The sequence below is a fragment of the Anaerophaga thermohalophila DSM 12881 genome (assembly GCF_000191885.1).
GTDB lineage: Bacteria > Bacteroidota > Bacteroidia > Bacteroidales > Marinilabiliaceae > Anaerophaga > Anaerophaga thermohalophila.
Genome location: NZ_AEWI01000023.1, coordinates 1 through 57,671 on the forward strand (window position 1 = coordinate 1; position 57,671 = coordinate 57,671).

52 protein-coding genes and 1 tRNA gene (1 of these 53 running past the window's edge) are annotated in these 57,671 nt (G+C 42.7%); 18 read left to right on the top strand and 35 right to left on the bottom strand.

The window, feature by feature from the left end:
* Window positions 1-95: 95 nt before the first annotated feature.
* Window positions 96-512 carry an OsmC family protein gene (locus ATH1_RS0108385; protein ID WP_010420152.1) on the top strand — a complete coding sequence of 139 codons (417 nt, stop codon included), beginning with the start codon at window positions 96-98 and terminating at the stop codon, window positions 510-512.
* Between the two features lie 399 nt (window positions 513-911).
* Here the strand turns inward: ATH1_RS0108385 and clpX are convergent, their stop codons facing one another.
* The 6 genes from clpX to tatC form a co-directional block, all read right to left on the bottom strand.
* Entirely contained in the window at window positions 912-2,126 is a 1,215-nt protein-coding gene (gene clpX / locus ATH1_RS0108390) for an ATP-dependent Clp protease ATP-binding subunit ClpX (protein WP_010420153.1), read from the bottom strand.
* Between the two features lie 213 nt (window positions 2,127-2,339).
* Window positions 2,340-3,032 carry an ATP-dependent Clp endopeptidase proteolytic subunit ClpP gene (gene clpP, locus ATH1_RS0108395; RefSeq protein ID WP_010420154.1) on the bottom strand — a complete coding sequence of 231 codons (693 nt, stop codon included), beginning with the start codon at window positions 3,030-3,032 and terminating at the stop codon, window positions 2,340-2,342.
* 168 nt (window positions 3,033-3,200) lie between these two features.
* On the bottom strand, window positions 3,201-4,580 hold the full coding sequence (gene tig, locus ATH1_RS0108400) for a trigger factor (protein WP_010420155.1): 1,380 nt from the start codon (window positions 4,578-4,580) through the stop codon (window positions 3,201-3,203).
* Window positions 4,581-4,837: 257 nt separating this feature from the next.
* Window positions 4,838-4,919: transfer RNA gene (locus ATH1_RS0108405), tRNA-Leu, on the bottom strand.
* A gap of 64 nt (window positions 4,920-4,983) precedes the next feature.
* Window positions 4,984-5,751, bottom strand: a complete 768-nt coding sequence (lptB, locus tag ATH1_RS0108410) for an LPS export ABC transporter ATP-binding protein (protein WP_010420156.1) — start codon at window positions 5,749-5,751, stop codon at window positions 4,984-4,986.
* Window positions 5,752-5,775: 24 nt separating this feature from the next.
* Complete coding sequence (gene tatC, locus ATH1_RS0108415) at window positions 5,776-6,594, bottom strand: twin-arginine translocase subunit TatC (RefSeq protein WP_010420157.1); 819 nt, start codon at window positions 6,592-6,594, stop codon at window positions 5,776-5,778.
* 368 nt (window positions 6,595-6,962) lie between these two features.
* Here tatC and recQ point away from each other — a divergent pair, with 368 nt between their 5' ends.
* Entirely contained in the window at window positions 6,963-9,143 is a 2,181-nt protein-coding gene (recQ, locus tag ATH1_RS0108420) for a DNA helicase RecQ (RefSeq protein WP_010420159.1), read from the top strand.
* Here recQ and ATH1_RS0108425 read toward each other — a convergent pair.
* From ATH1_RS0108425 to asnS, 5 genes are all read right to left on the bottom strand, one after another.
* Window positions 9,140-11,173, bottom strand: coding sequence for a helix-hairpin-helix domain-containing protein (locus tag ATH1_RS0108425; protein ID WP_010420162.1), 2,034 nt, complete (start codon window positions 11,171-11,173; stop codon window positions 9,140-9,142). The two genes, recQ and ATH1_RS0108425, sit on opposite strands and share 4 nt — an antisense overlap.
* A complete protein-coding gene (locus tag ATH1_RS0108430; protein WP_010420163.1) occupies window positions 11,170-12,009 on the bottom strand; it encodes a hypothetical protein in 840 nt (279 codons plus the stop codon). The genes ATH1_RS0108425 and ATH1_RS0108430 overlap by 4 nt, the downstream gene beginning before the upstream one ends.
* 83 nt (window positions 12,010-12,092) lie before the next feature.
* On the bottom strand, window positions 12,093-12,698 hold the full coding sequence (locus tag ATH1_RS0108435) for a phosphatase PAP2 family protein (RefSeq protein ID WP_010420165.1): 606 nt from the start codon (window positions 12,696-12,698) through the stop codon (window positions 12,093-12,095).
* Window positions 12,699-12,759: 61 nt separating this feature from the next.
* Entirely contained in the window at window positions 12,760-14,208 is a 1,449-nt protein-coding gene (gene rpoN / locus ATH1_RS0108440) for an RNA polymerase factor sigma-54 (protein ID WP_010420168.1), read from the bottom strand.
* 101 nt (window positions 14,209-14,309) lie between these two features.
* Window positions 14,310-15,749 carry an asparagine--tRNA ligase gene (gene asnS / locus ATH1_RS0108445; RefSeq protein WP_010420170.1) on the bottom strand — a complete coding sequence of 480 codons (1,440 nt, stop codon included), beginning with the start codon at window positions 15,747-15,749 and terminating at the stop codon, window positions 14,310-14,312.
* Between the two features lie 226 nt (window positions 15,750-15,975).
* Between asnS and rplU the strand changes: the two genes are divergently transcribed.
* From rplU to ruvC, 5 genes are all read left to right on the top strand, one after another.
* A complete protein-coding gene (rplU, locus tag ATH1_RS0108450; RefSeq protein WP_010420171.1) occupies window positions 15,976-16,287 on the top strand; it encodes a 50S ribosomal protein L21 in 312 nt (103 codons plus the stop codon).
* A 21-nt stretch (window positions 16,288-16,308) separates the two neighbouring features.
* Window positions 16,309-16,572, top strand: a complete 264-nt coding sequence (gene rpmA, locus ATH1_RS0108455; protein ID WP_010420173.1) for a 50S ribosomal protein L27 — start codon at window positions 16,309-16,311, stop codon at window positions 16,570-16,572.
* Between the two features lie 425 nt (window positions 16,573-16,997).
* Window positions 16,998-18,326 (top strand): serine--tRNA ligase, encoded by a 1,329-nt coding sequence (serS, locus tag ATH1_RS0108460; protein WP_245531750.1) that lies wholly within the window; start codon window positions 16,998-17,000, stop codon window positions 18,324-18,326.
* Window positions 18,327-18,340: 14 nt separating this feature from the next.
* Window positions 18,341-18,655: a DUF4286 family protein gene (locus tag ATH1_RS0108465; protein WP_010420177.1), complete on the top strand. Its 315-nt coding sequence runs from the start codon at window positions 18,341-18,343 to the stop codon at window positions 18,653-18,655.
* 7 nt (window positions 18,656-18,662) lie between these two features.
* On the top strand, window positions 18,663-19,223 hold the full coding sequence (gene ruvC / locus ATH1_RS0108470) for a crossover junction endodeoxyribonuclease RuvC (RefSeq protein WP_010420178.1): 561 nt from the start codon (window positions 18,663-18,665) through the stop codon (window positions 19,221-19,223).
* A 229-nt stretch (window positions 19,224-19,452) separates the two neighbouring features.
* On the opposite strand, the gene ATH1_RS0108480 is transcribed toward ruvC, so the two are convergent.
* The 3 genes from ATH1_RS0108480 to ATH1_RS0108490 all read right to left on the bottom strand — a co-directional run bounded on the left by ATH1_RS0108480 (window position 19,453) and on the right by ATH1_RS0108490 (window position 20,994).
* Window positions 19,453-19,845, bottom strand: coding sequence for an HIT family protein (locus ATH1_RS0108480; RefSeq protein WP_010420179.1), 393 nt, complete (start codon window positions 19,843-19,845; stop codon window positions 19,453-19,455).
* Between the two features lie 58 nt (window positions 19,846-19,903).
* Window positions 19,904-20,377: a transcription elongation factor GreA gene (gene greA, locus ATH1_RS0108485; RefSeq protein ID WP_010420181.1), complete on the bottom strand. Its 474-nt coding sequence runs from the start codon at window positions 20,375-20,377 to the stop codon at window positions 19,904-19,906.
* A gap of 155 nt (window positions 20,378-20,532) precedes the next feature.
* Window positions 20,533-20,994 (bottom strand): hypothetical protein, encoded by a 462-nt coding sequence (locus ATH1_RS0108490; protein ID WP_029164037.1) that lies wholly within the window; start codon window positions 20,992-20,994, stop codon window positions 20,533-20,535.
* 119 nt (window positions 20,995-21,113) lie between these two features.
* Between ATH1_RS0108490 and ATH1_RS0108495 the strand changes: the two genes are divergently transcribed.
* Window positions 21,114-21,554 (top strand): Rieske (2Fe-2S) protein, encoded by a 441-nt coding sequence (locus ATH1_RS0108495; RefSeq protein WP_010420187.1) that lies wholly within the window; start codon window positions 21,114-21,116, stop codon window positions 21,552-21,554.
* Window positions 21,555-21,567: 13 nt separating this feature from the next.
* Here the strand turns inward: ATH1_RS0108495 and ahcY are convergent, their stop codons facing one another.
* Both ahcY and ATH1_RS0108505 read right to left on the bottom strand, forming a co-directional pair.
* Window positions 21,568-22,968 (bottom strand): adenosylhomocysteinase, encoded by a 1,401-nt coding sequence (gene ahcY, locus ATH1_RS0108500; protein WP_010420190.1) that lies wholly within the window; start codon window positions 22,966-22,968, stop codon window positions 21,568-21,570.
* A gap of 170 nt (window positions 22,969-23,138) precedes the next feature.
* Complete coding sequence (locus ATH1_RS0108505; RefSeq protein ID WP_010420193.1) at window positions 23,139-24,083, bottom strand: bifunctional riboflavin kinase/FAD synthetase; 945 nt, start codon at window positions 24,081-24,083, stop codon at window positions 23,139-23,141.
* 121 nt (window positions 24,084-24,204) lie between these two features.
* On the opposite strand from ATH1_RS0108505, the gene ATH1_RS0108510 reads away from it, so the two are divergent.
* Together ATH1_RS0108510 and ATH1_RS0108515 are read left to right on the top strand one after the other, a co-directional pair.
* Window positions 24,205-25,326: an SPOR domain-containing protein gene (locus ATH1_RS0108510; RefSeq protein ID WP_010420197.1), complete on the top strand. Its 1,122-nt coding sequence runs from the start codon at window positions 24,205-24,207 to the stop codon at window positions 25,324-25,326.
* Between the two features lie 70 nt (window positions 25,327-25,396).
* Window positions 25,397-26,515 carry a glycosyltransferase gene (locus ATH1_RS0108515; RefSeq protein ID WP_010420199.1) on the top strand — a complete coding sequence of 373 codons (1,119 nt, stop codon included), beginning with the start codon at window positions 25,397-25,399 and terminating at the stop codon, window positions 26,513-26,515.
* A gap of 50 nt (window positions 26,516-26,565) precedes the next feature.
* On the opposite strand, the gene ATH1_RS0108520 is transcribed toward ATH1_RS0108515, so the two are convergent.
* Genes ATH1_RS0108520 through ATH1_RS0108535 form a run of 4 tightly spaced genes read right to left on the bottom strand, consistent with a single transcriptional unit; the run spans window position 26,566 to window position 29,535 of the window.
* Complete coding sequence (locus ATH1_RS0108520) at window positions 26,566-27,387, bottom strand: metal ABC transporter permease (protein ID WP_010420201.1); 822 nt, start codon at window positions 27,385-27,387, stop codon at window positions 26,566-26,568.
* Between the two features lie 5 nt (window positions 27,388-27,392).
* Window positions 27,393-28,136, bottom strand: coding sequence for a metal ABC transporter ATP-binding protein (locus ATH1_RS0108525; RefSeq protein WP_010420205.1), 744 nt, complete (start codon window positions 28,134-28,136; stop codon window positions 27,393-27,395).
* Window positions 28,133-29,023, bottom strand: coding sequence for a metal ABC transporter solute-binding protein, Zn/Mn family (locus tag ATH1_RS0108530; RefSeq protein WP_010420208.1), 891 nt, complete (start codon window positions 29,021-29,023; stop codon window positions 28,133-28,135). Before ATH1_RS0108530 ends, ATH1_RS0108525 begins: the two co-directional genes overlap by 4 nt.
* 20 nt (window positions 29,024-29,043) lie before the next feature.
* Entirely contained in the window at window positions 29,044-29,535 is a 492-nt protein-coding gene (locus ATH1_RS0108535) for a Fur family transcriptional regulator (RefSeq protein ID WP_044115099.1), read from the bottom strand.
* A 578-nt stretch (window positions 29,536-30,113) separates the two neighbouring features.
* Here ATH1_RS0108535 and ATH1_RS0108545 point away from each other — a divergent pair.
* Window positions 30,114-30,524 (top strand): response regulator, encoded by a 411-nt coding sequence (locus tag ATH1_RS0108545; RefSeq protein ID WP_010420215.1) that lies wholly within the window; start codon window positions 30,114-30,116, stop codon window positions 30,522-30,524.
* 35 nt (window positions 30,525-30,559) lie between these two features.
* Here the strand turns inward: ATH1_RS0108545 and ATH1_RS0108550 are convergent, their stop codons facing one another.
* The 11 genes from ATH1_RS0108550 to ATH1_RS0108600 all read right to left on the bottom strand — a co-directional run bounded on the left by ATH1_RS0108550 (window position 30,560) and on the right by ATH1_RS0108600 (window position 46,151).
* Complete coding sequence (locus ATH1_RS0108550) at window positions 30,560-31,726, bottom strand: TlpA disulfide reductase family protein (RefSeq protein WP_010420217.1); 1,167 nt, start codon at window positions 31,724-31,726, stop codon at window positions 30,560-30,562.
* A gap of 594 nt (window positions 31,727-32,320) precedes the next feature.
* A complete protein-coding gene (leuB, locus tag ATH1_RS0108555) occupies window positions 32,321-33,388 on the bottom strand; it encodes a 3-isopropylmalate dehydrogenase (protein WP_010420219.1) in 1,068 nt (355 codons plus the stop codon).
* 8 nt (window positions 33,389-33,396) lie between these two features.
* Entirely contained in the window at window positions 33,397-34,944 is a 1,548-nt protein-coding gene (locus ATH1_RS0108560; RefSeq protein WP_010420223.1) for an alpha-isopropylmalate synthase regulatory domain-containing protein, read from the bottom strand.
* A gap of 83 nt (window positions 34,945-35,027) precedes the next feature.
* Window positions 35,028-35,621 (bottom strand): 3-isopropylmalate dehydratase small subunit, encoded by a 594-nt coding sequence (leuD, locus tag ATH1_RS0108565; protein ID WP_010420226.1) that lies wholly within the window; start codon window positions 35,619-35,621, stop codon window positions 35,028-35,030.
* An 81-nt stretch (window positions 35,622-35,702) separates the two neighbouring features.
* Window positions 35,703-37,103: a 3-isopropylmalate dehydratase large subunit gene (gene leuC, locus ATH1_RS0108570; protein ID WP_029164039.1), complete on the bottom strand. Its 1,401-nt coding sequence runs from the start codon at window positions 37,101-37,103 to the stop codon at window positions 35,703-35,705.
* Window positions 37,104-37,560: 457 nt separating this feature from the next.
* Entirely contained in the window at window positions 37,561-39,057 is a 1,497-nt protein-coding gene (locus ATH1_RS0108575; RefSeq protein ID WP_010420232.1) for a 2-isopropylmalate synthase, read from the bottom strand.
* A gap of 450 nt (window positions 39,058-39,507) precedes the next feature.
* Complete coding sequence (ilvC, locus tag ATH1_RS0108580; protein ID WP_010420235.1) at window positions 39,508-40,560, bottom strand: ketol-acid reductoisomerase; 1,053 nt, start codon at window positions 40,558-40,560, stop codon at window positions 39,508-39,510.
* A gap of 22 nt (window positions 40,561-40,582) precedes the next feature.
* A complete protein-coding gene (gene ilvN / locus ATH1_RS0108585; RefSeq protein ID WP_010420238.1) occupies window positions 40,583-41,137 on the bottom strand; it encodes an acetolactate synthase small subunit in 555 nt (184 codons plus the stop codon).
* A gap of 187 nt (window positions 41,138-41,324) precedes the next feature.
* Window positions 41,325-43,058, bottom strand: coding sequence for a biosynthetic-type acetolactate synthase large subunit (gene ilvB, locus ATH1_RS0108590; protein ID WP_029164040.1), 1,734 nt, complete (start codon window positions 43,056-43,058; stop codon window positions 41,325-41,327).
* 65 nt (window positions 43,059-43,123) lie between these two features.
* Window positions 43,124-44,950, bottom strand: a complete 1,827-nt coding sequence (gene ilvD, locus ATH1_RS0108595; protein ID WP_029164041.1) for a dihydroxy-acid dehydratase — start codon at window positions 44,948-44,950, stop codon at window positions 43,124-43,126.
* 472 nt (window positions 44,951-45,422) lie between these two features.
* The gene (locus tag ATH1_RS0108600; RefSeq protein WP_010420247.1) at window positions 45,423-46,151 is read right to left on the bottom strand and encodes a peptidase associated/transthyretin-like domain-containing protein; all 729 of its coding nucleotides are present in this window, start codon (window positions 46,149-46,151) and stop codon (window positions 45,423-45,425) included.
* 644 nt (window positions 46,152-46,795) lie between these two features.
* Here ATH1_RS0108600 and ATH1_RS0108605 point away from each other — a divergent pair.
* The 4 genes from ATH1_RS0108605 (at window position 46,796) to ATH1_RS0108620 (ending at window position 50,201) form a co-directional block, all read left to right on the top strand.
* Window positions 46,796-47,695 (top strand): diaminopimelate dehydrogenase, encoded by a 900-nt coding sequence (locus ATH1_RS0108605; RefSeq protein WP_010420249.1) that lies wholly within the window; start codon window positions 46,796-46,798, stop codon window positions 47,693-47,695.
* Between the two features lie 326 nt (window positions 47,696-48,021).
* Entirely contained in the window at window positions 48,022-48,843 is an 822-nt protein-coding gene (locus ATH1_RS0108610) for a 2,3,4,5-tetrahydropyridine-2,6-dicarboxylate N-succinyltransferase (RefSeq protein WP_010420252.1), read from the top strand.
* Between the two features lie 315 nt (window positions 48,844-49,158).
* On the top strand, window positions 49,159-49,728 hold the full coding sequence (locus ATH1_RS0108615) for an L-threonylcarbamoyladenylate synthase (protein WP_010420255.1): 570 nt from the start codon (window positions 49,159-49,161) through the stop codon (window positions 49,726-49,728).
* 47 nt (window positions 49,729-49,775) lie between these two features.
* Entirely contained in the window at window positions 49,776-50,201 is a 426-nt protein-coding gene (locus tag ATH1_RS0108620) for an acyl-CoA thioesterase (protein WP_010420258.1), read from the top strand.
* A gap of 259 nt (window positions 50,202-50,460) precedes the next feature.
* On the opposite strand, the gene rimM is transcribed toward ATH1_RS0108620, so the two are convergent.
* Both rimM and ATH1_RS0108635 read right to left on the bottom strand, forming a co-directional pair.
* On the bottom strand, window positions 50,461-50,997 hold the full coding sequence (rimM, locus tag ATH1_RS0108630) for a ribosome maturation factor RimM (protein WP_010420261.1): 537 nt from the start codon (window positions 50,995-50,997) through the stop codon (window positions 50,461-50,463).
* Between the two features lie 104 nt (window positions 50,998-51,101).
* The gene (locus ATH1_RS0108635) at window positions 51,102-53,129 is read right to left on the bottom strand and encodes a transketolase family protein (RefSeq protein WP_029164042.1); all 2,028 of its coding nucleotides are present in this window, start codon (window positions 53,127-53,129) and stop codon (window positions 51,102-51,104) included.
* 694 nt (window positions 53,130-53,823) lie between these two features.
* On the opposite strand from ATH1_RS0108635, the gene ATH1_RS0108640 reads away from it, so the two are divergent.
* The 3 genes from ATH1_RS0108640 (at window position 53,824) to ATH1_RS0108650 (ending at window position 56,383) form a co-directional block, all read left to right on the top strand.
* Entirely contained in the window at window positions 53,824-54,954 is a 1,131-nt protein-coding gene (locus ATH1_RS0108640; RefSeq protein WP_010420268.1) for a 4-phosphoerythronate dehydrogenase, read from the top strand.
* Window positions 54,955-55,054: 100 nt separating this feature from the next.
* Window positions 55,055-55,282: a metallophosphoesterase family protein gene (locus ATH1_RS0108645; RefSeq protein WP_010420271.1), complete on the top strand. Its 228-nt coding sequence runs from the start codon at window positions 55,055-55,057 to the stop codon at window positions 55,280-55,282.
* 24 nt (window positions 55,283-55,306) lie between these two features.
* Window positions 55,307-56,383: a glycosyltransferase family protein gene (locus ATH1_RS0108650; protein ID WP_010420274.1), complete on the top strand. Its 1,077-nt coding sequence runs from the start codon at window positions 55,307-55,309 to the stop codon at window positions 56,381-56,383.
* Between the two features lie 169 nt (window positions 56,384-56,552).
* On the opposite strand, the gene ATH1_RS0108655 is transcribed toward ATH1_RS0108650, so the two are convergent.
* Together ATH1_RS0108655 and ATH1_RS0108660 are read right to left on the bottom strand one after the other, a co-directional pair.
* Window positions 56,553-57,245, bottom strand: coding sequence for a zinc metallopeptidase (locus ATH1_RS0108655; RefSeq protein WP_010420277.1), 693 nt, complete (start codon window positions 57,243-57,245; stop codon window positions 56,553-56,555).
* Window positions 57,246-57,458: 213 nt separating this feature from the next.
* Window positions 57,459-57,671, bottom strand: partial view of an MBOAT family O-acyltransferase gene (locus ATH1_RS0108660; protein WP_010420279.1) — the 3' portion only. Its footprint extends 1,296 nt past the window's final position; the window shows 213 of its 1,509 coding nt (coding positions 1,297-1,509); the start codon falls outside the window, past its right edge; its stop codon occupies window positions 57,459-57,461.

A 57,671-nucleotide genomic window follows, 5' to 3' on the forward strand; every position in this document is an offset into this window, starting at 1 on the left:
AATGGTAAAAATCAGCAGTTTGAAGGCTTTTTATACTGCACTCATATATTTGTTCTAAAATACAATTTCTAAAGAAAAACTAAAAGAATTCAGATATGAAATCTACATTAGACCTTAATTGGACAGGAAAAATGTCGTTTGAGACAGAGATGGGTGGTCACAAAGTTATTCTTGATGCGGATCCTTCGGTAGGAGGTGAGGATAAAGGGGTCAGGCCGAAGCCGCTGATGCTCCTTTCACTGGCCGGATGTACGGCCATGGATGTAATTTCTATACTGAGAAAAATGCGCGTGGAAGTGGATGATTTTAATGTCAGAGTGGAAGCAGATATGACCGAAGAACATCCGAAGCACTATACCAAAATGCATGTGATATACACATTCAAAGGCAAAGATTTGCCAAAGGATAAAATTGAAAAGGCCGTGTCTTTGTCGGATGAAAAATATTGCGGTGTTGCAGCTGTGTATCGAAAGGCTCTGGAACTGACGCATGAAATCAGACTTGAGGATTAATTTGATGCCGGTTCCATCGCAATAGTCTGGTAAAAAAAACCTGGATGCAAAGACGCGATGGCGCAAAGAGTTTATTATGAGGGGGTTATATAACCTTCACTGGCTCTGTAAGTAGTTAATTATCAGATATTTGTAGAAATTTAACGGATTATTGTAATAAAAAACCGGATAAAGTAAAAGTTCATTACTCCATCCGGTTTCCTCTAATTCAAAGTTCAAAGAGTTTTATCTCAGCCATTTATCGCATAAGGTTGAATATTTGTTATTACTTCTGCCTTCTGGCTTTTGTCTTCTGTTTTCTGCCTGTCAAACTTCTGCCTTCTGCCTCCCAAACTTTTGCCTTCTGCCTCTCAAAAACTTCTACCTTCAGCCTCTCAAATTATACACTCAATGTTTTTCTCAGCTTGCTTTAAGACGTCCCAAATGGGTACGTTCAATTTTGCCCATAGCAAAATCGAGTGTGATTTGAAGTTTTTTTGACTTCTTTGAAGGGGTATGAAACATGTGATCGATCATGATGGTTTCGCAGATCGATCTTAATCCTCTTGCCCCTAATTTGAATTCAATGGCTTTGTCTACAATGTAATCCAGAACTTCATCGGCAAATTCCAGTTCGATGCCGTCGATTTCAAATAGTTTTTTGTATTGTTTTATTATTGAGTTTTTGGGTTCTACGAGAATTCTTCGTAAAGTATCCCGGTCGAGCGGATTCAAATAAGTGAGTACCGGTAACCGGCCGATGATTTCGGGGATCAGCCCGTAGGCTTTCAGGTCCTGGGGCGCAATGTATTGCAGCAGGTTGTTTTCATCAATATGTTCTTTGTCTTTGCTCGCTGAGTACCCCACCACTTTGGTATTAAGCCGGTTGGCAATTTTCCGTTCGATGCCGTCGAAAGCACCGCCACAAATGAAAAGAATATTTTTGGTGTCAACAGGAATCATTTTCTGGTCGGGATGTTTCCGGCCGCCCTGGGGTGGCACGTTAACCACTGAACCTTCCAGAAGCTTGAGGAGTCCCTGCTGAACGCCTTCGCCGGATACATCCCGGGTAATAGACGGATTATCGCTTTTTCGGGCGATCTTGTCAATTTCGTCGATGAAAACGATGCCTTTTTCAGCAGCTTCTGTATTATAGTCGGCTGCCTGAAGCAGACGGCTCAGGATGCTTTCAATGTCTTCACCCACATAGCCGGCCTCGGTAAGTACGGTTGCATCGACAATGGTAAAGGGGACATGCAACATTCTGGCAATGGTGCGGGCCAGAAGGGTTTTTCCCGTACCTGTTTCACCTACCAGGATAATGTTTGACTTTTCTATCTCTACTTCATCCCCCCCGTCCTTTTGCATCAGGCGTTTGTAGTGGTTATATACGGCGACGGACAGATATTTTTTTGCTTCTTCCTGTCCGATAACATACTGATCCAGAAATGCTTTTATTTCGGCAGGTTTTAGCAATCTGATCTCATCCACGTTGAAGGAATTTCGTTTTTTCATCTCCTCTTCGAGGATGGAGTGAGCCTGCTCAATACAACTGTCACAAATATGTCCGGAAATTCCCGCCACAAGTAGGTTGGTATCTTTTCGCGGGCGACCACAAAATGAACATTTATCCATAAAATCTTTCTTTCTCTATTAGTGTCTGTTCATAAAATACCACCTGCTGTGCCACTGATAAAGCTTTGAGTGGCAAGGGATCGCATGCTTTGCTCTGCTGAGGCTGAACGAAAGTGAGACCTTGCAACCGGCACTTTCTGAACAGATACACATCTTGTAAAAATTGTCACGAGTTTACCGAACGGACAATCATTAAGCCTTTTGGGCCTGTTGTTATTTTTCTTCTTTGTCTTTTTTGGTGCGGGCAAGAACTTCATCTATCATCCCGTATTTTTTTGCTTCTTCGGCAGTCATCCAGTAATCACGGTCAGAGTCCTTCTCAACTTTTTTATATGAATTACCGGTATGTTCGGCGATTATTTCGTAGAGTTCCTTCTTAAGTTTCAGAATCTCACGGGCAGTAATCTCAATGTCGGCTGCCTGTCCCTGAGCACCGCCCATGGGTTGATGGATCATTACTCTGGAATGTTTCAGTGCTGAACGTTTCCCTTTAGTACCGGCGGTCAGCAAAACAGCGCCCATCGAAGCGGCCATGCCGGTGCAAATGGTCTGAATGTCGGACGAGATGAACTGCATGGTATCGTAAATTCCTAGTCCTGAATGTACCGAACCACCCGGGGTGTTAAAATAGATGCTGATGTCTTTGGTTGAATCAACCGAATCGAGATAGAGCAACTGTGCCTGAATGATGTTTGCCACGTAATCGTCAATGGGAACACCAAGAAAGATGATACGGTCCATCATGAGGCGCGAAAATACGTCCATGCTGGCCACATTAAGCTGTCTTTCTTCAATAATTGTCGGGGAAATATAACTGCTGGTTACGGCAGTATATTTATCGAGCACCAGGCTGTTTATTCCCATGTGCCTGGTTGCATATTTCTGAAAATCTTTCGGATCGATCATAGTTAATATTATTTGATTTTTACAACGTGCTAAGTTAGAAATATTTTGTCTGATTGATTGATTGCCACAAAACATTTTAACCTGAAAACATAACCACCGGAGAAGTGAAAAGTTTTCTCCGGTGCCAAATATTTTCAGGCTAAAATGATAGTCGGATAAAAGGCCGCCTTATTTTTTCTTCTCTTTCTCTTCGAAGAGTTTATTGAACTCCTCACGCGACACTTCTTTTGTGTCTGTTTTTACAGCTTCCTTGATGAAGTTCATTACTTTGTCGTTGATGGCTCCCTCGGCCATGCTGCGCTGTTGCTCTTCATTCTTAAGCATGTCCATGGCATAGCTTTCAATGTGTTCGTCGGGGATGTTGTTTAGCCCGTACTGCATGAACTGTAGTTTGGCCGACTTTTTGGCAAAATCAAGAACGTCCTGCTGTTCTATTTTGATATCGTTTTCTCTGATCAGTTGATTGCGAATGATTTGCCATTTCAGGTCTTCAAAAAACCGGGGTGTTTCGTTTTCAATCTGTTCGTCGGTAAGCTGTTGTCCTTCTTTGTTTTGATTGTTTGCTTTTAGCCAGCGTTTCAGAAACTCTTCGGGCAACTTTATATCTACCTTGTTCATCAGTTTTTCTCTGGCATCCATGGAGAATTTGTACTCCGACTCCATTAAAAGACTATCCTCAAGGTCTTTCTTTACCTGGGCCGTAAATTCTTCTTCGTTGGTTACTTTGCCCGGGCCGAAAATTTTATCGAACAGTTCCTGATTGAGTTCAGGATCAACATATTCGGTAATTTCTTTGACCTTGAATTTGAATTTTCCTTTTACTTCAGCGGCCTCCTCCTTAGATATCTTCAGCAGGTAAGAGATTTCGGTATCATTCGGGAAAGCTTTTTTGGGCTCAAAAACGATTTCATCACCAACTTTGGCACCAACTATTTTTTTCTTTTCTTTATCGTTTTTGATAATGCTGATCGACATTACGGCATCTTCAGCTTTGATGCCGTCCTCCATCTCTTCATTGTTTTGGTCCAGTTGAACAAAATCGCCTTTGAGCAGACTTTCTTCTCCGGCTTCATCACGTTTTTCGGTAGTTCCGAACCGGCTGGTCACATTTTTTTTCTGCCCTTCTACCATGTCATCGGTGATTTCTATCTGATAGTAGGGCAATTTTTCTCTTTTGCTGAGTTTTACCTCAACTTCAGGGGTAAGTCCCAGATCAAAAGAAAATTTAAATTGCTCATCCTGATCGAAATCTATGGTTTGCTGCTTTTCGGAGGGAAGTGGTTCTCCCAGGATGTTGAGTTCATTCTCACTAATGTATTTCGAGAGGTTTTCGGAAATCAGCTTATTTACTTCGTCTACCAGAATGGCTTTGCCATACAATTTTTTTACAAGGCTTGCCGGCACTTTCCCGGGGCGGAATCCCGGCATGTTGATTTTTTTACGGTAGTCCTTCAGTACTTTTTCAACGCGTGGTTCATAATCGTCTTTTTCGACGGTGATGTGTACCACTGCATTTAAATCATCAATTTGCTCTTTTTCAATGTTCATGTGAAAGCTATTTGTTTGTTAATGCCACATTTGCCATGCTCGTTTCAAAATTTGTTTTTGCAAGTTGCTGAAAACAGGTTTATCCAACCCTTCCGACAAAAACGAGTGCAAAGATAATGAAGCATTTACAAGTTGCCAAAAAGTTGGTTGTTGCAAAGACTAATTTTTGGAAAATTAACGTCTTTTTTCTGACTAAATTTGATGTTCTATGCACAAAAAAACCGCCAAAAGGGGTGATTATCCCCATGGCGGTTTTGTGCGGACGGAGGGACTCGAACCCACACGCCTTTCGGCACTAGATCCTAAATCTAGCGCGGCTACCAATTACGCCACGTCCGCATAAAATTTGCGGTTGCAAATAACGGCAATTTTTGCACTTTTTCCAAAAATATGTCTTGAAATTTTACTGGTTTTTGGCATGTTCAAAATTTCTTCTTCTCAGTTCAAAGTCATCTCCCAGATAAACTCTTCTCACGTCGGGGTCTGCAGCCAGTTCTTCGGCGGTTCCGGCTTTCAGGATGTTGCCCTCGAAAAGTAAATAGGCACGATCGGTGATTGAAAGAGTTTCGTGTACATTATGGTCGGTAATAAGGATACCGATGTTTTTGTATTTCAATTTTGCCACAATTTCCTGGATGTCTCTGACTGCAATGGGGTCGACGCCTGCAAAGGGTTCGTCAAGCAGGATGAATTTGGGGTTGATGGCAAGCGCCCTGGCTATTTCCGTGCGTCTTCTTTCTCCTCCAGAGAGTTGAGTTCCAAGGCTTTTTCGGATGTGACCGAGGCCAAATTCGTTGATAAGCTCTTCAAGGCGCTGCTTCTGATACTCTTTAGGATATTTGGTCATTTCCAGCACTGCCCTGATGTTGTTTTCAACACTGAGTTTTCTGAATACACTGGCTTCCTGGGCAAGATACCCGATGCCTTTTTGGGCTCTGCGGAATACCGGCTCATTGGTAATTTTTTCGTGATCGAGGTAGATTTCTCCGTCATTGGGCTTTATCAACCCGACAATCATATAAAAGGTAGTGGTTTTTCCTGCACCGTTGGGCCCCAATAATCCCACTATTTCTCCCTGACTCACTTCAACGGAAACGCCTTTTACCACGGTGCGGTTGCGGTATTTCTTTACAAGGTTGTCGGTATATAATCGCATCTTATGTTCTTCCATGGTCATGTTGCTTTTTTGATCTGGTCATTGTTTGGCCAACTCTTTTGATCGTCTGTATTCTACCCCTCTTGCAATAATGATGCCTGCTTCGTAAAGCAGAATGAGTGGCAGACACACCAATATCTGGCTGATAACGTCGGGAGGGGTTATGATGGCTGCCAGTGCCAGTGTTACAACAATAGAATGCCGGCGGTATTTTTTTAAGGTATCGGCCGTTACCAACCCTACTTTGCTCATAAAATATATGAACATGGGTAATTCGAACAGAATTCCGCTTGCCAGAATGATTGATGATACTGTTCCTATATATGAACCTAGATTAACAATGTTATCCACTTGTTCACTCACCTGGTAATTGCCCAGAAAATGAACCGACAGCGGGCTGATAATATAATAAGCAAACAGAATGCCTATGGTGAACAGGATTGATGCAAAAAAAATGGCTCCCCGGCTGCTCTCGACTTCTTCCTTGTAAAGGGCAGGTTTAATAAAACGCCAGAATTCCCAGAAAATAAGAGGGAATGCTACAATAACACCAGCCAGAAAGGAAACCCATAAATGGGTTGTAAACTGGCCGGTCATATTGATGTTTTGTAGTGAAAGTGGTTCCTGGTTGATACATAAAACAGGCATACTGAGGTCTTCGGCCAAGCCGCATAATAATCTATTGGTGAAGAAGTCGGGTTTGCTTGGCCCCAACAAGATAACATCGAATACGATATTTTTGAAAATAAAGGCCAGAACTGCAAACACAAAAATATAAAGGAAGGATCTGACCAAATGCCAACGTAATTCTTCGAGGTGCTCTAAAAAGGACATTTCGGCCTGGTTCTTGTTCTTCATGCGTATCAAATTGATTTTTTCCCTGTCAATCTTCAACCTGTCGGGTAACTTGTATCCAACATCTGAAAATTTAACAGCTTACGTTCTGTTGCATATTATCCTGCGAAGATAAAAACACTTTCTTAATTATTTGTTTTTACCCATTCTATTTTATACCTTGAATAAGTTTTACCCGGAATAATTTTGCGTCGTTGCAGTTTGATCCCGATTTATTATTTTTTAAGAGTGTTTTGCACTCATAAAACGTCAAAATTTTGTCCGGTATTCATAAATATCTATTAATTTTGTTTGCTTTTGGGGGTCAAGAAGGGAAAGAACAATAACAATCTGATATTGTGAAGGATACAGCGAAATAGTTTGATTTTGTTATGACTAAGCAGATTGACCTGAACGGTTATTTGAAAAAGCATTTTGGGTTTGATACTTTCAAGGGAAACCAGGAAGATATCATTAAAAACGTTCTTGACGGGAATGATACTTTCGTTCTGATGCCAACAGGGGGAGGGAAATCACTCTGTTATCAGCTTCCGGCGTTAATTCTCGACGGTACAGCCATTGTTATTTCCCCGCTTATAGCCCTGATGAAGAACCAGGTAGATGCGATGCGTAATTTCAGTGAAGATGACGGTATCGCCCACTTTTTAAATTCATCTTTGACAAAATCTGCTATCCAACAGGTTAAAGAAGATGTTATTTCCGGGAAGACAAGATTATTATATGTTGCGCCCGAATCACTTACCAAGGATGAAAACATTCAGTTTCTTAAGCAGGTCAAAATATCATTTTATGCTGTCGACGAGGCTCACTGTATTTCGGAGTGGGGACATGACTTCCGCCCTGAGTACAGGCGTATTCGCCCCATTATTAATGAGATAGGCGAAGCACCGTTGATTGCCCTGACTGCTACTGCGACACCTAAAGTACAGCATGATATTCAGAAAAATCTTGGCATGCTGGATGCCAATGTTTTCAAATCCTCTTTTAATCGGCCCAATCTTTTTTATGAAATACGCCCAAAGGTTAATGCCACAAGGGACATTATTAAAGTCTTGAAGGAGAATCCGGGGAAATCGGTGATTATTTATTGCCTGAGCCGGAAGAAAGTGGAAGAGCTGGCTGAAACACTTGTTGTTAACGGCATAAAAGCCTTGCCTTATCATGCGGGGATGGATGCGGCAACCCGTAGTGGTAATCAGGATAAATTTCTGATGGAAGATATTGATGTTATTGTGGCTACCATCGCTTTTGGAATGGGAATAGACAAACCCGATGTTCGGATGGTTATTCATTACGATATTCCAAAGAGTCTTGAGGGCTATTATCAGGAAACCGGCAGGGCCGGGCGTGATGGGGGCGAAGGCAGATGCATTGCTTTTTACAGCTATAAAGACATTCAAAAACTGGAAAAATTTATGCAGGGGAAGCCCCTTGCAGAGCAGGAGATAGGCAAGCAACTTTTGCTTGAAACCGTGGCTTATGCTGAGTCTTCATTGTGCCGAAGGAAGACTTTGCTGCATTACTTCGGCGAAACTTACACAGAGGAAAATTGCGGTTCATGCGACAATTGCATCAACCCCAAAGAGCAGTTTGAAGGGAAAGACTTTATAGTTAAGTTGCTTAAAGTTGTTAATCAACTTAAGGAACGCTTTAAAACCGAGCATGTTGTTAATGTCCTGACGGGTAAGATCACCAGTATGGTTAAATCATATCACCATCACGAACTCGATATTTTTGGGTGCGGCAGCGAGGAAGACGAAAAATTCTGGCATGCTGTAACAAGACAATCGCTGGTTGCCGGTTTATTATCCAAGGATATTGAAAATTATGGTCTTCTTAAAGTCACTGAAAAGGGGCATGAATACATTAAGAAACCTTACAGCATTAGCTTGACCCGCGATCACGATTATGATGAACTGGAGCAGGAATCACGATCGGCTGGTGGAACTGCTGCATTGGATACAGGATTGTTTTCGATGTTGAAAGACCTGAGAAAACAAATTTCGAAGAAGAAAAATCTTCCGCCTTTCGTAATCTTTCAGGATCCTTCATTGGAGGCCATGGCTACTTATTATCCTGTGACACTTGAAGAGTTGCAGAATATGCCGGGCGTTGGTGCCGGAAAAGCCAAGAGATACGGGAAAGAGTTTGTTGAACTTATTCAGCGGCATGTTGAAGAGAATGAAATTGAACGGCCCATGGACATGGTCGTCAAGACAGTGGCCAATAAAAGTAAACTTAAGGTTTCGATTATTCAGAGTATCGACCGTCAGGTGTCGCTCGACGATATTGCCGATTCCAAAGGAATTGATCTGCTCGAACTCCTGAATGAAATAGAGTCGATTGTTTACTCCGGAACACGTGTCAATATTGATTATTATATCAATCAGGTCATGGACGAGGAGCATCGCGACGACATATTTTATTATTTTAAGGAAGATGCTGAAACCGACGATATAACAACTGCGTTGGAAGAACTTGGAGAAGACGAGTATTCCGAGGAAGATGTCAGAATGGTGCGGATCAAATTTATCTCCGAAGTAGGGAACTAAAATTTCACCCGTATCTGAGCCGTGAAAGTGGTTTTTTTATCGGATCGGACCAGCTGGTAACCTGTACCGGTCTCTTCTCTGTCGTCATATTTCCATCGCGCACAGCGGAACCATAAATGGATGTTATTCATTATCCTGTAATTGACAAGGAGGATATAACGGCTGCCTCTTCCCGAGTAAGCGGGCACCGAAAACATGTACAGAACATCAGGCTCATAGGCATACATTCGTGCAGAATAATCCGAAGAATTAAAGAGAGCATATCTGAGTGTTGCGGTGAGGTTTTCTTTTGTATTTTTCCATTTGATGTCCTGCGAAAGCATATTTCCCGTTTCTCTGTTATTATCGGTATTCACAAAATGCCATTGGAGTAAAGTGGTGAATTGCCATCCTCCTGTCAGGTTTTGCCGGTATTGTCCCTTGATCTGGTCAGATTTAAGATCAACAACAGAGTTTTCTGCACTGTTGTAAGTAATATTGGTAGGTTTTTCTCTATGGCGGCATTTAAGATATAATGTTGCGTCATTGTCAAAGTCCTTCTCTATCACACCCATCCAGTCGAAGCCGGAGGAAGGAGCATCTGCATTGAATTTCAACCATCTGAACCGGTAATAGTCGAAATAGGAAGAGATTGTGATTCTTAATGGGAGTTCCCACTTTATTCCCGAATAGAGACCACTTTCGCCTGAAAAGCTGCTGCTTTCTGTCATAGGAGCAGCCAAAGGAGCGTGATATTTAACCGGGATTGCCCGGTGACCGAGAACCAACGAAAAGCCGGGGGCCGCCCCCCATGTTATTCCGTGATAGAAGGCAGGGTGAGTGAATTGGTCAAAAGCTATCTCTCCAAACAATAACCAGTTTCTTTGGCTGATCACATACGAAAGCCAGCTGTTCTGATTTTTTCTACCACTGAAATAGAATTGGTTGTATGGTTTAACTTCCGGGCAGAGGGGGTTGTCAAGCCGATAATAGAGGTGTCCGGCTTCAACATCAATCCATTTGCCTGAGTAGGAAATTCTGCCACCTGCCGCCAGCTCTGTTGTATTGTGACGTTGTTCAAGTTCCGCAGATGTCCTGTGTAATCCGTCTTCCCGAAGGCTTGATATGCAACTGCTGTCGGCGACCAGTCTCCCGTCTCTTTTTTTTAGCGAAAAGAATGGGGAAAAGGTAAATCTTTCAAATCCGATAGTAAAATAAGCACCATTCATGCCCGAATATTCAGAAGCGGAAAGAGAGGGACGAAAAGGAGGCCGGCGGTTGCGTATCGTGGTAGTCATCGAACTCTTTCTTTGCGGCATTCCCGACTGAACAACCAAACCTTGCGCGGCACTGATCTGATAGTTGCCGACTCCGGCTTCTTTAAGCCACCCTTTTTTGCTTTGATAATGGAGATAACCTGTTAACAGATCGAATGTTTTTATCTTGTCCTCAAACATTGGTTCTCCCGGGTCTTTCTCCGCAATCACCCCGGCACTCAGACCACGATTGGTCATGATCTCAACTCTGTTGTATAACTTTACCGGGTTACCTGCAAAGGGTTTGATTCCCTCGCTGTTTTTGCGGAACCCTTCGGCTTTTTCGAGCTGATACTTACTTCTGAGAAATGCATCTCCCCAAATTTTGATTTTTCCGGGGGTTGCCTCAACGGGGCCGAAACGGATAAGTGGTTGCAGTAATTTTATTGTTTTTATACCGAGTCCTTCAACAGCCTGCAATTCATAAATGGTTAAAAAGGGACCGTTAACGTATCTTTTATACAGAATGTTTTCTATTTCCAGGTCGGTAAGGAAAAAGATGCGTTCCAAATCTTCACGGGATGCACTGTTGATATTGAGCGGATGTTTTGTAAGACTGAGAAGGTCTTCGATCAGCAGGGTCATGTCTTCAAGTTCTGTTTCTTGAGCATATTCGGCGACAATGTTCTCAGCCCAATACTCAGGATTATCGTAATCCTGGGCAAATATGACGAAACTGAAAGAGCAAACACAAAAACTGAAAATAAGGCAGGATTTTTTTAGCAGCAGTATCACCTTTCACCTCCTTTCTTTCTGCTAAAAGAATAAGTGATACCCGCAGTTGAACTCATTCCAAGATGATCGTGATGATTGGCTGCCAGCTTGATTTCCAGATTTTTCCAGTTGATATTGGCTCCAATGGCCAGCCTGACCGGTTTTGCAGAAACAGCACCACAAAACTCAGCCATTTTGTGCAATCTTGCTTCCAGACCAACCGAGTATACCTGCCGGGAATAGTCTGTTCGGTGCATAACATCGGCTGTTAATCGGAAAGAAGGAGAAAGTCTGGCTATACAGGCTGCCGACAAAAATGATGGAAGAGGTTGGTCGTTGTATTCGTCCGATATTTTCTGACGGGCTGGGTTTTTAGCCGAAACAGCGAAAGAAACTGTCTCAGATAAACGTATGCGGAAACCTGCATCCAAAAGGAAAGTGCCTGATGTTTCGGTATTTTTAATGTACCTCCAAAGGTACACCAGCCGACAACCTAAACTCAAACGGTCGGATAATGCTCTGGCAGCTGTAATCCCTGCTTGTTGTATGTTGAAGAGTTGATTCCCGTATCTGGAGTAGGTAAGTCCTGTATTAATTAAAGACGAAGGAATAACGGCAAAAGCGGTTTGCGTGCTTAATGCTTCAATTTGGAAGACATTGTGATAACCTGTGCCTGCAATGGTTTGACGGATGCTGGAAATGCCCGAAGGATTAGCAAAAACAGCCCATGCAGTTGAGTCGCTTGCCCCGGAGAGGCCTAATGCTGTTGTTGAGGGCGATGGGAAAATGTAATCCTGACTTTTGGAATGGGTTGTTGCTATAGTCAGAAGGGTTGCGAAAAAAAGTTTTTTGATCATTTCGGGTCAGTACTGGTTTGGTTAATCTCTTCTGCAAGATATGAAGATTGTATAAAACAAACAAATCCAGTACATTGATTTTGTCAGATGAGCATAATACCTGAACCAACAATGATCAACCCTAAAAAGTATCCTGCATATATCTGAAAAGGAGAATGGGCGTTCAGATAAAGTCTGGCCATTGCCACAAGCCCCGAGATAACAATCATTAGCGAGAGCAGGGAAAGAAGATCGATGCCATATTTAAACATCAATGCGACGATGAGGCCTGAAACACCTCCAACCGCGAGAGTGTGCAGACTGATTTTCCAGAAAAATGAAATGGCAACAGAGATAAGTATTGCGACAAGTGAGGAAAGCAGAAATGTTTCTATCAGGACAGAAACATTCAGGCGGGTCAGAAGGAAATAACCCAGAAGAAAGAAAGCTGCTGATGTGAGTGCCGGATAGACCCGCTCGCGGGCCGTCTCCATTTCAAAACTTTTTATCAGCTTGATTTGAAGAAACAGCGGAAGTAACGAAACCGGCAGCAAACAGGTGGAAGTGAATACAATAATATATACCAGACGCTTTATTTCAAATGGGAGAAATGCATGATGGTTTCCTGAATTCAGAATAAAAAAAATCCCAAGAGTTGGCATTAGCATGGGATGGAAAAGAAAGGACAGTATTTTACTGAAGAGCTTCATCCGTATAAAATTTATAATTGGGACTCGTTTCATTTACCAGTTTCTTTCTTGCCGAAAATCTTTACCACTCTTTCCGAAGCCTGGCAACGGGTATGTTCAGTTGCTCACGGTATTTTGCCACGGTACGTCGGGCAATATTGTAAGATTTTTCCTGAAGGATTTTTGCCAGTTTATCATCGGTAAGCGGTTTTCGCTTGTCTTCATTTTCGATGCAATCCTGGAGTATCCTTTTTATTTCCCGTGTTGAGACTTCTTCGCCTGAGTCGGTCTGTAACCCTTCCGAAAAGAAATATTTTAGCGGGAAAATTCCAAAATGCGTCTGGATGTATTTGCTGTTCGAAACTCTTGAGATGGTGGATATATCAAGTCCCGTGCGGTCTGCAATATCTTTCAGGATCATGGGCCTGAGTTTTGTTTCGTCGCCCTCCAGAAAATATTCGTACTGATAGTCAAGAATGGCCTGCATAACTGTCATCAGCGTGTTCTGTCGCTGCTTAATAGCGTCGATAAACCATTTGGCCGAGTCGAGTTTTTGCTTGACAAACATCAGTGCTTCTTTTTGATCCTTGCTCTGATTTTTTCTGTTGGACTGATAATCTTCAAACATTTCCGAATAGGTGTTGCTGATGCGAAGCTCAGGAACATTCCGGTTGTTTAGCGACAATTTTGGTTTTCCGTCTTCAATTTCCAGAATGAAGTCGGGAATAATGTGCTGAACGGTTTTTGTTACAGGATTACTGTAAGAGCTGCCGGGCTTGGGATTTAGCTTGAGTATTTCTTCAAGTATATCTTTGAGTTCCCCTTCTTCCAGATGCATTCGTTTTTCAATTTTATCATAATGTTTCCGGGTGAACTCTTCGAAGTGATTTTTAACCAGGTAGTAAGCTTTCTGAATTAGCGGATCATCCTGATTCTTTTTTTCGAGTTGAAGCATAAGGCATTCTCTTAAATCCCTTGCACCCACTCCGGGCGGGTCAAAATCCTGAACCATTTTAAGAACTTCAAGTGCTTCTTTTTCGTCCACCTCAACATTCTGCGAAAAGGCAAGGTCGTCAATAATTTCGTCAACATCTCGCCTAAGGTAACCGTCTTCATCAATGTTACCGATAATGTATTCTGCGATTAATGCCTGGCGTTCGGTCATAATACGCAATCCCATCTGACTGACAAGGTGTTCATGGAAAGTTGTGCCTGAGGAGAAAGGGATGTCTTCCTGTTTGTCGTCTTTCGAAAAGTTACGGGCATTTAGTTTGTAGGCGGGGATATCCTCATTCTGGATGTAAGCGTCGATGGACATTTCATCCTTTTCGTTGTCGGTTTCAGTGCTGTTGTCTTCTTCATCGTCAGGATCACGGGAATCACCTTCCATCTCGAGCACCGGGTTTTTTTCCAGTTCTTCCTTAATCCGTTGCTCAAGTTGGGTCGTAGGAATTTCAAGAAGCTTGATCACCTGTATCTGAAGAGGTGAAAGCTTTTGTAATAATTTCTGTTGTAAACTTTGTTTTAACATTCCCTGAACCTGTTAATTTTTTGAAGCAGACCTTTTAATACCTGTCCGCTCCTTACAAAAATACAGTAATTTGGGGAAATCAGGAAACATTAAATGGTATTTTAAAACTCTGCACTTTTGGGTGCCCGTGGAAAAGGAATGACATCCCGAATGTTGGTCATCCCTGTAACAAATAGCATCATGCGCTCAAAACCCAGGCCGAAACCACTGTGAGGAACCGAACCAAAGCGGCGGGTATCGAGAAACCACCACATTTCTTCTTCCGGAATATTCATTTCGCGCATTCTGGAAATCAGTTTGTCATAGTTTTCTTCACGTTGCGATCCGCCAATAATTTCACCAATCTGAGGGAAGAGCACATCCATGGCGCGAACGGTTTTATTGTCGTCGTTCAGCTTCATGTAGAATGCTTTGATTTCTTTGGGATAGTCAGTGAGTATCACGGGTTTCTTAAAGTGTTTTTCAACCAGGTAACGTTCGTGTTCCGACTGGAGGTCAGTTCCGAATCCCTTTACCGGATACTGGAATAGTCCTTTTTTGTTGGGTTTTGAATTTTCGAGAATATTGATGGCTTCGGTGTAAGTCAATCTGACAAATTCATTTTCCAGAACAAATTTGAGCTTTTCGATAAGCTCCATGGAGCGGTCGGCTTCTTTTTTGTTCTTTTCTTCATCCTGTTGCCGCTTGCTGAGAAACTGAAGGTCGTCCATGCAATGATCCAATGCATATTGCAGCAGATATTTTAAAAATTCTTCAGCCAGATCCATGTTGTCTTTCAGATCATAGAAAGCCATTTCGGGCTCAATCATCCAAAACTCCGACAAGTGACGCGAAGTGTTGGAATTTTCTGCTCTGAAGGTGGGCCCGAAAGTGTAAATTTCCGATAAGGCAAGGGCCGCCAGTTCTCCTTCCAATTGGCCTGAAACAGTCAGATTGGTAGGTTTTCCGAAAAAGTCTTTAGAATAATCTATTTTTCCTTCCTCGTCGCGAGGCGGATTTTCAAGATCGAGCGTGGTGACCTGAAACATTTCACCGGCTCCTTCGGCATCGGATGCGGTAATAATGGGCGTGTGGATATTGTAAAAACCTTTGCTGTTAAAAAATTGGTGCACGGCAAAAATCATGGCATGACGTACACGCGTTATAGCTCCGAAAGTATTGGTACGAAACCGGAGGTGTGCAATTTCACGCAGAAACTCAAGCGAGTGTTTTTTAGGTTGCAACGGATATTTGTCGGGATCGCTGTCGCCAAGTATTTCAATGCTTTTAGCCAACAATTCAACTTTCTGACCCGACCCTTGCGATGCCTGCAATATGCCTTCAACCGAAATGGCAGCACCGGTGGTGATACGACGCACCAGAGTTTCATCAAAGTGAGGCATATCCACAACAATTTGAAGATTATTTATGCCTGAGCCATCGTTCAGGGCGACAAAATTCACTTTTTTGTTGCCTCTCCGGGTACGTACCCATCCCTTTACAGTAAATGGTTTTCCAATGTCGTTTGACCTCAGAAGGTCGGCTATCTTAGTTCTCTGCATCAGCTTAGTCTTTTTAATCCTGAAGGGCACAAAATTAATGATTTGTTTTTAGTCGCCCGCAATTTTTGAAGATATAATAATGCGGAACAGCCCGTCAGATTAATTTTATTTGCCGGAAAAATAAAAAGTTACTACTTTTGCCAACCGAAAATATCCGAACAGGTAGAAAAGAGATTCCTATATGTTGGGAACCACCTGCCGGAGAGAACCTTAAAATTGTATTTCAATGTACGCAATTGTTTCCATTGGAGGCCAGCAATTCAAAGTAGAGAAAGACAGAAAAATCTTTGTGAATCGCCTCAATGCAGAAGAAGGAGCTTCAGTTGATTTCGATCAGGTATTGATGGTTGACAACGAAGGCGATGTGAAGATTGGTACTCCTGTTGTTGAAGGAGCCAAAGTAACAGCCAAAGTTCTGTCGCACCTCAAAGGCGATAAAGTGATCGTATTTAAGAAGAAGCGCAGAAAAGGCTACCGTAAGAAAAACGGGCATCGTCAGTATCTGAGTCAGATTCAGATTGAAAATATTGAAGGTTAATCACGAAAAAATTAATGCGATATGGCACATAAGAAAGGTGTAGGTAGCTCCAGAAACGGACGCGAATCAGAAAGTAAACGTTTGGGCGTCAAAATTTATGGTGGCCAAATAGCAAAAGCCGGTAACATTATTGTTCGCCAGCGCGGTACCCAGCATCATCCGGGCGAAAATGTCGGCATCGGTAAAGACCATACTCTTTTTGCACTGACCGACGGAAAGGTTGTTTTTCGTAAAAGAAAAGGCGATCGTTCTTTTGTATCTGTTGAACCGGCTGCTGCAGAATAAAGTTTTTTTTGTAAAAAAATTCTCTTAATCTCCTGTTTTTGTTACTTTCGTAACAAATTCAGGAGATTTTTTTGGGCTCTTCTTTTGAACGTGAAGACCGCAAAGACAAAGCGAATAGAATGATTGAGAAAAGAAATTTAAAGGTTTTGACCTCTCTGATTCTAAGTTTTTTGATTTTTTTGTGCTTTATTAAAACAGATGAGTACGGTATAAAAAGCATATTTTTTGTCAAAATCAAGGCATTTAATTTTTGTACTGCAGTTACTCTTTGTTAAGGAGGATTTATCAGCACGACATTGGTTTAAATTATTGGTCTGATGGGACGCACGATGAATCGTAAGATCGGCGTCAGCCAATTTTGTTCATGCCTTTTTGAAAATTTGGCCCTCCAAAATTCATGTTCGTTTCAAAAATTTGAAACAACAATGAGTTTGGCAACAAAGATGCTTTTTAGACCTGACTCACAGATATATACCGGAAATATGCTTACACTCAAGTACATTCAGGACAATCAGGAAGAAGTAATTGAACGGTTAAAGATCAAACACTTCGATGCTGAAAAGATTATTGCTCAGATTGTTGAGGCTGATAACGAACGTCGTGCCACGCAAAGTGTGGTTGATCAGAGACAAAATGAGCTGAACACTTTGTCGAAATCAATCGGGCAGTTGTTTAAGTCGGGCAGGACCGATGAAGCCACTGAGGCAAGGTCGAAAACCGCCGGCCTTAAGGATGAGATACGCTCTCTGAATGCGAAACTGAGTGAAAGTGAGAAAAAAATTCAGGAATTATTGGTTCAGGTACCCAATGTACCTCATCCTACTGTTCCTGAGGGTAAAGGCGAGGAAGATAATGAGGTGGTAAACTCGGGAGGGGAAGTCCCGGCGCTTGAAAATGCTCTTCCTCACTGGGAATTAGCAACAAAATATGATCTTATTGATTTTGAGCTTGGCACAAAAATTACCGGTGCCGGTTTCCCGGTATATAAAGGGTGGGGAGCCAAATTGCAGCGTGCATTGATCAACTTTTTTCTTGATGAAGCCACAGCTGCCGGCTACAAGGAGGTGTTGCCACCTCTGCTGGTGAACGAAGATTCGGGATTCGGTACCGGGCAGCTGCCCGATAAAGAGGGTCAGATGTATTATGTAGGGGCCGACAATCTTTATCTGATTCCAACAGCTGAGGTTCCCGTGACGAATATTTTCAGGGATGTGGTTCTCGATGAGAAAGATTTGCCTGTCAAACAGTGTGCTTATTCGGCCTGTTTCAGGCGTGAAGCCGGGTCGTGGGGTAGTCATGTCCGTGGACTGAACCGTTTGCATCAGTTTGATAAAGTTGAAATCGTTCAGGTGGCCAGCCCCGATAATTCATACGAAGTGCTTGATCAGATGTTGGTACATGTACAATCATTGGTGGAAAAGCTGGAACTGCCCTGGCGTATTCTAAAACTATGCGGCGGCGATATAAGTTTTACTTCTGCATTAACTTACGATTTTGAGGTGTACTCGGCAGCCCAGAAGCGCTGGCTTGAAGTCAGCTCGGTTTCCAACTTTGAGTCTTATCAGGCTAACCGGCTAAAGCTTCGGTTTAGAAAAACGGGTGAAAAGAAAACGCAACTGGCGCATACCCTCAACGGAAGTGCATTGGCCCTGCCGCGAATTGTTGCCGCCATTCTTGAAAACAATCAGACTCCCGGGGGAATTCGAGTACCTAAAGTTTTGATCCCTTTTATGGGAACTGATTTGATAAAATAGAAGATTTTCCCGTTATGAAGAGCCAGGAATATATTTTTAATGCCTCGTTTTATACAACTCCGAAGTATCGGGCCGAATGGGAAGTATGGCTCCAAGATGAGTTGTTTCCTTTTGTGAAGCAATTGGTACCCACAATTGAGGAGGAGGTGTTTGAAGTGTTTTCGGATGCAAACCAGGGAATGCAGGTGCTTTCAGTGCAGTTTCGATGTTCTACCGGAGAAGAACTCGAACTTATCCGGCAGAAGACCAATCCTGTTTTTGAATCTTTCAGGCGTAAGTTTGGCGAGCGGGTAACAAATTTCAATTCGATTCTTTCTAAAATCCAATAAACAATAAATGCAAAAAGCCGTAGCAGAAAAAATCATTCTTGGTATTGACCCCGGAACCACTGTGATGGGCTATGGCTTGATTGAGGTCAGGGGTAATACGCCACGACTGATTACCATGGGCGTGCTGGAGTTATCGAAGTACAAAGACCATTATCTGAAGCTCCGAAAAATTTTTGAGCGCGTCATCAGTCTTATTGACTCCTATCATCCTGATGAACTTGCCATTGAAGCTCCGTTTTACGGGAAAAACGTTCAGTCGATGCTTAAACTGGGCAGGGCACAAGGAGTAGCCATGGCTGCTGCTCTTTCGAGGTCGTTGCCAATATTTGAGTATGCCCCTTTGCGCATAAAACAGGCCATAACCGGTCGGGGCAATGCATCCAAAGAGCAGGTGGCACTGTTTCTTCAACAGTATCTGGATATGGGTGAAATACCCAAACACCTGGATGCGACTGACGGACTGGCCGCAGCAGTTTGTCATTGTTTTCAGAAGCAAAACCTGATGAGTAGTGGAGGCGTTAAAAGCTGGAAAGAATTTATTCGAAACAATCCCGGGAGGGTAAAATAAACCAGGTAAACCACCACACAGGTGAGATGGCTTGATGGCAAAGAAAAAGGGTACCTGTTCCGCAAAATGAGTAAAAAAATCAGCTTCCATGTTTTCTTTCCTGAGTCCATTTGACCAATAACTTCCAGCCCCATGCTTTTTCTGCCTTTCAAAATTTTGCCGGCAAAAAAAAGCCGTCCCCGGAGCTTTTGCCCCGGGGACGGCTTTTAGATGCAATAAATGCCCGTACTTAAATGCTTTGTCTTATTTTATCGGCGATAGCCTGCATCTCTTCTTTTGACAGTTGCAGCTTGGGCTTCGAAAAGCTGATGTCACTTTCGGCATTGATGGGTACCAGGTGGATATGTGCATGGGGAACTTCCAGTCCCAAAACTGCTACACCAATTCGTTTACAGGGAACGGCTTTTTCAATAGCTCTGGCTACTTTTTTCGAAAAGACCATCATTCCTGCCAGCAAGTCATCCTCGAGATCGAACAGGTAATCAGTTTCCTGTTTCGGGATAACGAGAGTATGACCTTTGGCCAGCGGGTTGATGTCAAGAAAAGCGTAATAGTGCTCATCTTCTGCAATCTTGTAACTGGGAATTTCTCCCTTCACGATTTTAGAAAAAATAGTTGCCATAGCTCAGTCTCTATTATTCAAAACAAATATAATATCTGTCGTAATTATGCATCTAAAATTACAAAGAAATATCAATGATCTCAAAGGGCACAACTCCGGATGGAACTCTAATCTCCACTTTGTCTCCTACTTTTTTCCCGATTAGTCCTTTTGCGATGGGTGTTGACACGGAAATTTTTCCCGCTTTCAGGTCTGCCTCAGAGTCAGATACCAATGTATAGGTCATCACTGAATTGTTCTTGAGATTTTTTATTTTGACCTTGTTCATCATTTGAACTTTGGAGGTATCGATTTTTGATTCATCGATCACCCTGCTGTTTGCGATGATTTCTTTAAGTTTTGCAATACGCATTTCCAGGAGTCCCTGAGCTTCTTTGGCTGCATCGTATTCTGCATTTTCCGAAAGGTCTCCCTTGTCGCGGGCTTCTGCAATTTGTTTCGAGATTTTCGGTCGCTCAACCGATTCTAACTGGGCCAGTTCTTCCCGCAACTTTTTTAATCCCGACTGGGTGATGTAACTGGTATTAGACATTTTTTGTTCCTCCTATTTATTTGACTTGTTTCAGGTTTTATGGGTATATAAAAAGAAAAGAATCCCGGGACACATTGCATGTCCGGGACTCTTTGCTGCAAATTTAGCAAATGTTCTTTGAATAAAAAAAGAAGAGTCCGGACAAACTGAAGTTCCTAATAATCGGGTCTTTTGAGTATTTCTGAGTAGATGACCGCCTTTCTCAAATCAAACCACTCCAGCGGGTGTTGCAGTGTGGCTTCATCGATGGCAGGCTGGTCTTGTTCCGATTTCAGGACAGTTTGTCTGCCGGGTGTTTTATTTTTTCGTTGACGCCGGGCATCTCCGGGCGATGTATTGGAAGTAAAAACGTAATCTTCTTTTACAAAGGGTGCATCCTTCAATGTTTCCCTGGTCTCAGCTTTTGGTTTTGAAGGAGGAACCGTTTCACGGCTTTGGCTTTCCGGTTCTTCATCTTCAAATATTTCTTTGAAAGGGGGAAAGACTTCATCCATTGGATTTTTTACTTCCCGTTCGGGCATATCACTGCCTGCGGGCCTCTTTTTTTTGAGGGCCGAGAAGATAAAAATCGCCAACATTAAGACGATGTATATTATTTCTCCAAAGATGTCGTCCATTTATGAGCTACCGTTTAATTTAAAGTCCTAAATTAGCCCCAACTTTTGATAAAACCAAATATTGGATCAAATTTTGATTTCGTTCGGAAGATTAAAATGACGTTGTAAACAGGTTATTTATGCAAAAGTTTTTCACTTTTTTTGTTTTTGCAATGCTTCTCTTAATGAATTCAGGGTGTGGAGAAAAAGATGATTTTCCCCAAAGGCAATTTACAGGGTATTTTGATCTTACTAATCCACGCTATTCAAAAACTGTTTTTACCGCCAGAAGGGATATGGACGGTTCCTATGTTGGTATCAATGGCATTGTTGTTTATAATATGGGGGGCACTTATTATGCTTTTGATCTTATGTGCCCGTACGAAAAAAAACCGACATGTAGTGTTAATGTTGACGTTGAAGAAGATACGGAATTTGCGGTATGCGAATGCTGTCACTCAAAATTTCTGATTGCCTCCCCTCAGGGCGATGTGGTTGACGGCCCGGCTGGCAGGGGATTACAGCGCTACAATACCAGTGTAACTACAGACGGATATCTGGTGGTAACTTCTTCGTATTAACGGCCTGCTGTCATTAATACCTGTAATGATCAGGTTTGAAGGGGCCTTCCGGTTTTACCCCGATGTATGCAGCTTGCGCGGGCGTCAGTTTGGTGAGCTTAACGCCAAGTTTTCCAAGATGGAGTCTTGCCACTTCTTCGTCGAGGTGCTTTGGTAAAGTATATACCCCTGTTTCGTGATCGTTTTTCCACAATTCCAGCTGAGCAAGTGTTTGGTTTGAGAAAGAGTTACTCATTACAAAACTGGGATGTCCTGTTGCATTTCCCAGGTTTACCAGCCTGCCACGCGATAAAAGGATGATACTATGCCCGTCGCTGAATGTAAACTGATCGACTTGTGGTTTTATATTGGTTTCTTTGATTCCCGGTAGTGCAGTCAGTTTTTCTACCTGTATTTCGTTGTCGAAATGCCCGATGTTACAAACAATTGCCATATCTTTCATCTGGCCCATGTGTTCAACGGTTATTACATCACGGTTTCCGGTGGCTGTTACAAAGATGTCGGCTTCTTTAACGGCATCTTCCACTGTGGTCACTTCATAACCTTCCATTGCAGCCTGCAAGGCACATATCGGGTCAATTTCAGTTACCAGAACCCTGGCGCCAAACCCTCTCATGCTTTGAGCACATCCTTTACCGACATCGCCATATCCGCAGACAACTACGGTTTTACCGGCAACCATTATATCGGTGGCGCGCTTTATCCCGTCGGCCAGGCTCTCGCGGCAACCGTACAAGTTGTCAAATTTCGATTTTGTAACCGAATCGTTGACATTAATGGCCGGGAAAAGCAATTCGTTTCGTTCCATCATCTGGTAAAGTCTGTGAACGCCTGTGGTAGTTTCTTCACTCACCCCTTTCATTCCTTTGGCAACATTTTGCCACCTTTGAGGGTTTTCCTTATAGGTAATTTTCAGGCGTGCCATCAACTCGCGGAAATCTTCTCCTTCTTCACTGTAATCTTCGTCAAGAAGTGAAGGGTTTTTCTCAATTTCGACACCTTTATGAACCATCAATGTTGCATCGCCTCCGTCGTCTACAATCATGTCGGGCCCTTTGCCGTCTCCAAAGTCAAGGGCTTTTTCGGTACACCACCAGTAATCTTCCAAAGTCTCTCCTTTCCAGGCAAAAACGGATACTCCCGTCTTGGCAATTGCAGCAGCTGCATGGTCCTGAGTGGAATAAATGTTACAACTAGCCCAGCGAACCTCGGCACCCAGAGCGGTCAAAGTTTCAATTAAAACCGCAGTTTGTACAGTCATGTGCAACGACCCCATGATCTTTGCACCACGCAGCGGGGCTTCTTCTGCATATTTTTGGCGTAATGCCATCAATCCGGGCATTTCTTTTTCAGCGTTTTCTATCTCTTTCCGGCCAAATTCTGCCAGCGATATGTCTTTTACTTTGTAATCCATAAAGTTTTGTTGGTAATGGTTTAATTTTTCCGGCATTTCCCCGAATCATCCGGTGCCGGCAGTGAAAAGTTGTTGCAAATCTTGTTATACTCTTTTCAAGAGTGCAAAGGTACTAAATAGTTGTGAAATATGCTAAGTATGAATGGTACGCCGGGCCGGTATAAATGATACTATAAGATGCTGCTGTTCTTCAGAATCATCCTTACATCCGCCTCATCTTTTTTCAGTTTTTCTTTCAATGCTTCAAGGTTGGGGAATTTTATCTCCGGACGGGTACGTTTAATGAATTCAACTGTTATTTCTTCGGCGTAGGCTTCACGGGAAAAATCAAAAATATGAACTTCAAGCGATTTGGGACCGGAGTCACCATCAACAGTGGGCCTTCCACCAATATTTATCATTCCGCCGAAGTATTGGCCAAGCAAATGTACCCGACAGGCATATACGCCATCATGCGGGATAAGTTTCAGCGGGTCTTCCATTTTTATGTTGGCGGTAGGATACCCGATTTCCCGTCCCAGTCTGCGGCCTCCGACTATGCGCCCCTTCAGACTGTAGAATCGGCCAAGTAGTTTTGATGCCTCCCATACATCCCCGTCGGCAATCAGTTTTCTGATTGTTGTTGAGCTTGGTTTTACGCCTCCCACAAGGGTTGGGCCAAAAAAGTCGATGCCGAAATGATATCTTTCGGATAGCTCCTTTAGTTGTGCTTTGGTAATCCCTCCATGTCCAAAACGATGATTGTATCCTGCTACAAGATGTTTCATCCCGATCTTTCCCAGAAGATATTGTTTGATAAATTCTTCGGCCGGGAGCCGCGAAAGTTCTTTAGTGAAAGGGAGTATGATAATATGATCGACGCCGGCATCGCTCAAAAGGAAGGTTTTTTCTTCAAGGGTAGTTAGCAGCCTAAGATTACCGGGGTCTTGTTCAAGTATTATCCTGGGGTGTGGCCAGAAAGTCAAAACGACGGATTCGCCCTCTGATTCACGTGCTTTTTTTACCAAAAGAGAGAGCAGGGCTTCGTGCCCTTTATGAACGCCATCAAACATTCCCATTGTTACAACAGGGTTGATGCCCCGGAACCCGTCTGTATTTGATTTTATTTTTACCATTTCAGGAAAAGATTGTTCTCACGCTGCAAAGGTATAAATGTTTTTCCGGGAGTTTTGTTTTTGTATAAAACTCTTTATATTTATGTTCTGAAAATGATTGTTTTAAAAGCATTTGCCTGATATGGAACAGTATTTACTTGATTTGATAAAGAACAATAACCGCGTGATTGTGCCCAACTTCGGGGCTTTTATAGTATCACGCGATGCCGGTACCACCGTGTTGTTTAACAATTTCCTTAGTTTTAATGACGGGTTGTTGATCAACCACGTGAGTAAACAGGAAGGTATTGATACCGATGAAGCAACACAGCGTGTTTCTGATTTTGTGGATAAAATAAAGCAGGAACTCGACGAGCAGGGAGCGTACACTATTGAAAAACTTGGTCGTTTTACCAAAGATCAGAACGGGGTTTTACGCTTCACGCAGGATTCTGGTGTTGCCGATCTGATCCCGGACGAGAAGCCACAAACGCCGGAGGCAGAAGAAGATTCCGGACTACTCGATATCGACAATGAAGCCCCTTCGGGAGAAGCAACCCCGGATGATGAAAAAAATGAGGAGGCTCCGGGGCAGAAAAAGAAGACGGCTGCAAGGGAGGACAAAAAGTGGCTTAACCTGGAAGATAAGAAGAAAGAAACCGAAACAAAATCTGAAAAAAGTGCTGCCGGTGGCAAGGGCACTTCTTTCGGGAAAGAAAAAATTACCACATCGGGTGGCGCGACAACCACAACTCATGATAAAACAGTGATTGAAGATCGAAGAGGATGGCCATGGTGGCTTATTTTGTTGATTATTTTGATTCCCGTCGCCTTGGTGCTTGTTTATTTTCTTTTCATTAAAGACCGGACAGCGGAAGAGGAAACACAAGTTCCCGTTGAAACCGAAGTGGTTGATACCATTGCAAAAAAACCCGGGATTGACAGCGCTGCAATAAAAAAACAACAGGAAGAATTTCTCAAAAAGGAACAAGCCGCTAAAGAAGCAGAGGCCGAAAAGAAAGAGAAGGTTAAAAGCGGCCCCCGTCACCACATTATTGTGGGTAGCTTCAAGAATGAAAACAATGCCGATGCCCTCGTAAAGAAATTGAAAGAGAAAGGCTATCAGGATGCATTTGTGTTTAAACGAAACAATCTGTTTATGGTGAGTGCTGCTTCTTATGAATCTTTGATTGATGCGCGTCAGGCACAGGAAATGTTTGTTCAGAAGGAAAAAATGGAGAACTGGATTTTGACGCGAAGGTAAAACGGATTGTGAAATTTCTGTATTATTTTGACGGGCGGTTTTATATGTAACTGCCCGTTTTTATTGAGTTATGGAGTATTTGTTGATCGTATCATTGGTGTTGTTGCCTGCTTATTCCTGGCTTCTGTTGATGTTTGGTCATGGCTGGCACCGGTTAAAGGAGATAAACACGCAGCACAGATTATCGGGCAATGTTTTTATATCGGTGATAGTACCGTACCGTGATGAAGCCGGAAATCTGGAATCGTTGATCCACGAACTTTCCCGTCAGCGGTTTTCTCATCATCACCTCGAAGTCATCATGGTAGATGATGGCTCTAAGGACAGGGGTCCGGAAAAGCTAAAAAGAATTCAGGAAAAATATTCATGGCTCAGATTGCTTTCTTCAGATGGTTCCGGGAAGAAAGATGCGCTTCGCTATGGGATATCACGAGCAACAGGTGAGTTGATTGTCACAACAGATGCCGATTGCAGATTTGGAAAAGACTGGTTGCAAACCATTGCAGAGGCTTACGTGAGTAGCAATCCGGATATGATTGTGATGCCGGTAGAGATGGTTGGCGGAAACAGTGTTCTGGAAAATTTTCAGCAGATCGATTATCTGGCCATGCAAATGGTGACGGCCGGGGCAATTGGTGAAGGCCGTCCGGTTATTTGCAGCGGGGCGAATCTGGCTTTTAAGAAGAAATCTTTTCTTGAAGCATCCCGATATACTGAAGGCCGGGATTACCTTTCGGGCGATGATGTTTTTCTGCTTCATGCTTTTAAAAGACTTGGATTTAAGGTTGTTTATCTTAAATCGGCACAAGCCATGGTCAGAACTGTTCCTGTAAAGTCGGTTAAAGATTTTTTGTTACAAAGAATGAGGTGGGGGGGGAAAAGCATACGATATAAAGATCGCTTTACTTTGATTACTGTGTTAATCATTTTCCTGACCAATTTTGTTGTTGCATTTCTTCTTTGCGCGAGTTTCCGGAATGTTGGGGTATTATTAATATGGGCGGCTGCTTTTTTGATAAAGATGTTGTCCGACTGGTATTTGTTATCTTCGGGAAAAAGTTTTTTTTCTGTTACATTATCCTTGCTTCATTTTTTGATTTATTCTCTTTTATACCCGTTTTACATTGTGGTGGCCGCAATAGGTTCTTTGGTCACAAAAGAACGGTGGAAACAAAGAAAAGGCAAGTAGTGACTGTCTTCAATCTGCACGTTTCAGTGGGGGTTATCGAGACAATATCATCATTTTTTTTGGCTGACAAGCAGCTTTATTCCTTTAATAAGTAAGAACTGTAGTGTTAATACAAAAATGATGGCTGCTCCTCCCGGTATGTTCAACCACGAAGCGACCAGCAGGCCGATTAATGATCCGGTAACGCCGAAAATTGCCGAGCCGAATATAATGGGTTTAAAATTTCCTGAGAACAAAAAGGCGGTGTTTTGAGGTATGGTGAACAGGCTTAATACCAGTATAATACCCATTGTTCTGATGCTTAAAACAATGGCCAGTGCTATGAGTATGGCCATAATATTTCTGACTAAAGCAACCGGGACTCCCCTTGTTTTTGAAAACTCCGGATCGAAAGCGGTATAAACAATCGGACGGAAAAACAATATAAAGAATCCTGTTGTCATGATGAGAACAGCACTCAGGATCCAAAGGTCGGCAGTGCCTACCGACAGGATGCTTCCAAACAAAAAACTCATGAGATTCGGTGTATATCCCGGGGTGAGGAAAACGAAGATAATGCCCAGGGCCATTCCGAGCGACCATAATATGGCAATGGCACTGTCTTCTCTTACTTTTCCTTTTGTTGCAATCCATTCTATACCCAGTGCTGTGGAAATCGCAAAAACGACTGCACCAAGGAAAGGATTAACACCAAAATAATAGGCCATTCCTATTCCTCCAAATGAGGCATGCGTAATTCCTCCGCTGATAAAAACAATTTTCCGGCTCACAATGTAGGTGCCTGTCATGGCAGCCAGCAAACTTGTAAGTATTGCAGCCAGAAGCGCATTCTGGAAAAATTGGTATTCGAAGAGGGACAATAAGTTTTCCATAGTGATTAATGCTTTTTTAAAACGCGGTGTGGTATTTGTCCGTGAGTGATTAAGTCGATAGGACAATTATAAACCTGAAGCATCTCTGCTGTCAGCACATTCGACGGGTGATAATGCAGTATTCCGTTCACACAGGCAATGGTTTTAACGATAGATGAAATGGTTCCAATGTCGTGTGAAATAAGGAAAATGGCCATGGATTCATTCAGCTTTTCTAACAGCTGATACAATTCGCCTTCAAAATTACGGTCCACAAAAGTGTCAGGTTCGTCGAGCACAAGGAGTTGAGGATCGTTGATGATGGCTCTGGCAAGCAGGGCTCTCTGCAACTGGCCTCCCGAGAGTTCGCCAATAGGCCTGTCTTCCAGTCCGTCGAGTCCCATTTGGGCAATGAGCCTGTCCGCCTTTTCCCGGAGTTTTCCCGAAACCGGCTTCCACCAACTCTGCCCCGATAAGCTTCCTGATAGTACAACTTCTCTTATGGTGATTGGAAAAGCATGGTCAATTTGTGAGACTTGGGGCAGATAGCCAATATTTAAACGGCCGGAGGGGAAAAGTACCTGGCCACGAATTGGTTTAAGTATTCCGAGCAAAACTTTTGAAAGAGTGGTTTTGCCTCCTCCATTGGGGCCTATGACACCGATAAAGTCGTAGGGGTAAATGTCAAGATTGACATCTGTCAAAACGGGGTTGCCGTTGTATCCTGCCGATACATTTTTTATTGAAACCAGAGGTAATTTTGAATTCATGGTTGTGTCAGATGTTTTTCCAGAAGTTGTTTTATACCATATAAATTTTCAGTCCAGTCGTAGGCCAGAGGATTGATGACGACCAGCTCCGCTCCTGTTGCATCTTTTACCATTTGAGCGTTGCGCTGGTCAAATTCGGCCTGTATGAAGATAAGCCTGATATTTTCCCTGTTCGCTAAATCTATCAGATTCTTCAGTTGGCGGGGAGAGGGTTCCTTCCCTTCATGCTCAATGGAGATTTGTTCGAGACCGTAATCCCTGGCAAGGTATGACAAGGCCGGATGGAAAATCATGAATTTTTTTTGAGACAACGTTTGAGTTAAGGCTGTAAATTCATTATGGAGGCGGGTTACCTCCTTGTAAAGTTCAGAATAATTTTTTTCAATCATCTCTTTATGTTCGGGAAAAGCGTTGATGAGACCGTCTTTTAGTTCAGGTAAAAATGCCTTTACCGTTTTTGGAGACATCCAGATATGAGGTTCTACTCCTCCTTTATGAACATGGTCTCCGTAAACTTCATCCTTTGCGCTTATTAATTCTATTTCATCCGAGAGCGTCAGTATTTTTAAGTCTTGATTGATATCTTTTATGCGTGGCATCCAGGATAGTTCAAAGCCTAAATGACCTATGCTGATATAGAGTTTCGAATCCGACAGTTTCATCAATTGTTGTGTCGTGGGAGAATAAGTGGCCGGACTTGCTCCCATCGGTACCATAACCATAACATCTACCTGTTCGGATGTAAGCCGATCCGCGAAATACTTCAGAGGTTCAATGGAAACTGTAATTCCTGATTCTTCTTTTTGTCGCTGGAGGCAGCCCTGTAGTGAAATAAGAGCCGGGAAAATCAGGATAAAGAGTATTCTTTTTAATACTTTTTTCACCATAATGTGGAGAGCTGTGTTTATTAACGGTATTGTTGTCTTTTTTTCTGGTTCTGTTCTTTCGATTCCGGTTTCTTACCGGATGATTTGGTTTTTTCAGGATTTTTCTTGCATTTGTTGCAGATGCCTTCTACAATCAGTCGTGCAGAATAAAATTCAAATCCTTTGGGCAATTGGTCACGGTCAATATCAAGTTGGGGCATACAAATTAATTTGTGACACCGGATGCAATAGAAATGTGCGTGATCGTTGCGTTTAAAGTTGCCGGCCAGTTTATATTTCCTGGTGTTGTCGTCAATTACAATTTTATGAAGTATTCCTTTTTCAGTGAATAACCTGAGGGTACGGTAAAGAGTTACCCTGTCCGTTTGATCCGGCAGTTTCTCTTCCAGTTCTTTTTGTGTAAGAGCGACCCCGTCACCCCGGAAATGTTTAATTATCTCTTTTCTGATTGCCGTTCCGGAGAGACCATAGGCCCTGAGTAATTTTGTTATATTTTGTGTCTCTGCAACCATGTTGCAAAAATAATATTTCGATCTGAATTTTGCAACATGGTTGCAAAATTGTTTTCTTTCATCCGTATATAATTTATTTAGGTCGGATGGAACTCGCATGCAAGAACTTATACATATTCTTATTGTGGCAATCTTTGCCATGCTCGTTTCATCACTATCTTTATACGGGCAAACTGTTGTGTTGCAAGGGTTGGTAAAAAAGCTAAAACGCAAAGACGTATGTTGTGTTTATAATTCATACTACTGGCTACTGACTAAAAACTACTGACTAAATTACTTAAATCTAATAATCTAATAATCTAATAATCTATTTAAACAAACTTTGCCATGCTCGTTTTATTTTGACAAAAAAATGCTTTTTATACCGTACTCATTGATTATTTTCGCGGAGCTTCATAATGTGGTTCACCAGGCCGTAAAGGATTTTATCGAAGAAAACAGAGTAGAGTCAATGGTGCAATTTGCCATGTGGAAACATTTTACTTTGTGTCACGTAAACAAGATAGACCGTTGGATTTTGCACGCTGCTGCATAAGTTTAGCGGACTGTTGTAAATATACAAAGAGTTATAAAACAGTATGGCCAGAATTTTAGTATGTGAAGATGACAGATTAATTGCCGCAATTATCGGCAAAGTGCTTGGCGATGATAGTCATCAGGTGAAGGTCGTCAGAGACGGGAGCATGGCCATTGCTGAACTCAGGAAAGAAAGCTTCGATCTGGTGATTACCGACATGATTATGCCGGGTAATTCAGGTCTTGATGTGATCAGATTCATTCGCAGGCAACTGCGTTCGGGTTGTCCGGTGCTAATTATGTCCGGTCTTTCGGAAAAAGAACATGTTAGAGAAGCCAAAAAGCTGGGCGCCAGTGATTTTTTGTCTAAACCGCTGCAGGTCGAGAAGTTGAAGCGAAAAGTTTCACAGCTTGTCCTTACATCTGGCCTTAATGGGGATAATGACCACGGACACAAACGGCTTATTATTTGATTCTGAAGTGCATATTAACCTCAAGCGAAACGATGCTATAATACTTCCTCAAGTTTTTCTTCAAGCATACTTCCGAAAAGATTTTTTCCGATAATATCTCCGTCTCTGCTGATGAGATAGTTTGCCGGGAGTTGACGTACGTTGTAAAGCCGTGCCGGGTATGAATCGGTATACCTCAAATCACTGACATTGATCCAGGGAAGCTCATCTTTTACGACGGCATTTTCCCACAACACTTTACTTCTGTCGAGCGACACCTGATATATTTCAAAACCCTGGTCGTGATATTTTTCATAAACTTTTTTCAGATGGTCGTTAGCACGGCGTGATGTTTCATCCCATGATGCCCAAAATGAAAGAAGCACCACTTTTCCTCTGAGCGAAGAGAGAGCTATTTCTTCGCCATGTATGTTTTTTTCACTGATTTCGGGGATGGTTTCCTCTGCTTTGGCTTCGATCTCTTTGAGAAGTTGTTCCTGTTTTTCCTGTGCTTTGGCGCTAAGTACATAATTATAGAGTTGTTTCACACGCGGCGATTCCGGATAAAGGAGATTAAGGCTTGTGGCAATGGTCGCAAAGTATACCTGTTCTTTTTTGTCCATAACGTTAAGAACCAGCGTATTGTCGCTGAGGCGCTGGAAAAGGGCATAGTAACTGGCGAACGAACGTGGATTATCCATTATAAAGGTTGCGATAAAATTCTTGTGTTCATCCATGGCATTTTTGAGTTGACGGCCTATTTCTGATTTCCTGTAAGAGTTCTCTTCTTCCGGGAGTGATTCATAAACTGTCATCAGGCTGTCGACGGTTCCCCTGAGAGTTTTGAGCCTTTGATTGAGTATTTGTATTTTTCTGGAACCTAAAGACCCTTCTACGCTATAGGTATCTTCAAGATTTTTGCCGTTTGCCGTTATGGTTACATGTTCGGTAGTATCTACCAAAAGAGTTATGAAATTAGCCGGGGAAAGCCGAAGCTTGAAAAATGTGGGGATATTTAAACGTTCTCCCGTGAACGAAAATTTTCCGTTTTTGTTAAGTGCCACGCTGTCAACCGGCAGGTTTCTGTCAAGCTGCATTTTTTCAAGAACAAGGGTTTTTCCTTCTGCGTTGGAAATAGTGCCTTTAATTTGATATTTGTTCTTATTACAGCCTGAAAAAAATATAACGAGAAGTACGGAGAAAATGAAAAAAAATTGTCTCATTGGTTTTTCTTTGAAAAAAATTACAGTTAACGGTTATGCGGCAAATTCAATTTTTGTGCCTTTATAACGAAATTCAAAGATAAAACTTATTTTTTATCCGTATAAAATTTAATTATTAAGGCCGGATGGAACCCGCATGTAAGAACTTATACATATTATGACTGTGGAAAAACTTTGCCATGCTCGTTTCATCCGTATATAATTTATTTATTAAGGTCGGATGGAACCCGCATGCAAGGCTTTATACATATTCTTGTCGTGGTATGCCTTGTCAGGCCCGTTTTAGTCTTACATCTTACCATCTACCATCTAAAAATATAATAATGAGTGCAGTATAAAAAGCCTTCAAACTGCTGATTTTTACCATTTTTACCCCTGACCCCCTAAAGGGGAACTGCTAAAAATCAGCAGTTTGAAAAAGTCCCCTTTAGGAGATTTAGGGGTTAAAAGGCTTTTTAGACTGCACTCAATTATCTATTAAAACAAACTTTGTCATGCTCGTTTCAATTTATACCGTACTCGTTTGTACAAAAAAGCCGGTTACTTATTGAAACCGGCTTACTTTGGAAGAACAGACATATCATTAAGAAACCTCTACATGGACGAAATGTAATCAGCAATCCAGTCGCCTACGGCCGATGTAGATAAAGGGTTGGTTTTATCAATGTCCTCGGTTGCTTTCCCCTGTTCCAATGAGGCATCTACTGCTTTCCTGATCATGGTTGCTTCTTCCTTCAGGTCGAAAGCGGATTCAAGCATGAGCGCGGCAGACAGGATTGTAGCCAGCGGATTGGCGATGTTTTTACCCGCAGCCTGTGGATATGAACCATGAATGGGTTCAAAAACCGAGGTGTGCAGTCCGATGGAAGCCGAGGGCAAAAGACCCAGTGATCCGGTAATAACACTGGCTTCATCGGTAAGAATGTCCCCAAACATATTTTCGGTTACCATCACATCAAAACGCTTTGGCCACTGAATAATTTGCATCGCCGCATTGTCCACAAACATATATTCGACGTCTACTTCCGGGTAGTCGGGTGCAATGGCCTGTACGGTTTCACGCCAAAGTCTTGATGTTGCCAGCACATTGGCTTTGTCTACCACCGTTAGCTTTTTACGGCGTTTCATGGCAAAGTCAAAGGCCAAACGGGTTATTCTTTCAATTTCTTCCACGGTGTATACATTGGTGTCGTAAGCGGTTTTCCCGTCTTCGGAACGTCCCTGAGGCCGGCCGAAGTATATGCCGCCCGTCAGTTCACGTATAGCTACGAAGTCGGCCCCTTCTACCAGATCGGCACGCAATGGCGATTTATGAAGTAGAGAAGGAAAGGTAGCTACCGGGCGGATGTTGGCATAGAGGCCAAGTTTTTTTCGCATGGCCAGCAGGCCTTGTTCCGGCCTGACTTTTGCTTTGGGGTCATTGTCGTATTTGGGGTCGCCTATGGCTCCGAAAAGAACGGCATCTGAGTTCATACACAATTCGTGTGTTTCATCGGGATATGGATTTCCGGTTTTGTCGATGGCAGTGGCACCGACAAGCGCCTCGGTGTAAACAGCCTCATGACCTTTTTTAGCAAAAACAGCATCCAGGGCTTTCCTGGCTTGCTCAACAATCTCGGGCCCGATACCGTCGCCGGGCAGTACAGCAATGTTTAACTTCATGTGATTATTTAAGATTTTCCGTTAATGACTACTCCGCTTTCTTTGTTTTCGATAATATTAAGCATTTTCAGGGTGGCTTTAATGGCTGCCTCTGTCTGGTCGGCATCAAGCCCTCTTGTTTTGAATTCCTGATTTTTGAATTCCCAGGTAATAATGGTTTCCACCAGTGCATCCGTTTTTCCGCCGGGAGGAATGGACACCTGGTAATCGGTCAGTACCGGATGTTCTTTCCCCAACTTATCGTAAATGCACCACATAGCTTTCATAAAAGCATCATATTGGCCATCTCCGACAGATGTTTCATTGAACACATCTTTGTTAATCTGCAAGCTGACCGTTGCAACAGGTTTCAGACCCTGCACTATGGCAAGGTGATAGTTTTTAAGCTTGATCCGGTTATCGAGGCGCTCGGTTCTAAGGACATCCGAAATTATATAGGGAAGGTCCTCGGGCGTAACATTCTCTTTCTTATCGCCAAGTTCGATCACCCTTTTAGTGACCTTTTTCATATCCTCCGGCCCTAGTTCAATACCAAGGTCTTCCAGGTTTTTCTTAATGTTGGCTTTTCCCGATGTTTTGCCAAGAGCGTAACGTCTCACGCGGCCAAACCGTTCAGGCATCAGGTTGTTGAAGTAAAGGTTGTCTTTGTTGTCACCGTCGGCGTGAACACCGCTGCATTGTGTAAAGACATTTTCGCCCGTCAGCGGTTTGTTGGCAGGAATCCGGACACCTGAGAATGTTTCGACCATGCGCGAAATTTTTGTGAGTTTACTCTCATCAATGGTGTTTTCTACCTTCAGGTGGTCGTTCATCACACCGATTATGCTTGCCAGCGGTGCATTGCCTGCTCTTTCACCAAGGCCGTTAACGGTGGTGTGAATGCCTTTTACTCCGGCTTTAATGGCATAATAGACATTGGCTACCGCGAGATCGTAATCGTTATGGGCATGATAGTCGAAATGGGTATCCGGGAATTTTTGGGTCATTGCCCGGCAAAACTCATAGGTTTGATCGGGATTTAATATGCCAAGGGTATCGGGTAACATGATCCGGCGAACAGAAGTCCGGGAAATTCCATCAACCATGAATTCGACATAATCAGGGGAATTCAGCATTCCGTTCGACCAGTCTTCGAGGTAAACATTTACTTTGATATCCCTTTTTTCGGCTTCAGCGATCACCTTTTTTATGTCGGCCAAATGTTCTTCTTTGGTTTTTCGCAATTGACCGGTAAGGTGTCTTATCGATCCTTTGGTCAATAAATTCAGTACTTTACCGCCGGCCTCTTCTATCCAGTCGAGGGAAGTTGTTCCGTCAACAAAGCCCAGTACTTCTATACATTCAAGGCAATTTTGTTTTTCTGCCCATTTGGTTAATCGTTTTACAGCTTTTAGTTCACCTTCGGAGACCCTTGCCGAGGCCACCTCGATGCGGTTAACCTTCACCTCTTCCAGTAACAAACGGGCGATGGCCAGCTTTTCGGCATCGTTGAATGATACGCCCGTTGTTTGCTCACCATCCCGCAGGGTGGTATCCATCAATTCTATGGTTTTCATCGGCTTTAGTTGATTGAGGATGCCGGAAAAAATCTTCCAGGCAACCTCATAGGTTTATACATGTACCTGGATTCAGCGGCGGGTCAGGCGTGTTCTTTCTCCCAGGCTTCAATTTGGTCGCTGATGTTTAAAAGATAATCGATATCATCAAATCCGTTAAGCAGGCATTTTTTCTTATAGGGATTGATGTCGAACGACTCTGACGGCCTGTCGGGGAGAATCGTGATTTTCTGATTTTCAAGGTCAATTTCCACTTTTGTGGCGGGGTCCTTTTCAATGGCATTAAAAAGTGTTTCAAGAAACTCTTTTGAAACCTGAACCGGTAATAACCCGTTGTTGAGTGAGTTATTCTTAAAGATATCGGCAAAAAAGCTGGACACAACTGCTTTGAATCCGTAACCTGCCAGCGCCCAGGCGGCGTGCTCACGACTTGACCCGCTGCCAAAGTTTTGTCCGGCCACCAATACCTTCCCGGAATATTTTGGGTCGTTCAAAACAAAATCTTTTCTTGGTTTACCTGATTTATCATATCGCCAATCGGCAAACAGATTGTCCCCGAAACCTTCACGGGTTGTGGCTTTAAGGAATCTGGCGGGAATGATCTGATCGGTATCTACATTCTCAATTGGTAGCGGGACACAGGTAGATTTCAGTTTTACGAATTTATCTATTGGCATTTTTTATCCTAATTAGTTTTATTATTGTTTTACCAGAATATCAGTTTTGAACTGATTTTATTCTTGTTTTTCCTCTGTGACTCAAAGAAAGTCACGCGGATCGGTTATTTTTCCTGTAATGGCTGCAGCAGCTGCGGTTATCGGGCTGGCAAGCATGGTTCTGGCGCCAGGCCCCTGGCGGCCTTCAAAATTCCTGTTGGAAGTGGAAACAGCATAGTTTCCTTCAGGTATTTTGTCGTCGTTCATGGCAAGGCATGCAGAACATCCGGGCTGACGCATTTCAAATCCTGCCTCTTCGAGAATTTGACGGATTCCTTCTCTTTCGGCCTGAGCTTCAACCTGATGACTTCCCGGAACGATCCAGGCGGTAACATTTTCCGCCTTTTTCTTTCCTTTAACAAATGATGCAAATGCTCTCAGGTCTTCAATTCGTCCGTTTGTACAGCTTCCCAGGAAAACATAATCAACCTTCTTTCCTATCATAGGATCGCCAGGCTGAAAGTCCATATATTGCAACGACTTTTTAAATGTAGCCTGAGTTGATTTTTCAATTTCTTCCATTTTGGGGATACGCTTACTGATGCCAATTCCCATTCCCGGGTTGGTACCATAAGTGATCATCGGCTCAATATCGGCGGCGTTGAAAGTCAGCTCTTTATCGAATTCTGCATCAGCATCTGATGGCAACTGCCGCCACTCTTCAATGGCTTTGTCCCATTCGGTGCCTTTAGGCGCAAACTCGCGTCCCTTAACGTATTCAAAAGTGGTTTCATCCGGAGCGATCATTCCTCCGCGTGCGCCCATTTCAATACTCATGTTACAGATGGTCATTCTTGCTTCCATGGAAAGACTTCGAATGGCCGATCCCGCAAATTCTACGAAGTAACCGGTTGCGCCACCGGTTCCAATTTGTGAGATAATGTAGAGCACAATGTCTTTAGACATTACTCCTTTTCCAAGGTCGCCTTCAACGTTGATGCGCATGGTTTTGGGCTTGTTCTGAAGTAATGTTTGTGTAGCCAGCACCATCTCTACTTCGCTGGTGCCGATACCAAAAGCAATGCTTCCAAAGGCACCATGAGTGGAGGTATGACTGTCGCCGCAGACAATGGTCATGCCTGGCTTGGTAATACCCAGTTCGGGCCCTATAACGTGAACAATACCATTCCATGGATGGTTGAGCCCGAATAGAGAAACTCCGAACTCCTCGCAATTTTCAGCCAGTTTATTGACCTGAAAACGGCTCAATTCATCACGGATGGGCTGATCCTGACCAAGGGTTGGAATGTTATGGTCGGCGGTTGCCACTGTCTTTTCGGGTCGACGGACTTTTATGCCACGGTTCCTTAAACCTGCAAAAGCCTGGGGACTGGTCACTTCATGAACAAAGTGACGGTCGATGTAAAGCACACTGGGACCACCATCAACTGTTGTTACTACATGCTTGTCCCATATTTTTTCAAATAAAGTTTTTCCTGCCAAGGTATTATCGTTTTTTAAGGTTACTAACTTGTCTCTGTCCATTAAGTACCATTTACTGCGTTACGCTTGCCGCCCAAATACTCATTTACGAAACGAGCATGGCAAAGTTTGTTACAATAAGAATATGTATAAGTTCTTGCCTGCGAGTTCCATCAGACCAATAACTTAGACTAATTTTATACTGATGAAAAGTAAACTCCGTTTTTGGCGGCTTCGCAAGCCTTGGAACCGGCACTTTCTGAACAGACACATTATTTTTCACAACTTTTCCTGACTTAGACGGGCACGAACTTATTTTTCTTCTGCACCAAAAAGCCTCTATAAGTCCGGTCTAAAAAGCATCTTTGTTGCCAAACCCATTGTTGTTTTAAATTTTTGATTCTTCATTAACAATAAGTTAACATTGGTATATAAATTTAAAATGCCTTGAGTTTAACAAAAATTATACCGCACTTATCTATGCAATTTTCCCAACGGCATCGAGGAATGCTTCTACCGATGCGGTAATGATGTCGGTATGAGCTGCAAAGCCATAATAGGTCTGGCCTTTGTGCTCAACCTGCACATGAACTTTACCGAGGTCGTCGCTACCTCTGGTAATTGCCTGAATAAGAAACTCTTCGAGACGTACCCGGCGCTTGATCAACGCCTTTACGGCTGTGAAAGCTGCATCAATGGGGCCGTTGCCCGAGGCGGTTTCTGTAAATACATCACCATTGAAACTTACCTGCACGGTCGCTGTCGGGACTGTCGATTTACCGCAAATTACCTGCAGAAGTTCCAGTTGAATCGGTTTATTTTCCTTATTTTGTCCTTTTCCGGCAAGTATTTGCAAATCTTCGTCGGTGATGTCTTTCTTTTTGTCGGCCAGTTCGAGGAAACGTTGATATACTTCATCAAGTTCCTGAGGTTCGAAATCGTATCCCAAAACCTGGAGCCTGTGTTTCAATGCTGCACGTCCGCTTCTGGCAGTCAGTACAATTGATGATTCTTTGACACCTACTTCGGCCGGGTCAATGATTTCGTAATTTTCGCGGTTCTTTAAGACGCCGTCCTGATGTATTCCCGAGGAATGTGCAAACGCATTTCGTCCGACTATGGCTTTATTGGGCTGAACTGGCATGCGCATCAGGGTCGATACCAGACGGCTGCTTTTTATAATTTCTTTGCTGTTGATGCTGGTCTCCAGGTCAAGCTCTTTATGGCTTTTAATGGCCATGGCCACTTCTTCGAGAGAAGTATTACCGGCGCGTTCACCAATTCCGTTAACAGTAACTTCTACCTGGCGGGCGCCGTTCAGGATTCCCGTGATAGTATTGGCTGTAGCCATGCCGAGGTCGTTATGACAATGGGTTGAGATAATTGCTTTGTCAATGTTTGGAACATTATTCATCAGGTAGGCGATTTTTTCGCCATATTCCTGTGGCAGACAATAACCCGTTGTGTCGGGGATATTAACCACCGTTGCTCCGGCAGCGATCACAGCTTCCACTACTCTGGCCAGATATTCATTATCGGTACGTCCGGCATCTTCGGCATAAAACTCAACGTCGTCAACAAAATTACGTGCATATTTTACGGCTTCGACGCCTCTTTTTATGATTTCTTCGGGATTCGACTTCAGTTTGTAGTTAATATGGTAGAAAGAAGTGCCTATACCCGTGTGAATACGCCCTTTTTTAGCATTTTTCAGGGCGTCGGCAGCTACTTCAATGTCTTTTTTAACGGCTCTGGTGAGCGCACAAATAACGGGGTTGCTTACGGCTTTGGATATTTCGACCACCGAATTGAAGTCACCCGGACTGGAAACCGGAAATCCGGCTTCGATAATATCCACGCCGAGTTTTTCCAGCTGTTTGGCCACTTCGATTTTTTCGATGGTATTCAGCTGGCAACCCGGGACTTGTTCGCCATCCCGCAGTGTGGTGTCGAAAATATAGACTTTGTTGCTCATAGTACTATTGTTTTTCAGTCCGGATTTCCCGGTTTGTTTTGCATAGAACTTAGTGTCTGTCCATATAGTGCCATTTACAATACTATGCTTTTCCGAAAATTACCCATTTATGATAAATAAGTAAACTCCGTTTTTGGCGGCTTCGCGAACCTCACAACCGGCACTTTCTGAACAGACACATTAATAAGTAAGAAACTTTCCCGACTTTATAGGCGGGCACGAATTAATAGAGCTAAATTACCGCACAAAAAAAATGCGTATTGACTTAAATTGTTGCCCGGTAATTATTTTTGATTTATGAGCCCGGTCTAAAAAGCATCTTTATTGCCAAACTCAGTGTTGTTTTAAATTTTTAAATCCTCATTAACAATGAGTTAATTATGGTACAGAAATTTAAAACGCCTCGATTTTGACAAAAATATGCTTTTTATACCACACTTATTTATCAGATTACTTTTTTTGATTTTCGGGGCGAAGTGTTCGCACGACAGCTCCGGCTTTCCACATTTCAGATTCACGAAGGTCTTTTAGTTCTTCTTCGAGTTTGATGCGATAATCGCTCTGGCTGTTTGCATCAATAGAACGCTGTGCCTCATTGCCTTTGGCAACCTCGCTGTAAAGTTCCTTAAAAACCGGCATTGTGGCATCGCGGAATTTTTTCCACCAGTCGAGCGCACCGCGTTGTGCTGTTGTGGAACAGTTGGCATACATCCAGTCCATCCCGTTTTCAGCTACCAGGGGCATTAAACTCTGAGTGAGCTCTTCAACGGTTTCGTTGAAAGCTTCTGACGGAGAGTGCCCGTTGGCACGAAGTACATCGTACTGGGCAGCAAAAATTCCCTGGATGGCTCCCATGAGCGTGCCGCGCTCGCCGGTGAGGTCGCTGAATACTTCTTTCTGAAAGGTTGTTTCAAAGAGGTATCCGCTACCGACACCAATTCCCAGAGCAACTACGCGATCGAACGCCTTCCCGGTAGCATCCTGAAAGATGGCATAACTGGAATTCAGTCCCCTGCCTTCGAGGAACATACGACGAAGGCTGGTGCCAGACCCTTTGGGTGCAACCAGTATAACGTCAACGTCTTTTGGAGGGATAATGCCGGTGCGTTCTTTATAGGTAATTCCAAACCCATGTGAAAAATAGAGTGCATTTCCGGGCTTCAGGTGTTTCTTCACCGTTGGCCATACGGCAATCTGACCTGCATCGGATAGAAGATACTGGATAATGGTTCCTTTTTCCAGGGCTTCTTCGATGGGGAAAAGCGTTTTACCGGGTTCCCAACCGTCATTGACAGCCTTGTCCCAACTCTTTGAATCTTTACGCTGGCCAACAATGACATTAAAGCCGTTGTCTTTCAGGTTTAAAGACTGGCCTGGCCCCTGAACACCATAACCGATGACGGCGATGGTTTCATCTTTTAAAACTTCCTGTGCTTTTGATAAAGGGAACTCTTCGCGGGTTACCACATTTTCTTCGGTTCCTCCAAAGTTGATTTTTGCCATGATAAAAAATGTTATTTCTGTTTTAATTTAATTGAATTTCATCGGTTTCTAACTTCTTCAGATAGGTCTCAAGAAGTTCTTTTTTGTTTTTGGTGATCGCGATACGGCCCGAACGAACAAACTGTGAAACACCATAAGGTTCGAGTTTTTCGAACAGGTCCTGTGTTTCATTTTTATGTCCGGTCTTTTCAATAACCGTATACTCAGGTGTGATTTCAAGTATTCTTGCGCCATATTGACGTACTAACGTTTCAATTTCGTTTCCGCCAAGAAGCGATCCGGTTGATACTTTGTAAAGGGCTATTTCCTGATGTATAATTTCATCTGCACGGAAAACAAAAACTTTCAATACATCAATACGCTTCTCTATTTGCTTGGCGAGCTTTTCAATGTTGTCGGCTGTTGCAAATACGACAATCGTGAATTTATGAATGCCGGTTATAGCCGATTCCGATGTGGTAAGGCTCTCAATATTTATGTGGCGTCGTGTAAAAACCGTTGTGATCTGATTGAGCAGCCCCACATGGTTTTCTGAATATATGGAGAGTGTAAACTCTTCTTTTAAGGGTGTTGTCATTTTGTTTCGTTTTTATCGAATTAAAACTCATCAGTATGATATGGACTTTAGTTATTGGCCTGATGGAATTCGCATGGGGAAATTTATACATATCCTTGTGGTCATAAATCCTGCCCCACGCTCATTTTATTTTTTTAATACCTGTATCAAGCCGCGTCCGGCATGCCGGGTGTAAAAAATTGTCCGTTTATTCGAGTCTGATGTCTGAAACGGATGCTCCGGCGGGAACCATTGGGAAAACATTTCCTTCTTTTTCAACAACAACCTCTAACAGGAAAGGTCCTTCGGCATCAACCATCTGTTTAATGGCATCATCAAGGTTGTCACGCTCTGTAATTCTTAACGATGGCATGTGATAACCTTTTGCAATGGTCTGGAAGTCGGGATTAATCAACTCGGTTGAAGCATATCTTTTATCGTAGAACAGCTCCTGCCACTGGCGTACCATTCCCAGAAAATTATTGTTGAGCAACACGATCTTAACCGGAATCCGGGTCTGGAAGATGGTTCCCAGTTCCTGTATGGTCATCTGGAACCCTCCGTCGCCTACAAAAACGCAGACCTGGCGGTCAGGTCTTCCGAGCTTTGCTCCCATAGCTGCAGGGACTCCAAATCCCATTGTTCCCAAACCACCTGAAGTGACGACACTTCTGGTTTGTTTGAATTTGAAGTAACGGGCTCCCATCATTTGGTGCTGACCAACATCAGTAACCATAATGGCATCGTCATTAAAGGCTGTTGATACTTTTGAAATAACTTCACCCATGGTTATGCCTTTACTTAAAGGACGAATTTCTTTTTCAATAATACGGTCGTTCTCAACGCGTTCACAGGCTTTAAACTCCTGCAGCCATTCGTTGTGTTCGTTTTTTGCTATTTTTTCAGTAAGAATAGGGAGTGTTTTTTTAACATTTCCGAGAACAGGAACATCGGCATGTACATTTTTGTTTATTTCCGCCGGATCAATTTCAAGATGAATTACTTTGGCGTTGGTTGCATACTTGGAAGTGTCCCCGGTAACACGATCATCGAATCGCATTCCAATGGCAATAATAAGGTCAGCTTCATTGGTTTTAACATTTGGACCGTAATTCCCATGCATACCGAGCATTCCAACATTGAGCGGATGATCAGAAGGCATAGCCGATAACCCAAGCAATGTCCATGCGGCAGGCACACCGGATTTTTCAATAAAATCGAGCAATTCCTTTTCGGCATTGCCCATAATTACGCCCTGGCCAATGAGTGCCAATGGTTTTTTTGACAGGTTAATAAGCCTGGCAGCTTCCTCTATTTGGTGAAAATCAACAGGGTTTTCTGGCTTGTAGCTTCGTATGCTTTTTACCGGTTCGTAATTAAAATCCAGTTCGTTGGTCTGTGCGTCTTTTGTAATATCTATAACAACAGGGCCGGGTCGTCCGGATCGGGCAATATAAAATGCTCTTGCAATAGCTGAGGGAATGTCTTCCGCTCTTCGCACCTGATAGTTCCATTTGGTAACTGGCTGGGTAACACCCACTACGTCTGTTTCCTGAAAAGCATCTGTTCCCAGGAGTGAAGAAACAACTTGTCCGGTGATGACCACTAAGGGCGTTGAATCCATCATTGCATTGGCCAGGCCCGTAACTGTGTTGGTAGCTCCAGGGCCTGAAGTGGCAAAGCATACACCAACTTTTCCTGTTACCTTCGCGTACCCTTCGGCAGCGTGAATCGCCCCTTGCTCATGCCTGGTCAGCACATGATGCAGTTCTTCATGGTGATTGTGGAGAGCATCATATATAGGCATGATGGCCCCTCCCGGGTATCCGAAAATAATAGAAGTACCTTCCCTGAGCAGAGATTGCATGACTGCTTCAGATCCGCTCATTCTTGTTGTTTCCGTGGTTTTTTCCTTCATTAGTAATTGTGATTGTGGTTCCATAACGATTACGGTTATGTTTAGAAAAAAAGAAATAAAAAATCTGCTCCCTTTTCTTGATTACTAGATTATATCAGTCTTACAGCTCCTTTATCTGCTGAGGCAGCCATTGAAGCATAAGCTTTAAGTGCTTTAGATACCTTACGATTTCTATGACCTGGCTTAAAAGCCATTTCGCCTTTGCTTATTTCTTTTTGACGTCGTTGTTCCATTTCATCGTCTGAAATGTCGACATTGATATTTCGTTGAGGTATGTCAATAATTATTTTATCACCGGTTTCAATCAGTGCAATTTCTCCTCCGGCTGCTGCTTCAGGAGAAATATGGCCGATTGATAAGCCGGATGTACCACCGGAGAAACGGCCGTCGGTAATGAGGGCACATTCTTTTCCAAGGTGACGCGATTTTATGTACGAAGTGGGATAAAGCATTTCCTGCATGCCGGGACCGCCTTTGGGCCCTTCGTATCGTATGACGACCACATCGCCGGCTTTCACCTCGCCCGATAGAATGCCATCGACAGCTGCATCCTGTGATTCATAGACTTTTGCAACTCCTTCGAAATGTAAAATGGATTCATCAACCCCGGCTGTTTTAACAACACAGCCGTTTTTGGCAATATTTCCAAAAAGCACAGCCAGTCCACCGTCTTTAGAATAGGCATGTTCAACATCACGAATGCAGCCCTTCTCCCGGTCGAGGTCAAATTCCTCGTATACACTGTTCTGAGAGCCCAAAACAAGATTGCGAAATCCGGCCGGCGCACTTTTATATTTTTCTTTTGCAGCTTCCGTTACATCGGGACTTCTGAGGTCATGTTCTTTAAGTGCATCAGCAAGTGTGGGATAGTCGACCCTTCCAACGTTTGTGTCGATGATGTGGTGTCGTGCCAGTTCGGCCAATATTCCCAAAATTCCACCAGCTCTGTTAACATCTTGTATGTGATATTGGCTGTTAGGTGCCACCTTGGATAATACCGGGGTTTTGCGTGATAAATTGTCAATATCTTTTAATGTAAAGTCCACACCTGCTTCATGCGCTATAGCCAGGAGGTGGAGTACAGTGTTGGTAGAGCCCCCCATGGCTATGTCGAGCGTCATAGCATTCATGAAAGCTTGTTTGGATGCTATTGAACGCGGCAATACCGACTCGTCTCCGTCGCGATAATAGCGATAGGCAAGCTCCACAATTTTGTGGGCAGCCTCTTCGAATAATTTTTTTCTGTTGGCATGCGTTGCTACAATGGTCCCGTTTCCCGGGAGTGCCAGTCCGATGGCTTCATTAAGACAGTTCATGGAGTTGGCTGTGAACATGCCGCTACAGGAACCGCAGGTAGGGCAGGCATTCTGTTCGACAGCCAGGACTTCATCGTCGGAAACATTGTCATCAGCGGCCAGAACCATGGCATCGATGAGGTCGAGGGCAGTCCCGTTATTGTTTCCTGCTTCCATAGGGCCACCGGAAACAAAGATGGTCGGGATATTAAGACGCATTGTCGCCATCAGCATTCCGGGAGTGATCTTGTCGCAATTGCTGATGCATATCATAGCGTCGGGCTGGTGCGCATTTACCATGTATTCTACACTGTCGGCGATGAGGTCGCGTGACGGAAGAGAATACAGCATGCCATCGTGCCCCATGGCTATGCCGTCATCAATGGCAATGGTGTTGAATTCTGCAGCGAAACAACCCTGTTTTTCGACAATTTGTTTAATCTCCTGGCCAATGTGATGGAGATGCACGTGGCCGGGGACGAACTGGGTAAATGAATTTACAATGGCAATAAGTGGTTTACCCATTTGTTCTTCTTTCATGCCGTTGGCACGCCACAAGCTTCGGGCTCCGGCCATTCTGCGCCCTTGCGTTGTTGTGTTACTTCTTAATGCTCGTTTCATTATACAGATTACTTTCCTTAAATTAAAAACCCCTCTCACGCAGAAGTGAGAGGGGCTTAAAAATCGTTTAGTTTATTTAGCTATACACCATTCTCACTTCTGCCTGGTTGTCCCACGAGAATAATAATATTGACGAGAATGAGTGATAGAAAAAGGTTCATATTCAATTCAAATTTATTTGTTCTTTGCAAATGTATATATTTTCAAATTACCATCAAGTATTTTGTAATAAAAAAATCGTTTTTTCTTGCAATTTTATTATTTTTTACCCCTTATTGCTGATGAAATCTTAGTTTCGGGATGAAAAAAATTGAATTGTTCTGTTACCGCTCTGCGGTTTTCGTTTTGCCAACAACATATCAGCAATTAACAGCCGCGGAGCAACGACAGATAATGTATAGATTTGTTAGGTTCCGGCTATGCGAGGTTAGGATATTTAAAATTTTTGCCAATTGGTGATGATAACGGATGATTATTCCTTTTTGTTCTTATAAATATTCAAAAGAGTTTTTACTTTGTTGTAAATTGTAAGCACATTATCTGTTTTGCTTACAGAAATTTTTGTGTTGCAAAAAATAATGAAATCTTCCAGTTCTTTTCCTTCCATTTCTGTCCACTCTTTTAACAAACCTGATGAAAGAATGTTATTCCACAGCTCCCTTTCCTTTTCTTTATCGATGGTTTTTTTAAAGTTTCGTTGATTTTTTGCTTTCTTGCTAAAAGTAGAATATGCTAATGTGAGAGGTGAGACAATCATGCCAGCCGATGGTTTTGGAATAGAGCGGTCGGGCTCTGCATTGGGATCTACATTTTTTCCTATATTGTCCGGCAGGTTCAGGTTGATAGAACGGTTACGTGCATTTATTGTTACTTCATTAAGCATATAAGTTGCCGGTTCCATGAAAATGGTATCGGGGCCTTCGGTTTTTAAAAAGTCTTCTGTTTTCCAAATAACTCCCTTAAACCCCATGGAGACAATTTTCACCGAGTCGTTTTTTCCCATGTAGATTGCGAAGTTGCCGTCGGCGTCTGTTGTATGTGATAGTAAGGTGTTGAAGCTGACCAATTGAGCGTAATTTAGCGGTTTGTGGGTCTCTTTATTACAAACAGTTCCGGTTACTCTTACTTTATCGTGATTTTGTTCCAAACAAAACAGGCTTGGAAAAAAAGAAAAGATGATTATGAAAAATATTACTTTCATCAGTATAAAATTAGTCTAAGCTATTGGTCTGATGGAACTCGCATGAATGAGTTTTATACATGTTCTTTTGTGACAAACTTTACCATGCTCGTTTCATCGAGAATATGTTATTGTACAGAATGCAATTCGCGGATTACTCAATGAATGTGGTGTTGGTTTAAGTTATATCCGTATAAATCTTACGGTCTATGTGAATAAGAGAAAATACCTGGAGATGAAATTATCAAAAACTGTACCTAATGGAATTCTTTTGGGTGCAGACTCAAAATTGTTGAAGTTGTATTAATCACCGATTCTCGGGGCAAGTAATGCCTATTGCTTGTTGTTGTATAGTAAATAGCGTCGTTGTTAATGTTGAAGTATGAGTCCAGTCTAAAAAGCATCTTTGTTGCCAAACTCGTTGTTGTTTAAATTTTTGAATCCTCATTAACAACAAGTTAACTCCGGTACAAAAATTTAAAACGCCTAAATTTTGACAAAAATATGCTTTTTATACTGCACTCAGGTATAAAAGTCTAACGAAAATCATAAAAAATAAAACAAAATGTAATAAAACAGGATTAAAAGATTTCAATTTTAAATCCTTATTCCCATTTTGTATATTTGTATTTTGATAATGAACAATAAATTAAAACAAGAATTTTATGAGTAAAATCAGAGTCGCAGTTGTAAGTTACGGAAACATTGGAAAATTTGCCGTGGAAGCTGTTGATGCAGCCCCCGATATGGAACTTGCCGGTGTGGTACGTCGTTCTGCAGAGAATAATCCTCCCGAGTTGGCCAATGTGAAGGTAGTAAGTGATATTTCGGATTTGGAGAATGTTGACGTAGCAATACTTTGTTCTCCAACACGGAAGGTTCCGGAGACTGCGAAAAAAATCATGGAAAAGGGAATATGTACCGTGGATAGTTTTGATATTCATGGCGAAGAGATGCTTAAACTTCGTTCGCTTCTGGACGAAACCGGGAAAAAGAATCATTCTAAAGCTATAATATCTGCGGGATGGGACCCCGGGAGCGATTCAGTGGTTCGTACGCTACTGAAGGCTATGGCCCCCAGGGGACTTACCTATACAAACTTCGGGCCAGGGATGAGCATGGGACATTCTGTTGCAGCAAAAGATAAGGATGGCGTAAAAGATGCGCTTTCTATGACCATTCCCACCGGTACGGGAATTCACCGGCGCATGGTTTATGTTGAGCTTGAAGACGGTGCCAGTATTGAAAAAGTTACATCTGAGATTAAGTCAGACAGTTATTTCAGTCATGATGAAACGCATGTAATTGCTGTTCCAAGTGTTGACGAACTTAAAGATATGGGGCATGGCGTTGTGCTTGAGCATAAAGGCGTTTCCGGAAAGACCCAGAATCAGTTGTTTGAATTTCACATGAAAATTAATAATCCCGCACTTACCTCACAAATACTTGTGTCTTGTGCAAGAGCTGTTTTGAAACAGCAACCCGGAGCTTATACCATGCCTGAAATTCCTCCGATTGATTATCTTTTCGGAGACAAAGAAACCTTGCTTAAAACTTTGGTTTAGTGTAGAATGAGATTCCAAACATTAATAAATGCCGCTTTGATCTATGCGTTCGGTCTAAAAAGCATCTTTGTTACCAAACTCATTGATGGTTTAAATTTTTGAAACGAGCATGACAAGGTTCACACTTATGTATACAAAGATAATTGATAGCAGGAAGGTCGGATGAGCAAAAAAATGCAAGGGTTAATAACCTGTTTGTCAGGGTGTCAATAAAATGGCCATTGATAAGATAAATCATTCAATGGCCATTTTTGTTACAATCGTCGGAGAGGCTTTTCGGGGCAATGGTTTGTTTTGTAAATATTGTTAAAAGTAAAAACGCTATTATGGAAAATAATTTAAAAGAAAAAGTGGAAAAGGCCTGGGACGACAGGTCACTTTTAGAGCTGGAAGAAACACAGGAAGCTATCAGAACTGTTATAGACAGACTTGACAGGGGTGAAATCCGGGTTGCTGAACCTTCAAATGAGGATGAATGGAAGGTAAATGACTGGATAAAGAAGGCGGTGATCCTGTACTTTCCCATGCAAGAGATGGAAACAATTGAATTGGGGCCGTTTGAGTTTCATGATAAAATGGCACTCAAAAGAAATTATAAAGAATTGGGCGTACGTGTTGTGCCCCATGCGGTTGCCCGTTATGGCGCTTTTATCGGAAGAGGTGTGGTAATGATGCCCTCATACCTGAATATTGGTGCTTATGTGGATTCGGGTACGATGGTGGATACCTGGGCTACGGTTGGGAGTTGTGCACAAATCGGGAAGAATGTTCATCTGAGTGGCGGAGTTGGTATAGGAGGTGTACTGGAGCCGATTCAGGCGGCACCTGTTATTATTGAAGACAATGCTTTTATCGGCTCCCGCTGTATCGTTGTTGAAGGATGCCGTGTTGGGAGAGAAGCTGTTTTGGGTGCCAATGTAGTATTGACGGGTTCGACAAAAATTATTGATGTCAGTGGAACAGAACCTAAAGAATATAAGGGTTTCGTGCCTCCGAGGTCGGTGGTTATACCGGGTAGTTATACCAGGAAGTTCCCTGCCGGCGAGTATCAGGTACCTGCAGCCTTAATTATCGGACAACGAAAGGAATCGACAGACAAGAAAACCTCTCTTAACAATGCTTTGCGTGACTTTGGCGTGGCGGTCTGACCTCTTATCGCCAAAGTTGCAAAGAGACAAAGGAAAAATAGGAGGAGCCGGGAGTCGTTGCGTATTATTGCGGCTTGCGGCTTTTTATATATGATGTTTCTTTTTTCTTGTCGTGAAATTTCAGAATTAAAAATCCTTTTATGAGCCCGGTCTAAAAAGCATCTTTGTTGCCAACCTCGTTGTTGTTTTAAATTTTGCATCCTCATTAACAACAAGTTAACTCCGGTACAAAAATTTAAAACGCCTGGATTTTGACAAAAATATGCTTTTTATACTGCACTCTTTTATATTTGATAAAGATAAAATGATGATGTTATGGATTATCAGGAAGACTTAAGGAAAGCGGTTGAAGTGCTTCAAAAGGGGGGACTTATTCTTTATCCTACCGATACCATTTGGGGAATAGGTTGTGATGCCACAAATCCGGATGCTGTCAGACGAGTATATGCATTAAAACAACGTGCCGACAGTAAAAGTATGTTGGTGCTTGTAGGGAATGAAGTCAGACTGAATGCTTATATTCAGGAAGTTCCCGAAATGGCGTACAATCTTATTGAATTATCTGATAAACCGTTGACAATTATTTACCCCGGTGGGAAGAATCTTGCGGAGAATTTGCTTGCAGAAGATGGCAGTATTGGCATTCGTGTAACGAAAGAAGCTTTTTCGCGTGCGTTATGTCAGAAATTCCGGAAACCTGTGGTGTCCACCTCGGCCAATGTGAGCGGTGATCCTTCACCTTCAAATTTCAGTGAGATCAGCGAAACAATCGTTAAGGGTGTTGATTATGTGGTAAAATATCGCCGGGAGGAAATGAATAATCCTGCTCCTTCCGGCATTATAAAGCTGGGAGTGGATGGTCAGGTTAAGGTAATCCGGGAGTGAGATACTTGTTTGTCGGTTGATTTTTGTACTTTTCCTTAAAAAACAATATGAAGATTTCAGATTTTAAACACAGATTACCCGTTCAGATGCGTTTTAGCGATGTGGACGGTTTAGGACATGTCAATAACGGGGTGTATAATGACTATTATGACCTGGGTCGTATGTATTACATGCAGGAAGTGTTGGGATGGCTTCCCGGAGATACTTCACGTGACGACCAGCTGGTTGTGGTGAATACGAAAACAGACTTCATGAGCCAAATATTTCTTGGGCAATCCATTGAAGTTCTTACCCGTGTTGTAAAGCTCGGCAACAAAAGCCTGAAAATGGTGCAGTGGATTGTTGAGAAAGGTTCGGATGAGCCACTTTCAGTATGTGAATCGGTGATGTCCGGATTTCGGAGAAGTAGCGGAACGTCTTTCGTTTTGCCGGAGGAGTGGCGTAGTGCTGTTAGAGCGTATGAGAATTTTTAGCCAAATTGAGCGATTCCGCCAATGGTGACGATAGATATTAGTACAAGGATGATAGCAGTATCGGCGGTAAGGGTTTTTCTCAGCATAAGATTAAATTGGTTTTGCTGTGGATGTAGATAATATTTTTTCGAAGATACTAACACTTTGATTTATATAGTAATAGTCAGTTGAAAAATCAAACGCCGTATTGCGTTAACGTAAGGCCTTTGTGATGAGATGGTTATAGCTGATCCTCAAGGTTCAAAAATAATTAACTGCACTAACTATCTGTTGCGTTTATATCCAGAAGTCCGTCGGGCAGTTCCAGCTCAATTGTTTTTGCTTCGTGATTAATGTTCACAATAAATTCCTGCGCTATTGGAATCATGATTTCATCGTTTGGTGTATTTATGATAAATAGCGGATTCCCTGTAATGTTACGAATACCTGTTATTTTGCCGATAAGTCCTGCTTTTCTGTCAACTGCCTGATAACCGGTTAAGGCGTTGAGATATGTCATCCCTGCCGGCGCTTTGGTAATCTCTTCAGTAGAAAGGTATACTGTACAATCCATCAATGCTTTGATTTTGTTTTCTGAAGAAAGAAAAGGCGATTTTACGAGGATTATGTCATCGGACTTATACCGGAAACCACTAACGCGGAAGGGGACAAGACCGTTGTCTATTTCAACAAAAATAAACGAAGGTTCCATATCGTAAACCTCTGTTTCGGGGAAAAGTCTTATGGCTGCTTCTCCTCCGGTTCCGTGCGGTTTGGCTATTTTGCCGACAGGTATGAAATTGGATTTCTCAAACATGATACGAAAATACAATTGTTTGATCAAAAGAGATACAACAGACAGAAAAAAACCTCTCCAAAGTTAATCGGAGAGGTCTTTAAAGGCAACGTTACAGCGGCTTATTACAAATTCAGGAATTTGCAAACCGCGTCGTAAACTGCTTTTCCGGTAAATCCAAATTTCTCATCAAGAACTTTGTAGGGTGCTGAATAGCCAAAGTGGTCCAGACCTGTGGCCAGGCCGTTGGGGCCTGTCAGACCTTCAATGGTTACCGGCAGTCCTGCTGTAAGACCGAATCTGGGAATATCGTCCGGTAGAACTTCTTTTTGATACTCTTTTGGCTGGTTTCTGAAGAGTCCTTCTGAAATAGCAGAAACTACTTGTATCTTTAGTCCTTTTTCTTTTCGCAGAAGTTCAGCTCCTTCCACCATAGTAGAAACTTCGGAACCATTACCTACCATAATCAGGTCGGTTTTGCCTTCATCTTTTTGAACGATGTATGCTCCTTTTTTAGCACCCAAAGCCCTGTGATAGCTGCTTTCGGGCAGATTTGGAATGTTTTGGCGGGAAAGGATCAATGCCGTTGGTGTTTTTGTATTTTCCATGGCCATTTGCCATGCAACAGTTGTTTCGTTGGCATCGGCCGGACGAAGCACCAGCATGCTGTTTTCTCCTTTATGGTTCTTCAGTTTTTCCAAAAGGCGAATTTGTGCTTCCTGCTCAACCGGCTGGTGAGTGGGACCATCTTCTCCGACACGGAAAGCATCGTGTGTCCAGACATATTTTACAGGCAGTTGCATAAGGGCTGCCATACGAACGGCAGGTTTCATATAGTCGGAAAACACGAAGAAGGTTCCACATACCGGGATAACACCCCCATGCAATGCCATACCATTGGCCAATGCCGCCATTGTCAGTTCAGAAACGCCCGTGTGAACAAATTGTCCGGAGTAGTCACCTTTTGTCATGGGTTGTGTTTTCTTCAGAAAACCATCTGTTTTGTCTGAGTTGCTCAGGTCGGCCGACATAACAATCATATTTTCCACGTGATCTGCAAAATGCGACAGAACAGTTCCTGACGAAGCACGGGATGCTGAATTTGGTTTTTGTTCAATGGCTGCATAATCAATATGCGGGACTTCGCTGTTGAAAAATTTATGGAATTTTTCGGCAAGTTCCGGGTTTGCCTTTTCCCAGGCCTGCTGCTCGGCTTTTTTACGTTCGGCCTGAACAGCTTTTTTTTCCATTACTTCTTTATAATATTCTGCTACATCAGGGAAAATAGCAAATGGTTGCTCAGGGTTTCCACCCAGGTTCTCGATGGTTTTTCTGAACGATGCACCGGCGGCACTCAACGGTTGACCGTGAATGGATACTTTGCGTTCGAAAGATTCTCCGTCTTCTGTTACAGCTCCTTTTCCCATAATGGTCTTTCCAATGATAAGGAAAGGTTTGTCGGTTGTCTTTTTTGCTTCGTCTAGTGCTTCGCGAATCTGGGAATGATCATGACCGTCGATGGTTTTTACCGCCCATCCCCATGATTCATATTTTTTGGCGGTATCTTCTATTGATACGAGCTTTGTTTCGGTTGAAAGCTGGATGTCGTTGGAGTCGTAAAACATAATCAGATTTCCGAGTCCGAGAAACCCGGCCAGACGACCGGCTCCCTGAGATATCTCTTCCTGAATGCCTCCGTCTGAGATGAAAGTGTAGATGGTATGTGAACTCCAGAGTCCGAATTTCTGGGAAAGAAATTTTTCGGCAATAGCTGCTCCGACAGCTATTGTATGGCCTTGTCCAAGCGGGCCTGAAGTGTTCTCTATGCCTCGTTCCACCTCCAGTTCGGGGTGACCTGGTGTGGGACTTCCCCACTGACGGAAATTGGCGAGTTCTTCCATGGTATAAGAACCGGTAAGCGCCAACTGCGAATAGAGCATGGGTGACATGTGACCCGGGTCAAGGAAGAAACGATCGCGAAGTTCCCATGCCCGGTTATTCGGGTCAAAATCCATATATTCTGAGAAGAGGATATGAATGAAGTCGGCACCTCCCATAGCGCCACCGGGGTGACCTGATTTGGCTTTCTCTACCATAGCAGCCGAAAGCACACGTATATTGTCCGCGGCTCTTTTTGCAATGTCTGTACTCATAATATTGTCGGTTTTGATTTGTTTATCTGTTCTGGTCTGTTCTTTTAAATTTTTTATTTGCAAATATATAAAATCAGTCTGTTATTTTCAGATAAAAACCAGTTAATGATAATTGAGTGTAGTATAAAAAGCCTTCAAACTGCTGATTTTTACCATTTTTACCCCTGACCCCTAAAGGGGAACTGCTAAAAATCAGCAGTTTGAAAAAGTCCCCCCTTTAGGGGATTTAGGGGTCAAAAGGCGTTTTAGACTGCACTCATAATTATCAAAACAAAAGTAATTATTTTTTTTAGCAAGGGGAAATAAATAGTAAATAGTACTTTTAAAATAGTAAATGATATTTTTCAAGCCTGAGTTATTGCTATGAGTACGCATTTTTGTAATGAACCGCTAATATTAACTGATAATTGGTAATTTTGAAGCCACAATGTAATTGGCATGAAAAGACTTTTGGGTGTGGCCTTATAGATAAATAATAGATTTTAATGCGTTTTCAAAAATCTGACGCACAATTGATGAGGCCACTGCTAAAAGTCTCTTTTTGCCAATTACATTGTGACAGGAAAATTTTAAATCCTCATTAACAATTAGTTATTTTCGGTTTAGAAATTTTCTGTACCTCGATCTTGATAAAAACAGGTCATTTGGGAACAGACTTATTGATCTATATATCAGACATTAAAAAAGCGATTTTATGAAGATTGTCATCGATGACAAAATTTTGTTTGTGAAAGGTGTGCTTGATTCTTTGGCGGATGTTACTTATTTGCCGGGGGCTTCGATCGGCGCCGTGGATGTAAAGGATGCCGACGGACTGATTGTTCGTACCCGGACAAAAGTGAATCGCGAATTGCTGGAGGGCAGCAATGTTAAGGCTGTTGTTTCGGCTACGATAGGTACTGACCACATGGATATACCCTGGCTCGAGGAAAACAACATAGCATGGGCCAATGCGCCGGGGTGCAATTCGGGTTCGGTAAAGCAATACATTGCATCGGTTTTTGCTGCCTTGGAGATGAATTATTTTCCCCTGAGAGGAAAAACACTTGGCATAATCGGAGTTGGTAATGTTGGCAGTAAGGTGGTCGCTGTAGGAAAAGCATTCGGGATGAAGGTGTTGCTGAATGATCCTCCGCGAAAAGAAAAAGAGCCGGACTTTCCTAATGTTGATCTTAACGTGCTGTTGCAATTGTCGGATGTGGTAACTTTTCATGTGCCACTTACAAGAGAGGGTAAATATCCAACTTATCACTTGCTGAATGATACTACCCTTTTGATGATGAAGCGTGGTAGTGTACTTATAAATTCTTCGAGAGGCGAGGTTGTGAATGAACGGGTTTTGATGAAAGGTCTGAGTTCTGGCCTTATAGAAAGAGGCGTTTTGGATGTTTGGGAAAATGAACCTGAAATTTCACTCGAGTTGCAAAGACGCCTGATGATAGGGACCCCTCATATTGCCGGGTATGCTGTTGATGGAAAAGCCAATGGCTCGGCGGCAGCCATCCGTTTTATGAGCCGTCAGTTTCACCTGGGGCTCGATGAGTGGTATCCTGAAAATTTACCCGTTCCAGGGGATATGACTGTTTCAATAGATGATGGAGATGAACGTCTGAACCTTAGAATTGCCAAGGCCGTTGCTGCGACTTACGATGTCACTGAAGATTCCCGGAGGTTAACCGAAAATCCTGAAAAATTTGAAGAGTTGCGGGGAAATTACCCGGTTCGACGTGAGTTTCCGGTCTGGACGGTTAAGATTCCGAAAGGGGATGATGATCTAAAGTATGCCCTGGAGTTACTCGGATTTATGGTTGCTGAGAGGGAGTGACGGTTTATTGTGCATAATTTTTAACAATTTGTTTTCATTCCGGTTACAATAGATTCTTTCTGTGTGATTAATCTTGTATCAGAATTCTAACGGATATTCGATGCAAAACATTAAAAACGTCAAAACACGGAAGGTAAAAGCGACAGTTATTCCCGGCATGTACCCCGGAACTTATGCCTGCAAAGCCACCCGGATTCTTGATTATTTGAAGGGAATAAATCCTGAGAAATTGGTGCTTAATGGAGAAATTGTTGATGGATGGCATCTCTCCCGATCCTATTTTTCAGTCTCTCATCTTAAAGTTTTACGTCAACTTATCAAAATGTAGGAAACGGGACTAAAACTATTTCAGATGAGGATATTATATGCTATTCAGGGAACGGGGAACGGCCATGTGGCAAGAGCCATAGACCTGGTTCCTGAGTTTCAAAAATACGGAGATGTGGATGTCTTGCTAAGTGGACAGCATAGTGAGTTGAAATTGCCCTTTGAAGTAAAGTACCGTTTTCAGGGATTTGGTTTTTTCTTTGGGCAGACAGGTGGTGTCGATATAGCAAGAACATGGCACAAAAATTCAATTGCTCGCTTTTTTAGAGAAATAATAAACTTACCCGTGGAGCAATATGATTTAGTGATTTCCGATTTTGAACCGGTTTCTGCATGGGCTTGTATAATTCGTCGGAAGAAATGTTTTGGAATGAGTCATCAGGCTGCTGTTGCTGACAGAGCTGCACCACATCCCAATTCTGGAAGTTGGCTTGGGAAAACTATATTAAAGTACTATGCGCCTGTATGTTATAAAACAGGGTTTCACTTTAAACGTATCAACGAGCATATTTCCACACCTGTTATCAGGAAATCGATAAGAGAAGTTATCCCACGAAACATGGGACACTATACAGTATATCTGCCGGCATATTCAGATATTTATATCATAGGAGTGTTGGCTCAAATCCGCGATGTTCAGTGGGAGGTGTTTTCAAAAAATGCCAGAGTTCCATATTCTTTCAATAATATTTCTGTTTTTCCTGTTGATGATGAAACCTTCGTAAAGAGTATGACTGGTTGTACCGGTGTATTATGCAACGCCGGTTTTGAAACTCCTGCTGAGGCTTTGTTTCTTGAGAAAAAACTGTGTGTTATTCCGATGAAGCATCAATACGAACAGGCTTGTAATGCAGAGATGCTAAAAATCATGGGTATTCCCGTACTTTCAACCCTGTCATCTTCAGAATTACCAAAACTCAAAGAATGGTTAGTATCCGAACAAAGAGTTTCAGTTCAGTATCCGGATAATGTTGCGGAAGTTGCGAAGCAGTTGATTCTGATAGAAAAGGAACAAGAATCAGAAATTTCCTTCAAACAGGCATTCCCCTTTCTTTCTTTTTACCGTAAAATTGAACATATAGCTATAGGAAAAATTGGCTGAGTAATGAGTTGAGTGTTTAGAATGTGTCTTTTTAGACCGGACTCATGAATCCATAAGCTGTTTGTGATTAAGTCTGAAAAAATAAACCCCTTGTATTCGCCAAAATTATGAATACAAGGGGTGAGTTTATTTTGGCTTGCAATATTTGGAAAAAAGGGACGACAAAGCACTAATCTCTTCTTCCCAGGAAAATCATGAGATAGTAAGCCAAAGTTGCAAGAGCTGATAAAGCTGCAACAACATAGGTATAAGCTGCCCATTTCAGAGCATCCTGTGCCTGGTTATGATTTCGGCCAGTGGTAATGTTGGCTGAATGTAACCATGCCAAAGCTCTGTTGGTAGCATTGATCTCTACCGGAAGCGTGATGAATGCAAACAAAGTGAACACTGCATAACAGGCGATGATTATTTGCAATGCCAGATCGAATGAAATGAAACCCGGCAACAAAAAGGCTCCCATAAACATCATAATAAATACGGCATTCAGAATTTTAGCACTGACATTCTGCACGGGGACAAGTGCTGAGCGCAATTTCAGCGGAGCGTAGCTGTGCGCATGCTGAACGGCGTGTCCGCACTCGTGTGCAGCTACAGCAGCAGCGGCCACATTACGTCCGTGATAAACATTTTCGCTAAGGTTAACGGTTTTGTTGGCCGGGTTATAGTGATCGGACAGCTGTCCGCGTGATGGGAGCACCTTGACATCATAGATACCGTTGTCGTGCAACATCTTTTCGGCCACTTCCTTGCCCGAAAGGTTACTGTCAAGCGGGGTTTTTGAATATTTTTTGAAACGGCTCTTCAGTTGTGAGCTAACAACCCAACTGGCAATTAAAAAGAATAGAAATATAATTATCAGCATAGCCTGTCAAATTTAAGATTGTTGTATTATCAGATAAATGAATGATGATTAGATATCTTTTATGTTCCGCATTTCAGTCTTTAATGATTTATCAAAAAGGATGCCAGAGGTGTAACAAGGCTATGAGTTTGGTGTTCGGAGTTCGGGGCTGAGAGTTGAATCTACTCTTCTGCCTTCTGACTGTTTCCCTGACTCTCTTCTTAATCACAAACGTCAGAACCTAAAATAGATATACGGAACTACATCTGCGGTTCTAAACTGAATCATGATGAGTACGGCAACAACAACCAGTGCCACTTTGACAGGCCAATGTGCCGTGATAAACCGGCCGCGGATGTTTTCTTTTAATGAGGCGGGGAGCCAGTGGAATACAAAACCGGTCACTATAAGAATGAAGGAGAGCATATTGGCCTGAATGGATTGTAT

Bases quoted from the DNA above. Each gene is read 5' to 3' on its own strand.
- ATH1_RS0108385 (WP_010420152.1), top strand. From the start codon at position 96: ATGAAATCTACATTAGACCTTAATTGGACAGGAAAAATGTCGTTTGAG.
- clpX (WP_010420153.1), bottom strand. From the start codon at position 2,126: ATGGATAAATGTTCATTTTGTGGTCGCCCGCGAAAAGATACCAACCTA.
- clpP (WP_010420154.1), bottom strand. From the start codon at position 3,032: ATGATCGATCCGAAAGATTTTCAGAAATATGCAACCAGGCACATGGGA.
- tig (WP_010420155.1), bottom strand. From the start codon at position 4,580: ATGAACATTGAAAAAGAGCAAATTGATGATTTAAATGCAGTGGTACAC.
- lptB (WP_010420156.1), bottom strand. From the start codon at position 5,751: ATGGAAGAACATAAGATGCGATTATATACCGACAACCTTGTAAAGAAA.
- tatC (WP_010420157.1), bottom strand. From the start codon at position 6,594: ATGAAGAACAAGAACCAGGCCGAAATGTCCTTTTTAGAGCACCTCGAA.
- recQ (WP_010420159.1), top strand. From the start codon at position 6,963: ATGACTAAGCAGATTGACCTGAACGGTTATTTGAAAAAGCATTTTGGG.
- ATH1_RS0108430 (WP_010420163.1), bottom strand. From the start codon at position 12,009: ATGATCAAAAAACTTTTTTTCGCAACCCTTCTGACTATAGCAACAACC.
- ATH1_RS0108435 (WP_010420165.1), bottom strand. From the start codon at position 12,698: ATGAAGCTCTTCAGTAAAATACTGTCCTTTCTTTTCCATCCCATGCTA.
- rpoN (WP_010420168.1), bottom strand. From the start codon at position 14,208: ATGTTAAAACAAAGTTTACAACAGAAATTATTACAAAAGCTTTCACCT.
- asnS (WP_010420170.1), bottom strand. From the start codon at position 15,749: ATGCAGAGAACTAAGATAGCCGACCTTCTGAGGTCAAACGACATTGGA.
- rplU (WP_010420171.1), top strand. From the start codon at position 15,976: ATGTACGCAATTGTTTCCATTGGAGGCCAGCAATTCAAAGTAGAGAAA.
- rpmA (WP_010420173.1), top strand. From the start codon at position 16,309: ATGGCACATAAGAAAGGTGTAGGTAGCTCCAGAAACGGACGCGAATCA.
- serS (WP_245531750.1), top strand. From the start codon at position 16,998: ATGAGTTTGGCAACAAAGATGCTTTTTAGACCTGACTCACAGATATAT.
- ATH1_RS0108465 (WP_010420177.1), top strand. From the start codon at position 18,341: ATGAAGAGCCAGGAATATATTTTTAATGCCTCGTTTTATACAACTCCG.
- ruvC (WP_010420178.1), top strand. From the start codon at position 18,663: ATGCAAAAAGCCGTAGCAGAAAAAATCATTCTTGGTATTGACCCCGGA.
- ATH1_RS0108480 (WP_010420179.1), bottom strand. From the start codon at position 19,845: ATGGCAACTATTTTTTCTAAAATCGTGAAGGGAGAAATTCCCAGTTAC.
- greA (WP_010420181.1), bottom strand. From the start codon at position 20,377: ATGTCTAATACCAGTTACATCACCCAGTCGGGATTAAAAAAGTTGCGG.
- ATH1_RS0108490 (WP_029164037.1), bottom strand. From the start codon at position 20,994: ATGGACGACATCTTTGGAGAAATAATATACATCGTCTTAATGTTGGCG.
- ATH1_RS0108495 (WP_010420187.1), top strand. From the start codon at position 21,114: ATGCAAAAGTTTTTCACTTTTTTTGTTTTTGCAATGCTTCTCTTAATG.
- ahcY (WP_010420190.1), bottom strand. From the start codon at position 22,968: ATGGATTACAAAGTAAAAGACATATCGCTGGCAGAATTTGGCCGGAAA.
- ATH1_RS0108505 (WP_010420193.1), bottom strand. From the start codon at position 24,083: ATGGTAAAAATAAAATCAAATACAGACGGGTTCCGGGGCATCAACCCT.
- ATH1_RS0108510 (WP_010420197.1), top strand. From the start codon at position 24,205: ATGGAACAGTATTTACTTGATTTGATAAAGAACAATAACCGCGTGATT.
- ATH1_RS0108515 (WP_010420199.1), top strand. From the start codon at position 25,397: ATGGAGTATTTGTTGATCGTATCATTGGTGTTGTTGCCTGCTTATTCC.
- ATH1_RS0108520 (WP_010420201.1), bottom strand. From the start codon at position 27,387: ATGGAAAACTTATTGTCCCTCTTCGAATACCAATTTTTCCAGAATGCG.
- ATH1_RS0108525 (WP_010420205.1), bottom strand. From the start codon at position 28,136: ATGAATTCAAAATTACCTCTGGTTTCAATAAAAAATGTATCGGCAGGA.
- ATH1_RS0108530 (WP_010420208.1), bottom strand. From the start codon at position 29,023: ATGGTGAAAAAAGTATTAAAAAGAATACTCTTTATCCTGATTTTCCCG.
- ATH1_RS0108535 (WP_044115099.1), bottom strand. From the start codon at position 29,535: ATGGTTGCAGAGACACAAAATATAACAAAATTACTCAGGGCCTATGGT.
- ATH1_RS0108545 (WP_010420215.1), top strand. From the start codon at position 30,114: ATGGCCAGAATTTTAGTATGTGAAGATGACAGATTAATTGCCGCAATT.
- ATH1_RS0108550 (WP_010420217.1), bottom strand. From the start codon at position 31,726: ATGAGACAATTTTTTTTCATTTTCTCCGTACTTCTCGTTATATTTTTT.
- leuB (WP_010420219.1), bottom strand. From the start codon at position 33,388: ATGAAGTTAAACATTGCTGTACTGCCCGGCGACGGTATCGGGCCCGAG.
- ATH1_RS0108560 (WP_010420223.1), bottom strand. From the start codon at position 34,944: ATGAAAACCATAGAATTGATGGATACCACCCTGCGGGATGGTGAGCAA.
- leuD (WP_010420226.1), bottom strand. From the start codon at position 35,621: ATGCCAATAGATAAATTCGTAAAACTGAAATCTACCTGTGTCCCGCTA.
- ATH1_RS0108575 (WP_010420232.1), bottom strand. From the start codon at position 39,057: ATGAGCAACAAAGTCTATATTTTCGACACCACACTGCGGGATGGCGAA.
- ilvC (WP_010420235.1), bottom strand. From the start codon at position 40,560: ATGGCAAAAATCAACTTTGGAGGAACCGAAGAAAATGTGGTAACCCGC.
- ilvN (WP_010420238.1), bottom strand. From the start codon at position 41,137: ATGACAACACCCTTAAAAGAAGAGTTTACACTCTCCATATATTCAGAA.
- ilvB (WP_029164040.1), bottom strand. From the start codon at position 43,058: ATGGAACCACAATCACAATTACTAATGAAGGAAAAAACCACGGAAACA.
- ilvD (WP_029164041.1), bottom strand. From the start codon at position 44,950: ATGAAACGAGCATTAAGAAGTAACACAACAACGCAAGGGCGCAGAATG.
- ATH1_RS0108600 (WP_010420247.1), bottom strand. From the start codon at position 46,151: ATGAAAGTAATATTTTTCATAATCATCTTTTCTTTTTTTCCAAGCCTG.
- ATH1_RS0108605 (WP_010420249.1), top strand. From the start codon at position 46,796: ATGAGTAAAATCAGAGTCGCAGTTGTAAGTTACGGAAACATTGGAAAA.
- ATH1_RS0108610 (WP_010420252.1), top strand. From the start codon at position 48,022: ATGGAAAATAATTTAAAAGAAAAAGTGGAAAAGGCCTGGGACGACAGG.
- ATH1_RS0108615 (WP_010420255.1), top strand. From the start codon at position 49,159: ATGGATTATCAGGAAGACTTAAGGAAAGCGGTTGAAGTGCTTCAAAAG.
- ATH1_RS0108620 (WP_010420258.1), top strand. From the start codon at position 49,776: ATGAAGATTTCAGATTTTAAACACAGATTACCCGTTCAGATGCGTTTT.
- rimM (WP_010420261.1), bottom strand. From the start codon at position 50,997: ATGTTTGAGAAATCCAATTTCATACCTGTCGGCAAAATAGCCAAACCG.
- ATH1_RS0108635 (WP_029164042.1), bottom strand. From the start codon at position 53,129: ATGAGTACAGACATTGCAAAAAGAGCCGCGGACAATATACGTGTGCTT.
- ATH1_RS0108640 (WP_010420268.1), top strand. From the start codon at position 53,824: ATGAAGATTGTCATCGATGACAAAATTTTGTTTGTGAAAGGTGTGCTT.
- ATH1_RS0108645 (WP_010420271.1), top strand. From the start codon at position 55,055: ATGCAAAACATTAAAAACGTCAAAACACGGAAGGTAAAAGCGACAGTT.
- ATH1_RS0108650 (WP_010420274.1), top strand. From the start codon at position 55,307: ATGAGGATATTATATGCTATTCAGGGAACGGGGAACGGCCATGTGGCA.
- ATH1_RS0108655 (WP_010420277.1), bottom strand. From the start codon at position 57,245: ATGCTGATAATTATATTTCTATTCTTTTTAATTGCCAGTTGGGTTGTT.